The organism is Empedobacter sp. UBA5924, from assembly GCF_002431085.1.
In the GTDB taxonomy this organism is placed as follows: domain Bacteria; phylum Bacteroidota; class Bacteroidia; order Flavobacteriales; family Weeksellaceae; genus Empedobacter; species Empedobacter falsenii_B.
This window is the reverse complement of record NZ_DJDM01000028.1, coordinates 57672-115342: the sequence shown is the minus strand read 5'-3', so window position 1 is coordinate 115342 and position 57671 is coordinate 57672. Positions and strand designations below refer to the sequence as shown.

The following is a 57671-nucleotide window of genomic DNA, read 5'->3' as shown; positions in this document are numbered from 1 at the left end:
TAACGTAACCGTATGATTTTTTGTTCCAGCAAACGGATATTTGATATTTTTGTTTACAGCAGGTTGTACAGACCAATCGATAATTGGATAATCTGTAACCGCTGTTTGATCCATTCTATAAAATGCAACTAAATTCCCTTTTGGAGAGATGAAAATTCCTTTGTGAATCCCAAACTCATTTTGATGAACCGATTTTCCATTCACGATTTCATATTTTCCGTCTTTGGTAATTTGATGTGTTTTTCCAGATTTATCAACAAAAAATAAATTGTTGTCAATTACATATCCAACTTGATTATTCGTCGCGTCAAATTCTATATTTTCTGCATTTTCAGGTAATTTCAACCAATCGTTTTGTTGACCAGCAGTTGTAATTGTTTTGTAACCTGTTTTTGTAGAAAAATAAGCTTGCTTATCATTGATCCAATTCAAAGAAGGAATTCTTTTATTCTCAAATTGAGAACTTCTAAAAATTGTATCAGTTTTAAGAGATGGAACTACTTTCTTGATTAAAGCTTCTCCGTATGATGTTTTTACATTTTGCGTGTACGCATTTTGATTCGGAATCCATTGAACTTGATTTAGATTTTCGATACGTAAATTCGTCGATAATCCAAGTACAGCATCTTCCATTGTGACATTCTTTTTCTGAGCAATTAAACTAGCGCTCATTAAAAGTGTAGTCAATAAAATTGTTTTTTTCATGTGTGATTTCTATTTCAAATATTGCCCAAGTGCTTCTAAGTTTTTCTTTTCATTCCCAATAAAAATTTTGTCTCCATCTACCACGACAGGACGTTTTAGGAAAGTATAATCTGATAAAATATAATTTTTGATATCATCTTCAGAAAGCTGTTGATCTTTCAATCCTAATTTTTTGTAATTCTGTGCACGACGTGAAAATAGAGCTTCGTAGTTGCCAGCTAAATTCTTCATTTCTTCTAATTCTTCTGCTGTTATCGCAGTCGATTTTATTTCATGCAAATCAAAACCTGTAAAATCAAACTCTTTCATAATACGTTTGCACGTATCGCAAGTTTTCAAAAAAAATATTTTTTTCATTTCTCAAAATCTTTGGTTTTGTAAAGATAAATAAGTTTCATCGTTTTGCAGAATGATAAAGAATTTTGTCAAAATATATTTCAAATCGATAAAAAACTATCTTTGCAAGTATGGAAGAAACTAATTTTTTGCGTTTAAACAAATATATTAGCGATAGTGGTTTTTGTTCGCGTCGTGAAGCAGATCAATACATCGAAAATCGTTTGGTACAAATTAATGGACGAGTTGCTAAAATTGGGCAATTTGTAGGACCAAATGATGTGGTGACTGTAAAAGGTGTCGAAATAGAACCGCGCGAAAAGGAGCATGCGGTTTATATTATGCTGAATAAACCTGTGGGCGTTACGTGTACAACAGATCCTACAGATCCAGATAATATTATCGATTTTCTTTCGTTTGGAGAACGAATTTTTCCGATTGGTCGTTTAGATAAAGATTCGCAAGGATTGATTTTATTGACAAGCGATGGTGATATTGTGAATAAGATTTTACGTGCTGGAAATAATCACGAAAAAGAATACATTGTAACCGTTGATAAACCAATTACGGATGAATTTTGCGAACGAATGTCGAAAGGTGTTCCGATTCTTAATCAGGTTACGAAGAAATGTAAGATCGAAAAAATAAGTACAAATGTTTTCAAAATTACATTAATCCAAGGTTTGAATAGACAGATTCGCCGTATGTGCGAATATTTTGGATATGGTGTAAAAAAATTAGAACGTGTTCGAATTATGAATCTAACGTTGAATGTTGGAATTGGTCAACACCGAGATTTAACAGTAGAAGAATTAGCAGAAATCAATCGCTTGACGAAAGATTCGGAAAAACACGAAGAAAAGAAACCAGCTTCAAAATCAAAAAAATCATCAGCGAAAAAAACAAAAGAAATTTCTCCAGATTTTAAAGATTCGAAAGGAAAATCAATTAAAAAGTCAGTAAAAAAATCAACAACTCAAGCCAGAGTAGGAAAAAGTAAACCACCTACAAATACGAAAGGAGGTAAATTTGGTAAAAGAAGATAAAATCAAAAGACGAATATTTTTCGTCTTTTTTTATACATTTTAGTCAAAACTAACTTCTATCATGTCATTTTACCAAAGATTCAATATCTTTATAAAGTAAAATCTTAAAAACACATGAAGAAAATTGTTTACTCGTTGCTTTTTATAGCGATGACTTTTGGTGCGTCGGTAAAAGCGCAAGAAAATGTTACTTATCAATTGCCTCCGCAAGAAATTTTACAATTGGCAGACGCGGATATGCCACCCTCAATTAGTACAGATCGCAAGGCAGAAAATGCATTTTTGTCTTATAGAAGTCGTTATAAAACGATTAATGAATTGTCAGAAAAAGAATTACGTTTAGCAGGATTACGAATTAATCCAGTTACAAATATTAATTCACGTGAAACATTCAGTGAGAAAATTACTTATTTTGATCTGAAAACTTCAAAAGAAAAAACGATAGCTGGTTTACCTGCAAAAGGTCGTTTTTCTAATCAATCTTGGAACACTTCTCAATCGAAATTTGCCGTTACAAATACAACAAATAAAGGTGTAGAATTGTGGATTGTTGACGTAAAAACGCAAGCTGCAACAAAAGTTTATGAAGATAAATTAAACGCAAACTTAGGTCGTCCTTTCAATTGGATTTCAGATACAGAATTAATTGTGAATGTAATTCCAGCTTCCAAAAAAGCTTTGATTGATACAAAAGACGCAATTGCGACTGGACCTACAGTTTCTGTTGCTGACGGAAAAGAAGCGCAAAACAGAACCTATCAAGATTTATTACAAAATAAAAATGATGAGTTTAACTTCGAACAATTAGCAATTTCTGAATTAGTAAAAGTAAATATCGAAACAGGTGCAAAATCGAAATGGAAAGACGCTGCGATGTACACAGATATTTCGACTTCTCCAGATGGACAATATGTTTTGGTGAACGAAATCAAAAAACCTTTTTCATATTTAGTAACGTACAATAGTTTTCCTTCAACCAATATTGTGTATGATATCAACGGAAAATTAATAAAAGAAGTTGATCATAAAGAGTTACAAGAAGTTGTTCCGAAAGGATTTTCTTCTACGATTATGGGAAAAAGAGGTTTGAATTGGAGAGCAGATAAACCAAATACTTTATATTGGGTTGAGGCTTTAGATGGTGGTGATGCAAACAAGCCTGCGGAATATCGCGATGCGCTTTATCAAGTAACGGCGCCATTTACAGCGAATAAAGAGTTGTTGGTAAAAGTAAAAGATCGCTATAGAGGAGTGACTTGGGGGAATGATGAGGTTGCGATTGTGAGAGATGCTTGGTATAATACACGTAACGAAAGTAGTTATTTGTTCAATCCGTCAAATCCAAATCAAGAACCGATACGCTTTTTTAGTAGAAACTCGCAAGATGCTTACAATAATCCTGGAAGTTTTGTAACTGAAATGAATGATTATGGTTACAATGTTTTAGCAATTAACAAAGGAAAATTGATGTTAGTTGGAGAAGGAGTTTCTGCGGAAGGAATCTTACCTTTTGTAGATGATTTTGATATCAAAACGCAAAAAACTTCTCGTTTATGGAGAGCACAGAAATCAGATAAACTAGAAGCGATTGCTCGAGTTATCGATCCGAAGAAAGGGATCATTTTAGAACAGATTCAATCGAAAACAGATTATCCAAATTTATATGTTCGTAATATTTTTCAGAAAGGAGGAAAGCCAAAACAAGTAACGTTTACAAAAAATCCTTTTGAGGCAATGAACAAAATTTCGAAAGAATTAATTACGTACAAACGTGCTGATGGTGTAGAATTATCAGGAACTTTATATTTGCCGCCAAATTACGATAAAACGAAAAAGGAAAAGTTGCCAATGTTAATGTGGGCTTACCCTCGTGAGTTCAAAGATGCATCTACGGCTGGTCAGGTTACAACTTCTGAAAATAAATTTACTTCTCCTTCTTACGGAGGTCCTATTTATTGGGCATTGAGAGGATATGCGGTCTTAGATGATGCGGCTTTCCCAATTATTGGAGAAGGAAAAGAGGAGCCAAATGATACGTTCGTTCCTCAATTGGTTGCCAATGCAAAAGCTGCGATTGATGCGGTGGATAAATTAGGTTTTATCGATCGTGAAAGAGTTGCGGTTGGTGGACATTCTTATGGCGCATTTATGACAGCAAATTTATTAACGCATTCTAATTTATTTGCGGCAGGTATCGCACGTTCAGGTGCTTATAACCGTACATTGACGCCTTTTGGATTTCAATCTGAACAACGTAATTATTGGGAAGCTCCAGATGTTTACAACACAATGGCGCCTTTCCAAAATGCAGATAAAATGAAAACACCATTGTTGTTAATTCATGGTGAAGCAGATAATAATACAGGAACTTTCCCGATGCAATCTGAGCGCTATTTCAATGCATTGAAAGGTTTGGGAGCGACAACTCGTTTGGTTTTATTACCAAAAGAATCTCACGGATATGCAGCCAGAGAAAATATTCTTCACATGTTGTGGGAACAAGATCAATGGTTAGAGAAATATGTGAAAAACAAAGGAAAAAATTCTGAAAAGAAATAATTCTCAATATAAGAAAAGCGATTCAATTTTGAATCGCTTTTTTATTGTAAATAATTATTATATTTAGTTCATAATTAATCAACTATGAAATTAAAAGCTTTACTCTTCTTTCTAATGATTTTTTCTCCATTTCTATTTGCTCAAAATTTGTGGAAAGTAGAATATGAAACCTATGATAAAATGTTTTTTGACGAAAAAGATCCTGTTTTTAAGGCAGAATTAGATAAAAACAATTCTACACCAAAATACTATCAATTACTTTTTAATGAAAATCAGTCGTTTTTTTCTGAAATTGTAAGAATTGATAATAGTCAAAATCAATCATCTATGTCGATGAGTACAATTGATGATAATATTTACATCGATTATAAAACTTCACAATATAAGATTGAAGGAAATTATGTGAACAAGAATATTTTAATAATAGATAATTTGCCTAAATACACTTGGACAATTAGTAGAGAATCAAAAGAAATTTTGGGAATTAAAGTAAAAAAAGCAATAACCGAATACAAAGATTCTAAGATAGAAGTTTGGTTTGCGCCAACTTTACAACCAAAAGGAGGACCAATATTTTTCAATGGGTTACCAGGTTTAATTTTAGAATTGAAAGCTGTAACAACAATGAAAGACGAAAGTTATGAAACGATTTTCAGAGCAATTAATATAAAAGAAGCATCTAAAAACGAAGTGATTAAAATTCCATCAAAAGGTCAGAAAATGACACAAATTGAGAAAGATGATTTTGTGAAAGAAGCAAATAAAAAGATGATGGAAGCTTATAATAACAAGGTTTCGAAAGATTAAAACATAAAAAAACCACTTCTTTAGAAGTGGTTTTTAAATTTTATAGCTGAGGTATTATAACATTTTCAAGAAGTTAACTTCTAATTCCGTTAATCTTCTAAAATCACCTCTTTGTAAAGTTTTCTTTGTAAGTCCTGCAAAAGAAACGCGGTCTAACGCTTCTACTTCGTATCCTTTTGTTTCGAAAATACGACGTACAACGCGGTTCCAACCAATATGTAATTCTACACCAACTTCATTTTTCGGTCTACCTTCAATAAAAGAAATTTCGTCAACAACTGCAATTCCTTCAGGAATTAAACGAACACCTTTTTTGATGTCAGCCAAATCATTTGCTGTTAACTTTTTGTCCAATGTAACGTGATATATTTTTTTGATATCATGACTTGGATGTGTTAATTTCTTAGTTAAATAACCATCATTTGTAAACAATAAAACTCCTGTTGTTTGTCTATCCAAGCGTCCTACTGGGAAAATTCTCGCTGTAGTTGCTGTAGACATTAAGTCCATCACAGTTTTACGTCCTTTTTCATCATTTGATGTTGAAATAAAACCTTTTGGTTTATTCAACACAAAATATACATTTTTCTCTGAAGAGATTTTACGACCATCGAAACGAACTTCATCATCGGGTTGTACTTTATAACCCATTTCAGTAATCACTTGACCATTCACTGTAACGATTCCAGTTTTGATCAACTCGTCGGCCTCTCTTCTGGATGCAATCCCTGCATTCGCTACATATTTATTTAAACGAATAGTCCCGTCATCAACTGGTGCTTTTTTCAGTCTTTTAACAAATGGTTTTTCACCTGGTTTGTTAAACGGTTTCTTTGGTCCAAAACTTTTCTTTCCTTCTTCTGATGGTTTTCCACCAAAAGTTGGTTTTCCTTTCCCTGAAGATGGTTTAGAAGAAGAATTTCCTCTTGCTCCACCTTTTCCACGATTGTTCCCGCCTTGGGAATTTCTGTCGTTGGATTGATTTCGTCTGTTATTCATCTGAATTTGATTAATTTATGCGCTGATTAAAATTTTGCGCAATAGTTTGCAAAGTTAAGGGATTTATTTCGATTAATACGATACTAAATACACCCGCAACAATCATTCCCTTAAAAAAATAATGTAAAATCTTATATGCTTGTGTCGATTTTATTCTCCAAATGATAAATAAAATCACTGTGAAAGCGATATTCGCAGCAATAAAAAAGTACTTCATCGCGCCAACATCATTTTTCATAATGATAATAATTCCAATGATTAATTCTGTAATAATTAAACATGAAATCAAAACTTTTGTAAAATCTATTCCATATTTGATTGGAATTGAATCATAATTATAAATCAAATCTGCTTTTTGAGAACTCAAATCTTTTACAATATCAGTAATCAATAATAAAATACTCAAAAAAGTAGCATGTAAAGCCAAATTGAACGTGAAATGATCAAAATAAACCAATAAGGCGAAAAATGGCATGACACGAATAATAACCAAATAAAAGTTTTTGATCAATGCAAATCGATTGATTTTGTGGCTATAAAACCAAACTAGAAATTGATAAATCAAAAAGAAAATGAAAACCTTCCACGAAATTAAGGCTGCAATAATCAATGCTAAAGCATTCAGAACAATGTAAACAGTTAGTTTGAAACCTTGCGAAACTTGTTTCTGAAGATAAACTTGTAAAGGACGTTTGAGTTCGTCTTTTTCTAAATCGTAAAAATTATTGATGATATATCCCGCGGCCACACAAAGTATCGAACAAAGAATAAGCCCGTCCAACTTTGGATTTGTCAACAATTGACGATGACCAACTTCTGGCGCAAAAATAAAAAGTGCAGCAAGGTATTGTGCCAATATTAACACAATTAAATTATAGCCACGAACAACAGAAAATAATGCAAAAACTTTTAAGATTATTTTCTGAACGTTCATTGATTATATTTTTATAAATTATTTTTTAGAATTTGTAAATAACTTCGGTCTGGAAGTCTTTTAAGTAGCTTTTCGCTTTGTCATAATCTTGTGTAAAACCAAGAACATAACCGCCTCCGCCAGAACCACAAAGTTTTAGGTAATACGTATCTGTATCAATTCCAGTTTTCCATGCATTCACCAGTTTTTGAGGAATCATTGGTCTGAAATGCTCATAACCCCAAGCTGACAATTTTTGAAGATTTGAAAAAAGTGGATTGTATTCACCTTTCACAAAGTTTTCGATACATGCGTTGTTGTATTTAATAAATTCTTCTTTCAATGTTTTACGAAAACCCTCTTTTTTCATTTTTTCGAAGAAAATATGAATCATTGGCGCCGTTTCTCCTGGTGTACCCGAATTGATTAAGAAAACAGCTCCTTTTCCGTCTACGTTTGCAGAAGGTAAACCAATTGTCGAGATATCATCTTTTGATTGAATTAATAAAGGAATATTCATGTAACAAATCAAAGGATCAATTCCAGAACTTTTTCCATGAAAATGAGATTCTAAATTTCCGAAAAGAGCTTTTAATTTGCTAATTTTTTCTTTGTTTAGATTTTGATTGATATCAATTTTATTCAAGGCATATTTGTCATAAATAGCTGCAACCAAAGCGCCAGAACTACCTACACCATATCCTTGAGGAATGTTAGAATCGAAGTACATTCCGTTTGCAACATCTTCCGAAAAAGATTTTGTATCAAAAGTATCTGCAAAATTCTCTTCTAAAAATTTCGCATAATTTTTCAAGTGAGCATTTGACTCTTCTGCAATTTCAGAAGGCTCAAATTTTAATGCACCTTGGTAAAAATTATAAGGAATTGTTAATCCTTTCGAGTTTTCAATAATTCCATATTCGCCAAAAAGTAAGATTTTGGCATAAAATAATGGGTTCTTCATTCAATGCTAAAATTGGTACTGCAAAGTTACAAAATTTAAGCCATTCTTTTTTTAATTTGAGGAAGAGTTTTGTTTTAAAAAATTGTAAATCACATTATTTTTTGATTAATAGTAGTTTTTGGAATATATTTTGACTAAATAATTTAGAATAAATTGGTTAAATTTCAATTAATAATCAATGATTTTAACCGAATTAGCATTAAAAATAGAGAATTAATGTATTAAAATATATAAATTTGTGCCATGTATATCACCGAATATCTATCGAATGAGATAAAACCAGGGAAAGTTAATTCTTCTCCAAGTCAGCTTTTAGAAGTTGTGCAAGAGAATAAATTGACGCATTTACCTTTGTTTAAAGGGTTGGATTTTGTTGGAAATATCTCGGAAGAAGATTTGATTGAATTATCAATTGATGATGAAAAAGTAGATTATACTCCGTATTTGGAGAGTTTTTATCTTTCTGAATCGAGTACGCTTTTAGATGCAATTCAGATGATGTATACGAATCAGGCGAATATCTTACCGATTATTAATGAACAATTGCGTTATGTTGGTTTTATTACGGAAACGGATATTATCAACACGTTTGCAAATTTCCCTTTTGTCGCTGCACAAGGCGTTTCGATGTTAGTTTCGATTGCGGAAAAAGACTTGTCGATGACGGCGATTTCTAATATTATAGAAGTGAATAACGGAAAAATATTGGGAATGATGATTGTTGGAAATAAAGAAGATAGCGTTTATGTTTTGCTGAAATTTAGTTCATCAAACTTGTTAACAATTGGTGAAACATTTGAGCGATATGGATATCAAGTGATTCAAAAATTTTATAACGACGAAAAACAAGAACTTCTGCAAAGTCGTTATGCACAATTGTTAAAATACATGAATACCTAATGATAAAAGTTGCACTTTTTGGACAAAAAACAAGTACGTCTTTAACGGATATTATTCCACCATTTATTAATTATTTAATTCAGAACGAAATTGCTTTTTGTGTTGAGCAAAATTTTCTTCAAATCTTAAAAGAAACAACTGATTTTGATACTGATAATGTAGAAACCTATACTTCTCATGATGATTTAGACAAATCGGTTAAATTCTTATTCAGTTTTGGTGGAGACGGAACAATTTTATCAGCAACTACAATTGTTAGGGATTCTAATATTCCAATTATTGGTGTAAATACGGGACGTTTAGGCTTTTTAGCAACAATTAATAAAAGTGTGTTATTGGAGCAAATGGATAGTTTTTTCAATGATGATTATAACATTATTCCACGAACTTTATTAACCGTTAAAAGAAGTGATGGTGTAGAAATTGAAAATAATTTTGCGATTAACGAAGTGACTGTAGTTCGCCGTGAAACAACGAGTATGATTACGGTTGATGCTTATTTAAACAATGAATTTTTAAATTCTTTTTGGTCTGATGGTTTGATTATTTCTACGCCAACAGGTTCTACAGGATATTCGTTAAGTTGTGGTGGACCAATTGTTCATCCGTCTAATCAAAATTTTGTCATTACACCTGTTGCGCCACATAATCTAAATGTGCGTCCATTAGTTGTGTCAGAAAACGAAAAAATTGACTTAAAAATACGCAGTAGAGCTAATGAATATTTCCTTTCGTTAGATTCTCGTAACTTTCCTTTAACAACTGACGTCGAATTGACAATACAAAAAGCTGACTTCAAAATCTTAATCGTTGAAGCTATTGACGCGACTTATTTCACAACTTTGAGAGAAAAAATGCTTTGGGGTTCAGATAAAAGGAATTAAAATTTACAATAAAACTTCTTAATTTTTGTTAAATCAGTTACGTTGAATTGACTTTTGTTTATATTTGTTCGAATTTAAAAGAAGATAAAAAGCAAAAGCCGAAAAAATAACACAACTTATGAGGAGATTATTTTTGTTTGTTTTTATATTATGTTTTTCGCAATTAACTTTTGCGCAAAGACATGAACTCGGAATTTTTGCTGGTGGAGCAAATGTGATTGGAGATGTTGGTAAAGCCAGTTATATCAATCCATTTCCTACTAAAACTGAAGCAGGAGGTAAAATATATTTACCAATTTCAATAGGAGGATTATATCGTTTTAATATAAATCCACAAATGGGTTTTAGAGCAAATATATCTTATTCAAAAGTTGGAGCAAGTGATCATCGTTCGAAAGAATATTATAAATTAAAAAGAAATAAAAATTTTCGAAATAATATTGTAGAAGGATCTTTGATGTTTGAGTATAATTTCTTTAACATCAATGATGATCAAGAAAAAGCGCAATCACCTTATATTTTTGTAGGAGTTGGAGCTTTTTCTGCAAAAGGAAAAGAATATGATTACGATGGAACAAACAACGTAATTATCGAAAAAACAAAATATAATACCGATTTAACAATTCCTTTTGGAGTTGGATATAAAGTAAGATTCAATTACAATTGGATTTTATCTTTTGAGACAGGTGTTCGATATACAAATGTTGATTATTTAGATTATAACACTGGAAAATTTACTCAAAATTTTGTAGATGCTGTAGAAACAGGTACTTTGTCTCAATCTGAATATGATAAACGTATATATGGAAACACATCAAACAAAGATTGGTATGTTTTAACAGGAATTTCCTTAACGTACAGTTTTGGTCGACCTGCTTGTTATTGTGATTAAAAAGAATGGAAATTAGTTTAGTAGAACAAATAGATAAAAATAATATACCTAATCACGTTGCAATCATTATGGATGGTAATGGAAGATGGGCTAAGAAGAACGGTAAAGAAAGAACTTTTGGTCACAAAAGTGCTTTGGGAGCTGTACGATCTTCAATCGAAACTTGTCGAAAATTAGGTATAAAACATCTTACACTTTACGCATTTTCTACTGAAAATTGGAACCGTCCAAAATTAGAAGTCAATGTTTTAATGACTTTATTAAGTTCTGCAATTAAGGACGAAATAAATGAATTACACAAAAATGGAGTTCGCTTGAATGTGATTGGAGATTTATCAAAATTACCAAAAAAAGCATTCAAAGATTTGACTCAAGCAATAGAAAAAACGAAAGACAACACAGCTTGTGTTTTGACATTAGCATTAAGTTATGGTTCGAAAGAAGAACTATTACACGCGATGAAATCTATTGCGCAAAAATATAAAGACGGAGAAATATCCGACAATGATTTTAATGAAGAATTAGTTCATCAAAACTTATATACACACGATTTACCTATGGTAGATCTTATGATTAGAACAAGTGGCGAAACCAGAATTAGTAATTTCTTGTTGTGGCAAATTGCTTACGCAGAATTATATTTTACAGAGGTTTTGTGGCCTGATTTTAACGAGGAAGAATTTTATAAAGCAATTTTAAGTTACCAAAACAGAGAACGTAGATTTGGTAAGATAAGCGAGCAACTAACGAACTAATCGAACTGAAATAGAGGATTATGAAGAAAATTTTTTGGACAATGTGTATGCTTGGAGCTTACATGGCACAAGCGCAAGTCGTAGATTCTACGAAAACCATTGATTCAACACAACAAGATAATTTTGTCTTAGATTATACCAATGCACGAACTTTCAAATTGAAAGATATCGTTGTAACAGGTGACTCTAAATATTCTAAGAATCAAATTATCCGTTATGCAGGTTTTGCTATCGGTGAAGAGATAGAATTACCAGGTACGAAGGTAAATAATGCTGTAAAAAAATTATGGAGATCTAATATTTTCTCTGACATCGACTTGTATGTAGATAAAATAGAAGGTAACGAAGTAACATTAGAGCTTGCCTTGGTTTCAGTTCCTAGTTTAGGAGAAATTAAGATTAACGGTGTGAAAAAATCGCAACGCGAAGATTTAATCAAACAAAATAAATTAAATCCAGGTGTTAAGATTACACAAAGTTTAATCAATACGACAAATAATAAAATCAAAGATTATTATACTGGAAAAGGTTATCCTAACACAACAATTAATGTAGAACGTCAGCCAATTGTTGGTAAAGAAGACGAAGAAAACATTACATTAAATGTGAATCGTGGAGAGCGTGTAAAGATTAAGAAAATCATTTTCGAAGGAAATGAAAACTTAACTGCTGCTCGTTTACGTAAAAAAGGGATGAAAAATACCAAACAGAAATCTATCAATATTTTCAAGTCATCTAAAATGATTCCTGAAAAATTCCAGGAAGATTTAAAAACTTTGGTTGATGAGTATAAATCTGTTGGTTTTAGAGATGCTAAAGTTGAGTCATACAACATCGAAAAAGTTGATGATAAAAACTTATTAGTTAAAATTAAAGTTAACGAAGGAAAACCATATTTCTTAGGAGATGTAACGTTTTCTGGAAACTCAATTTATACTTCTGAACAGTTACAGCGAATTTTTGGTTACAAAACAGGAGATCATTATGACGCAGTAGGTATCAACAAAAAGATTTCTGGATCAGAAAAAGACGATGATATTTCTACGTTATATATGGATAGAGGGTATTTGTTTGCTCGTGCTATTCCTGTAGAAAAAAGTGTAAAAAATGATACAATCGATCTTGAAATTAAAGTTTTCGAAGGTACACAAGCTACACTTAATAAAGTAACGATTAACGGTAATACAGAAGCACACGATCATATTTTATACCGTGAGTTAAGAACTAAACCAGGAGATTTATTCTCTAAATCGGACATTAAGCGTACGATGATGGAGTTAGCTTCTTTGGGATACTTAGAACCAACGCAAATAGTTCCAGATATTCAACCAAATCAAGATAATAATACAGTTGATGTGGAGTGGAAAGTTGCGCCAAAATCATCTTCTCAAGTAGAATTACAAGGAGGATATGGTGCAGGGACTTTCATTGGTACATTAGGATTAACTTTCGGGAATTTCTCATTAAAGAATTTTTTCAATAAAAAAGCTTGGAAACCAATTCCAATGGGAGATGGACAACAATTATCATTAAGAGCACAAGCTGGTAACGGATATAAAAATTATAGTTTATCATTTGTTGAACCTTGGATTGGAGGAAAACGCCCTACAGCTTTATCAACGTCTTTTTATTATTCGCAATATGATTACCGTGATAATTATGGAGAAAAAGCGAAATTGGATATCTTAGGAGCTTCAGTTGGGTTAACTAAGTTATTAACTTGGCCAGATGATTATTTCCGTTTATCAAACTCAATTTCTTATCAGTTATATAACTTCGATAATTATGCGATGTCTGTTGGTAATATGCAATATGAAAATGGTTCGTCAAACAACTTAAACTACACATTAGGTTTAACACGTAATTCTGCTGGACCAGACCCTATTTTCCCACAATCAGGATCAGAAATTAGTTTATCGTTTACGACAACATTTCCTTATTCAGCTTTTAATAACAAAGACTATACAAACATGTCTGATGTAGAAAAATTCAAATGGTTAGAATATTATAAATTCAAAGCTAAAGCATATTTCTACAAAGAATTAACTGGTAAATTAGTTTTAAAAGCCGGTGGAGAGTTTGGAGTTTTAGGAACATATAACCGTAAAATTGGAACAATTCCTTTCGAACGTTTTTACTTAGGAGGAACAGGTCTTACACAAAATCGTTTCGATGGACGTGAGATTATTTCATTAAGAGGTTACGAAGATGCAACAAATTCTGGTGGACAAACAGGAGATATTACGCCAGAAGGAGGTGGTACGATTTATAATAAATATTCATTAGAATTGCGTTATCCAATCACAATGAGCCAAACAGCTAAAATTTATGCATTAACTTTTGCGGAAGGAGGTAACGTTTGGAACAATACAAGTGAATTTAAACCGTTTGAATTAAAACGTTCTGCAGGGGCAGGTGTTCGTATTTACATGCCAGCATTTGGTTTATTAGGATTCGATTTCGGATATGGATTTGATAAAGGATTTGGACAAACAGAACGCTCAGGATGGCAAACTCACTTTATTATTGGACAACAATTCTAATAAATTGAATAAATTTGCTTAGAACATTTTGGCATAATTTTAGAATTAACACACCACAAATATGAAAAAATGGATTAGTTTTATAGCGTTGTTCTTTGGATTAGCAAGTTTCTCTTTTGCGCAAAGATTTTGTTATGTAGACAGTCAGTATATTTTAGAAAATTTACCAGAATATACATCGTCTCAAAACAAATTAAAATCTCAAACAGAGTCTTGGCAAAAAGAAATTGAGCAAAAACAAGAAAATTTAGCTAAATTACAAGCCGAATTCGAAGCCGAAAAGATTTTATTAACGGCAGAACAGGTGAAAGAGCAAGAGAAAAAGCTAGCTGATGAAGTAGCGGCTGTAAGAATTTTGCAAGATAAACGTTATGGACCAAATGGTGATTTAGTTAATCTGAGAAGATCAATGGTAAAGCCTTTACAAGATCAAATTTATAATGCGACAAAAGAAGTTGCAGATAAAAGAGGATATGGTTTTGTATTTGATAAAGGAAGTGATTTAATCATGATTTATACAGATCCAAAGTTTGACATAAGTAGAGAAGTATTAATGACTTTAAGACCAGAGTTGAAACCAAATAATTCAAAAACATCAACTTCTGGAAATAATAAAACTAGTAATAGTAGCAATAAAACAAGAAAATAAATTTTAAAAAACAAATTAGACTAGAAATGAAACAAATTAGATTGATAGCAGTATTTACAATGATGGTTTTCGGAAGCGTTTTATCTTTCGCTCAAGAAATTGCACATATTGATACGCAAGCAGTAATTGAATCAATGCCAGCTTACAAAAAAGCAGAGGCTGATTTACAAGCATTAGGTAAAAAACACGAAGATGCTATCGCAAAATTACAAGCAGACTATAAAACTTTTATGGAAACTGCTCAAAAAGATTTAGCTGGTAAATCTCAAGAAGAGGCTCAAAAATTAATTGCAGCGAACAAATACCAAGAGAAAGAGCAAGAAATGCAAAAGAAATACGAAACGTATGCAAAAGCTGCTCAAGATGAAATGCAAGCAAAAGAGAAAGCTTTAATGGATCCAATCGAGAAAAGAGTAATGGATGCAATTAATGCTGCTGCTGCAAAAAAAGGAGTTAAATATGTTTTACCTGCAGGTGTTTTAGTTTACAAAGCTGGAGGATACGACTTATTAAATGACGTTAAAAAAGAATTAGGATTATAATTTTAAGATATTAATAATACCTTCAAGCCACTATTTTAGTGGCTTTTTTTATATATGAAAAGAATTTTAGTTACCGGAGCGAATGGTCAGTTAGGTCAATCGATTTTAGAGCAATCAAAAAACTACAAGGAAATTGAATGTTTTTTTGTCACTCGAAATGAATTAGATATTACGAATGAAGAATTAATTAATCATTATTTCGAAGATAAATCATTCGATTTTGTTGTCAATTGTGCAGCTTATACAGCGGTTGATAAAGCTGAAGATGATCAAGAGAATGCTTATTTAGTAAACGCAAAAGCAACAGAATTTTTAGCAAAAATCACGAATCAAAAAGGAATTCCTTTTATTCACGTTTCGACAGATTATGTATTTGATGGAACTGAAGCTCAACCTCGTCTAGAAACAGATCAAACAAATCCTATAGGGGTGTATGGTCAAACAAAATTAGATGGCGAAAATTTAGCATTAGAAAACAATTCTAAAACGATTATTTTACGCACAGCTTGGGTTTATTCTCGATTTGGAAATAATTTCGTTAAAACGATGCTTAGGTTGTTTAATGACAAAGATTCGATCTCTGTTGTAGCAGATCAAATTGGTTCGCCAACAAATGCAATTGATTTGGCTGATGTAATCTTAACGATTATTTTGAAAGATGATTTAACCTATGGAATTTTTAATTATTCGAATGAAGGAAAATGTTCTTGGTTTGAATTTGCGCAAAAAATTAAAGAATTGTCTAATTCAACAATCGAAATTAATCCTGTTCCAACTTCAGCTTATCCGACAAAAGCGAAACGTCCTGCGTATAGTTTATTGGATAAATCGAAAATAAAAGAAGTTTATCAATTTGATATTCCGACTTGGGAAGATAGTTTGAAAAAAGAATTGAAACACCTGATTTAGTTTCAATTTTAATAACATAAAAAAGCTCGAGAAATTCTCGAGCTTTTATTTATCTGACAGATTATTGATTAATCTAAAATCTCAAAACGAGTATAAGGTTGCAACGCTTTCGGAATTTTTACTGTTCCATCAGCTTGTTGGTGATTCTCTAAAATTGAGGCTAAAATACGTGGTAAAGCCAAAGCAGAACCATTTAAACTATGTGCTAATTGAGTTCCGTTTTCATCTTTGTAACGTAATTTCAAACGATTCGCTTGGAAAGTCTCAAAATTAGATACAGATGAAACTTCTAACCATTTTTCTTGCGCTTCAGAGAAAACTTCAAAATCGTATGTAATTGCAGATGTAAATCCTGTATCACCACCACAAAGTCTTAAAATACGGTATGGTAATTCTAAATCTTCTAAAATTCCTTTTACGTGCTCAATCATTCCGTCTAAAGCAGCGTAAGAATTTTCTGGTTTTTCGATACGTACAATCTCAACTTTCTCAAATTGGTGTAAACGATTTAATCCTCTAACATCTTTTCCATAAGAACCCGCTTCACGACGGAAACATGGTGAATATGCAGTCAACGTAATTGGTAAATCTTCTGCTTTTACAATTGTATCACGGTAAATATTCGTCACAGGAACTTCCGCAGTAGGAATCAAGTACAAATCATCTTCTCCAATATAATACATTTGTCCTTCTTTGTCTGGTAACTGTCCAGTTCCATAACCAGAAGCCTCATTCACAACGAAGGGAGGAACAATTTCTGTATAGCCAGCATCAGAATTTTTATCTAAGAAAAATTGTGTTAAAGCACGTTGCAAACGAGCACCTTTTCCTTTGTAAACAGGGAAACCAGCTCCGGTAATTTTAACACCTAATTCAAAATCAATGATGTTAAATTTCTTAGCAACTTCCCAGTGTGGCAAATTGTTTGGTTTTGCAGTTGCATCTCCGTGTTCAAAAACGATTTCATTATCATCAGCATCTTTTCCTGCTTTTACGATTTCGTTCGGAATATTCGGGATTTGATACAAAATATCTTTAACGGATGTTTCGTAAGACGATAATAAATCTTGTAACTCTTTTGATTGAGTTTTTAAATCAACCGTTTTGTTTTTTAATTCATTAGCCTCTTCCGATCTTCCATCTTTAAACAAATTACCAATTTCTTTTGCTAATTTGTTGGATTCAGCTAATACATTATCTAATTCAAATTGTGTTTTACGACGAAGTTCATCCACATTTAAAACTTCATCAACAAGATCTAATTGTTTGAAGTTACGTTTTTTAAGTCCTTCAATTACACGATCTTTGTTTTCTTGAATGTAAGAAACTACTAGCATACTTTTATTAAATTTATACAAATGTATAAATAATTAATTTTTTAGAATAAAGATTAAATGATTTAGGATCAAAAATTAATCAAAATCAATTAATTTTTAAATTTAACTGTCTTCATTAGATAAATAATTGACACAATGTTTTTTACAAAAAATATTCAAAAATTGTAAAACTATTTATAATTGATTAAAAATCAATAGTTTAAATTTTATTTATTGAGAATTGATTAATACAATTATATTACATTGATTTTACATGCTGTTGTTTACGTTTCGAAATACATTTGTCAAAGAAAATTAATCGAAAATTATTAATAATTAAAACAATAAAACAATGAAAAAATTTTTCGCAGTAGTTGCAGTAGCAGCTTTATCTTTAGGAGCAGTATCTTGTGGTGAGAAAAAAGCAGAAGAAGCAGTAGAAAATACAACTGACTCTTTAGCAACTCAAACTGACTCTTTAGCAGCTCAAACTGATTCTTTAGCAGCTAAAACTGATTCTTTAGTAGAAAAAACTGATTCTTTAGCAACTAAAGTTGAAGGTGCAGCTAAGGAAGTAGCTCCAGCTACTGAAGCTCCAGCAAAATAATTTGAAATAACATTCAGATCATATAAAGAAACCACTTATTAGATAAGTGGTTTTTTTATGCTGTTTTTCGATGTAAATAGCGAGTTAACTTGATAGATAAATCTAAAAGTATAATTTTAGAATTACCATTTCGCTCGATATGATACGACGCTTCATTAATTTCATTTAAAATATCTTCGATATTAGCTCCATGTATAAAAGGCGCAAAACCTTGCCATTTAAAACCTTCTGCATTAATTTGTAAAAAAACTAAATCATCAGATTGATACGTTTTTAACAAAGCTTGACGAAAAATCTCTGAACAATAATTCAAAAAATCTTTTTGTTCACTTCTCGACCAACTTGCAATTTGATTCGACCAATCAATCAAATCTTTTAAAACGGTTGGCGTTTTGGCTGCCATAAAGGCTTTTCGAACCCAAGTCACAAAATACTTATCGAATAAATGTTCGTCATCATTCAATTGATGCAACGCTTCTCGTACATTTCCTTGCGATAAAAAAGCGATATGTTGCGCTTTTTCTGGATTAATATTTTTCTTCTCAATTAGATAATTCTTTATATCCGATTGCGATAAACGAGGAATTTTAACCAATTGACAACGAGAAGTAATAGTTTGTAGAATCAAATCTTCACGTTCTGTTACCAATAAAAAAAGTGTTTTTTGAGGCGGTTCTTCAATTATTTTCAACAATTTATTTGCAGCTGCAGTAGTCATTTCCTCAGCTTGCCAAATAATCATGATTTTATAGCCTCCTTCGTAACTATTTAGCGCTAATGTTTTGACGATTTCATCCGCTTCATCAACAGGAATAACGCCTTGTTTTTTCTCAATACCAAGATGAGACATCCAATCCGTTAAATTTCCATAGACATTTTCGTCTACAAAAGTTCGCCAATCGTTTAATAAATACTTAGCAAGTGGCTTTTTTACACTTTCTGTTGCTGAATAAGGAAAAGAAAAATGTAAATCGGGATGTTGTAATTTATCAACTTTCAGATTGCATTGTTCGTTATTCAAACCACACAAAACTTCACGTGCATAAGCAATTGCCAAAGCCAAAGTTCCCGAACCTTCTGGACCAGAAAAAAGCTGAGCATGACTTATACGACCATCTTTTATAGATTGTTGAAGCTTGTTTTTAATCTCCTGTTGTCCAATTATATTTTCCCAAAGCATAGTCCAAAGTTACTATTTTTATTTTTCAGAATTTATCATACTTTTTAATCGATTGATTTCTTCTAAATTAGCAATTCCAGAATCATCAATCATCGCTGATGAATGAAAGTAAGTAGCGTTTGTATATGAATCAATTTCTTCAATATTTGTTGAGCGCAAACCACCTCCAGGCATAATTGTGATTTGATTTTCTGCTTTTTTAACAAGGTTTTTTAATTCACGTTTTCCATCATAAACATTACTATCTAAACCAGAAGTTAAAATAGTTTTGAATCCTAAATCAATCACGATTTGAAGTGAATTTTCGGCATCAGAAGTTCTGTCAAAAGCGCGATGAAAAGTACAAGGAAAAGGTTTTGCAAGTTCAATTAATTCATGATTTCGTTCAAAATCGATTTCGTTATCTTCATTCAAAATTCCAAAAACAAAACCATCAATTCTAAAATTTTTAATCATGATGATTTCAGATTTCATTTGTTCAAATTCTTCATCAGAATAACAAAAGTCTCCATCACGAGGGCGAATCATCACCATAATTTCTTTATCTGTTTCTTTTCTTAATGTTTTGATATCTTCAAAACTAGGTGTAATTCCGCCTGTTGAAACATCAGCACATAACTCGATTCTATCTGCATTTGATTTTGCTGCAACTAAAGCTGATTCTAAATTAAAGCAAGCAATTTCTATTTTTTTCATTTTGTAATAGATTTTCCGTCAATTAAACGATTTCCAGTTTCATCATAAACCGCAAAGTTAAAGCCAGGATGAATACAATATGAACCATATTCGCCTTGTTTGTTAATTGCAATAAAACCAACTTGAATCGCCGATAAATCTTTTTTACGCGATTTTGTTAATTTAATGATTCGATGAACAGCCTCCTTACATGCATTTTCTGGCGAATAACCTTGACGCATCAACTCCACAACCAAATGACTTCCCGCAATACGAATCACTTCTTCACCATGACCAGTAGCGGTTGCTGCACCAATTTCGTTATCAACATATAAACCTGCGCCGATAATTGGTGAATCACCAACACGTCCGTGCATTTTGTACGCCATTCCGCTCGTAGTACAAGCTCCAGAAAGATTTCCATAGGAATCTAAGGCAATCATTCCAATTGTATCATGATTTTCGATATTGATAGGCATCTGATAATTAGTATCTTTCAACCATTCTTTCCACTCTTTTTCGGAAACATCAGTTAATAAATTCTCTTTTTTGAAGCCTTTTTCCAACGCAAATTGAAGTGCACCATTTCCAACTAACATCACGTGTGGTGTATCTTCCATTACCTTTCGCGCAACAGAAATTGGATGTTTGATATACTCTAAACTAGCAACAGAACCAATATTTGCTTGATCGTCCATAATACATGCATCTAAAGTTACTTTTCCATCGCGATCAGGACGTCCACCATAACCAACACTTCGTTCATTTGGATCAGCTTCGACCAATTTTACGCCTTGCTCTACAGCATCTAAAGCTGTTCCATTATTACCTAAAACTTTCCAAGCTTCGGCATTAGCTTCAATTCCAAAACGCCAAGTAGAAAGAACAATTGGTTTATTGATTTTTGTTGAAGTAGTTGATCTTTTAGATGTAGTTTGCGCATTAAGATCAAGTTTTGTTGTACCTAAAAGTAAGCCTAAAGCTCCAAGATTTTTTATGAAATTTCTTCTATTACTCATGTGTTAATCGATTTCTAAATTGTGTTAAAACAAATATAATCCATATTATTGTATAACAGAATTTCTGTCAATCAAAACACTAAAAACTAATGAGATCAACTTTACTATCATTTATTCTGATGATGTTTTCATCATTAATTTTTGCTCAGAAAAATAATTATGCACAATATGTTAATCCGTTTATTGGAACAGGTGGACATGGACATACATTTCCTGGAGCGACTTTACCATTCGGAATGGTTCAACTTTCTCCAGATACTCGAATTGATGGAAGTTGGGATGGTTGTGGTGGTTATCATTATTCTGATGATTTTATTTATGGTTTTTCACATACACATCTAAATGGAACAGGAGTTTCTGATTATGGTGACATTATGTTGATGCCAACGCTTAATCAGAAAGGATTTAATCAGACTGATTATGGTTCTAAATTTTCGCATAAAAATGAAAAAGCAACAGCAGGATATTATCAAGTTTTGTTAGATAAATATAATGTCAATGTTCGATTAACGGCAACAACTCACGTTGGTTTGCATGAATATACTTTTAATAAAGCTGGTGACGCAAATATCATTTTAGATCTTAATCATCGTGATAAATTAGTTGACGGAGAAGTGAAAATTGTAGACGCTAAAACACTTTATGTTTACAGAAATTCGGAAGAATGGGCGAAGAATCAAAAGATTTTTGCCAAGATAGAATTTAATGTTCCATTGAAATTAACTGCTTCAAAAGACGGAAATATAATATCTAAAACATTTAAAGGAAATGAAATTGCCTTGGCTTTTGGTAAAAAAGTAAAGAAAGGTGAGAAGATTATGGTAAAAGTGACCTTATCTACAACTGGATATAATGGAACGGATGTTAATAGCAAAGAATTAACAACTTTTGATTTTTCTAAAACGAAAGCCGCTGCTGAAAAGGCTTGGGACAAAGAATTATCGAAGATTGAAGTGAAATCTTCAGATAAGAATAAACTAACTATTTTTTATACAGCGATGTATCACACGATGATGCAACCAAATATTTCGCAAGATTTGAATGGAAATTATCGTGGAATGGACGATCAAATTCATTTGGCAAATAATTTCGATTATTATTCGGTTTTTTCACTTTGGGATACTTTTCGTGCTGCGCATCCTTTGTATACCTTGATTGAGAAGAGAAGAACGATTGATTTTATTAACACATTTATCAAGCATTACGAACAAGGTGGACGTTTACCTGTTTGGGAATTAGCGAGTAACGAAACCGATTGTATGATTGGTTATCACTCGGTTTCTGTGATTGCTGATGCAATGGTAAAAGGTTTCAAAGGCTTTGATTATGAGAAAGCTTATGAAGCAGCAAAACATTCGGCAATGTTAGATCATTTGGGATTGAAAGCTTACAAACAAAACGGATTTATTTCGATTGACGATGAACACGAATCAGTTTCTAAAACATTAGAATATGCGTACGATGATTGGTGTATTGCGCAAATGGCATTGATTTTAAATAAACACGACGATTATAATTACTTTATCGAACGTTCTCAATATTGGAAAAATTTATTCAATCATGAGACAAAATTTATTCAGCCAAAGAAAAATGGAGGTTGGCTAAAACCTTTTGATCCGCGTGAAGTAAACAATAATTACACAGAGGCGAATGGTTGTCAATACACGTTTTTTGCACCGCAAGATATTAATGGAATGATTGATTTTTATGGTGGAAAAGATGGTTTTGATGCAAAATTAGATGAATTATTTAATGCACCATCAGAAACAACAGGTCGGGAGCAAGTGGATGTTACGGGACTTATCGGGCAATATGCGCAAGGAAATGAGCCGAGTCATCACGTGGCTTTTTTGTACAATTACATTGATAAGCCAAAAAAAACAAAAGAATTGGTTCATAAAATTTTGAATGAACATTACAAAAACTCGCCAGATGGATTGATTGGAAATGAAGATTGTGGGCAGATGAGCGCGTGGTACGTTTTGGCTTCGATGGGAATTTATAGCGTTACGCCAGGTTCGGGAATGTGGACGACTGTTGAGCCGTATTTTGATGAAATCACGATTAATCTAGAAGATGGAACGAAGCGTATAATCACGAAAAATAATTACAAAGAAAATCAATTTTTAGGATTTGAATTTTTGAAAGATAGAGAGATTAAACCTATTTCTGAAAGTGAAAAAATTGTAACAATTCCAGTTTTGGTTGCTGAAGACAGATCATTTCAAAATAAAATGAATGTTGAAGTAAAATCTTCTGAACCAAATGCGAAAATCTATGTTTCTGTGAATGGTAAAAAAGCAGAAATCTATAAAAAACCAATTTCAATCAAAGAAACAACTACAATTTCTTCTTTTGTGGAAGTGAATGGAAAGAAAAGTAAAACAATTTCTGGAACATTTACTAAGAAACCAAATGATTATACAATTCAGTTGAATTCTACCTACACACCGCAATATCATGCAGGTGGATATGATCAAAATTTTGATGCAATTGTTGACATGAAAAAAACGAAATCCGTTTCTTCGGTTGTCATGAATTTCTTGCAAGATTCTCGTTCTTGGATTGTCTTACCTACAAAATTAGAAGTCTATACATCGAAAGATAATCAGAATTTTAAATTGGTTGGAATGTTAGAAAAACAAGTTGATGCATTTGATAATAACGTGTTTTCTGATTCATGGAAAATTCAGTTTAAAGAAGAAAAAGCACGTTACATCAAAGTAAAAGCAACAAATTATGGTGCTTTCCCAAAAGGTCATTTAGCAGAACCTTTTCAAGGAAAGTCGTATATTTTTGTAGATGAAATAACAGTGAAATAGTGAATAAAAAGTTAATTGTTTTTAATTTAATCGTTATTGGATTAATACTTTTATTTCCAATAATAAATTTTTGTTGGATACATAGTTCTTCAAATTATACTTTTTGGGATATTTATTATCAAACCGAATATCATGAAATTATTTACATTCTTATTGGAATAATTATTTTCTCAAGTTTAATTAGTTTGTTTAAATACAGTAAGTTGATTAATGTTAATTTAGTTTTAACTTCAGTTTTTTTTATGATTATAATTGGAGTATTTATAAATGACATAATTAAATTAAAAAAGGAAGAAAAAGAATACATAGAAAGAGCAAAAGAAGATATTAAAAATGATAAAATTATTTTTCTTCATTCAGGAGGATTTCCTTTACCAGAATTTAGTTCTGAAACCTATGCTAAAATTGACAGTATTCACAATAAATATGGAGTAGATTATATAAATATTGGAGTTTTAGATTTTAAACATGATAAATTAGAACTAAAATATGAAGAAACTGTAAAGCCTTATCTTGAAAAACGTAATGGTAAAGATTGGAAGAAACGAATGCAAAAAGAATTAGATGCAATAAAAAAGGAAAAACTTTATTAACTAAACTTTAGTTAACTTTTTCGTAACTTTATATTCGAAATTAAAGAAAATGCAAACAGAAATTTTAAACAAAACATTACAAAATCGTTCTATCAATCCAACAGCGATGCGTTTGTTGGTTTTAGATAAATTGATGAAAACTGACGTTGCATTAAGTTTAGCTGATTTAGAAATTGAGATGGATCAAGCAGATCGCGTTACGATTTATAGAACATTAAAAACGTTTGAAGAAAATAAATTAATTCATTCCATAGAGGACGGAACGGGTTCTAAAAAATATGCGCTTTGTGAGTCGAGTTGCAAATGTACGCCTGAGTTTACGCATGCTCATTTTCATTGTAACAATTGTAATCAGACGTTTTGTTTGAGAAATATTCATTTGCCAGAAATCAATCTACCCAAAAATTTCGAAGTCGAACAATCTTCTTTTATCTTAAAAGGAATATGCGATCAATGTAAATCCTAAACTTTGCAACCAGATTGCAGCAACAACTTTATAATTTTGAAATATAAATTTTTAATTATGTCTAAAGCTTGTTGTAGTACGTCAAATGACGAACATAAAGATACTCATAATCACAATCACGAAGGTCATGACCACGAACACAATAATAGTAAAATTTTATTAGGTGCCAGTTTAGCTATTTTCTTTGCCGGAATTTTTGTTCAATATGTTTTAAAACCAACTTGGTTTGTTGATAATCAAATTATTCGTTTGATATGGTTTGGCATTTCTTATATTATAGTAGCATTTCCTGTTTGGGGAGAAGCCTTTAAATTAGCTAAAAAGCTAGATTTCTTCAATGAATTTTCGTTGATGGGAATTGCGACTTTAGGTGCTTTCATTATTGGCGAATATCCAGAAGGTGTAGCGGTAATGTTGTTTTATACAATTGGCGAAATGTTCCAAGAAGCGGCGGTTAATAAGGCAAAAGGAAATATTAAAGCCTTATTAGATGTTCGTCCAGACACAGCGCATGTTTTACGAAATGGTAATTTCGAAACAATAAAACCACAAGATGTGGTAATTGGAGAAACAATTCAGGTAAAAGTTGGGGAAAAAGTTCCGTTAGATGGAATTATGATTTCAGATAAAGGAAGTTTTAATACTGCGGCTTTGACGGGAGAAAGTAAACCTTCAACGTATAAAATAGGAGAAACTGTTTTGGCAGGAATGTTAAATCTTGAAAATGTAATTGAAATTCAAACGACGAAAAAATTTGAAGATAGTTCGATTGCAAAAATTTTACAAATGGTTCAAGATGCAGCTTCTCGCAAAGCTCCAACTGAATTATTTATCCGAAAATTTGCAAAAATATATACGCCAATTGTTTTCTTTTTAGCGGCTGCTTTGGTGATTACTCCTTATTTCTTTGTTGATAATTACGATTTTAATGATTGGTTATACAGAGGTTTAGTTTTCTTGGTTGTTTCTTGTCCTTGTGCATTAGTTATTTCGGTTCCATTGGGTTATTTTGGTGGAATTGGAGCAGCTTCACGCAACGGAATTTTAGTAAAAGGTTCTAACTTTTTAGATTTAATGGCGAAAGTAAACACAGTTGTGATGGATAAAACAGGAACAATGACGGAAGGCGTTTTCGAAGTTCAAAAAATTGAAACTAATCTTCCTGAAAACGATTTTTTAAATCTTGTTTCGGCTTTAGAAAAGCAATCTACGCATCCAATTGCGAAAGCGATTGTGGCAAGTCATCCTTCAGAATTGAAAGCGATAGAAGTGGAAGAAATTTCTGGAAAAGGTTTGAAAGGAAAAGTTGATGGAAAAATAGTTTTAGCTGGAAATACTAAATTATTAGATCATTTCTCGATTCAATATCCACAAGAAATTCATGATATTGTAGAAAGTATTGTGGTGGTTGCAGTTGATGAAAAATATGCAGGATATATTACAATTGCTGATAAAATCAAGGAAGATGCGCAACAAGCAATTCAGAAAATGAAAGCTTTAGGTGTTTCGAAAACGATTATGTTGAGTGGAGATAAAAATACCATTACGCAAAAAGTTGCAAAAGAAGTTGGTGTTGATGAAGCTTTTGGTGGATTGTTACCAGAAGGAAAAGTAGAGAAAGTTGAAGCATTGAAAAAAGATCAAAATCAAGTGGTGGCTTTCGTAGGTGATGGAATCAATGATGCGCCTGTTCTAGCGCTTTCTGATGTCGGAATTGCGATGGGTGGACTTGGAAGCGATGCTGCGATAGAAACTGCAGATGTTGTAATCCAAACCGATCAACCTTCTAAAATTGCAACGGCGATAAAAATTGGTCGTGAAACAAAAAAGATTGTGATTCAGAATATCATTTTAGCAATGGGCGTTAAAATTATCGTGCTTTTCCTTGGAGCAGAAGGAATTGCCAATATGTGGGAAGCTGTTTTTGCAGATGTAGGTGTTGCTTTATTAGCAATTTTGAATGCTGTTCGAATTCAACGAATGAAATTTTAGATAAAAAATAAAGCGATCAATTGATCGCTTATTTTTTTATGTATAAATCTTTCATCAAATCTAAATCAACCTTTAAAATATCAGTTAAATAATTTTCGACTGAACCAAAATTCTTATTAATCGCTTCATAAGAGCTTTCCAAATATTCAGGTAAAACATCAATTAGATATTTATAATTCGGATCGATCTTTAAGATGTGTGCATATTTTTGTTCCAAAAAGATATTAGAAGCCAAGTAATCATCCATAATTGTATCTAAATCGACTTTCAAAGCAGATAAAATCATTGCTGTTGCAAATCCAGTTCGATCTTTTCCTGCAGTACAATGAAATAAAATTGGCGTTCTATTTTTATGTTGAATAATATCAAAAAAGCTTTTGTATTGCGTTTGACATGTTTTATCTAAAACAAAATCCTCGTAGATTTTACACATAAATTCTTTCGGATTTGAAATTCCAGCTTTGAATTGTTTCACTAAATTTTCGAAATGTCCAGAAGAAATATCCAAATGAACTTCGTGATTACAACTATTTGGAATGCGATCTTGATTTTTTAAACGTTCGTAAGTCGTGCGTAAATCAATAATTGTTCGAATTGGAAAATCGTTTAAAATCTCCAAATCATCATCTGTCAAATTTGCTAAATCATCAGATCGAATTAACAATCCTTTTCTAATGACTTCATTTTTTGTGTTAATTATTCCACCTAAATCTCTGCAATTAAATCCGCCTTCAAGTGGAAGAGTTCTTTGTCCGAGCGAGATTTCGCATAAAGTATTTTCCATTTTCTGTTCGTTTTTTAGGTTATTTTTAATATGTAAAAGTTAAGGTTAATTATTTAGTTATCATATTAAAATCGTATTAAAAAAAGTATAACTTTTTACTTTAACATTTTATTATTCTTATTCAATCTAAATTTACTTTATATTCGTATAGAATTAGAATAAATCTAAATAATCTGATGGGAGATAAAGTGAAAATTGCGAAGGAGAAGTTCATCTTAAAAAAGAAAGAATTTGTGACACCACATCTTATTCGCGTTCATTTGGAAAATGATGATGTATCTTTTTTTAAGGATACAACGTTGGGCGGAACATGTAAATTACTTTTTCCACCGCTTGGGATCCGTGATATTCACTATGCTGAGTATGATGAAGAGAATCAAAAATGGATTTCGCCATCAGAAAAATTTAAACCAGTTTCTCGTACCTATACGTTGCGCGATATTGATGCAAAAAACAATGTGATTGTGATTGATATTGCAAATCATGGATTGAATGGTCCAGGATCGCGTTGGGCAAATGAGGCGAAAGTTGGAGATATGATTGGAGTTTCGATGAAGTCGAAAAAAAAAGATTTGGCTCCAAAAACAGATTTCATTTTCTTGGCTGCAGATTTAACAGGCTTGCCTGTAATTTCAGCAATTATAGAGTCGCTTCCTGCTAAAACAAACGGAATTGTTTGTGTGGAAGTCCCAACAGAAGATGATATTCACCAAATTGAAACGAAAGCAAATTTAGAATTTAAATGGATTGTGAATCAAAATGTAGGAAGCGGAATAGCTTTATATAGTTTGACAAAAAATCAGAAATTTCCGAAACGCAAAGACGGAAAACGATTTGCTTATGTTGCGGGGGAATCTAAATCTGTAAAGGAAATAAAATCATTTTTTAAAGATGATTTAGAATGGAAAAAAGACGAATTTTATTGTACATCGCATTGGAAAGCAGGAAAAGCAGAGAAAAATGCATTAGAAAATTGTCACGATAAAATAGAACAAGAATTGTTGGTAAGAGTTTTCTAAAAACAAGAGGGATATTTAATCAAAAAGCTTTATCAGAAATGGTGAAGCTTTTTTTGTTATCTTTAAATTTCTAATTGCATTAAAATGAAGTATATCTTATTGTTGTTGTTTTCAGTTTCAGTTTTTGGTCAAGAAAAATTTAAAGTAGAATATGAAAGACGGAATTTTATTAATTTGAATGATCCGAATCCAGAATCGAAAAGATTAAGAGAGGAAATGTTTTCGAAACCAAAATATATTGCTCTTTCTGTCGATGCAAATCAATGTCTTTCACAAGAAATAGAACGAATTGATAATTCGCAAGGACCAAAATATTCGATGAAAGTTTTAGGTGGTTTTAAAGATTTGGAAAGCTTTTATGATTTCGATACGAATTCAAAAATAATCATGAGAGAAATGGATTCCAAATTGTATAATATCTCTGATTCCATTGCAACTTATAAATGGAGTATTACGCGAGAATCCAAAAAAATAAAAGGTTATGATGTACGAAAAGCAGTAGCTGTTGACGCTAATTTCAACATAGAAGCGTGGTATGTTCCTTCGATAAAATCAAAATGTGGACCAGATGAATACAATGGTTTGCCAGGATTATTATTAGAACTGAAGAAAACTTCTTTGAAAGATGAAAATCAGTATACAACTTATAAGTTAGAATCAATTTCGATTGACGATAAGCTGAAACTACAAAAACCAACGAAAGGAAAAGTAATTTCGACACCAGAATTTGATAAAATTGAGAAAGAATATTATCAAAAAATACAAGAAAATATCAACAAAAAAACAGGAGTTGATAAAGATGATTAACAAAAAAACGGCTCAATTTTGAGCCGTTTTTTTGTTATTTTGATTCAATAATCGTAAACTTACTTATTAAGAAATTCATCAATTTCAGTGTGGTTATTCAACCAATCTTTTGCCATTTCGAATGCAGATAAATTTTTGCTTAATTCTAGTGGGTGTTCCTTAAGTAATTTTAAAAATTGTTGATTAATCAAATCAATTGTGTAGCGTTCCGCTTGATTAAGCTGTTGTTTTTCTCGGTTTGATGCGTAATAATTATTTTCATTAATAAAATTGAAATAATCATTGACCAATTCCCAAAGTTCAGGAATTCCTTTTCCGATTAATCCAGAACCGATAATTGATTTTCTTTTCCATTGAGAAGATTTGGTTGGTAAAAATTGCAATGAACGAACAATATCCAATTTTGCATCTTTCACTAATTTTTCTTGAAACGAATCTGATTTATTGACAAAAATTAAATCAGCCATTTCCATAATTCCTCGTTTTATTCCTTGTAAATCATCTCCAGAACCCGGAAGTTGAAGAAATAAGAAGAGATCTGAAATTTCATTTACTAAGGTTTCAGATTGTCCAACACCGACAGTTTCAATCAAAATATTTTCAAACCCTGCTGCTTCGCATAATAAAATTGCTTCATATGTACGTGAGGTAACACCACCTAAAGAACCGTTAGAAGCGCTTGGACGTATATAAGCATTCTCTTCTCGCGATAAGTCCTCCATGCGTGTTTTGTCGCCTAAAATACTTCCTTTTGAAAGGGAACTACTTGGATCAATTGCTAAAATCGCTACTTTTTCACCTTTACTTAGAATATATTTCCCCAAAGATTCGATAAAAGTACTTTTACCAACACCGGGAATTCCTGTAATGGCAATTCTTTTTGAAGTTTTGGAAACAGGTAATAAACTAATGATATGTTGCGCTAATTTCAAATCGTCTAAACGATTGCTTTCGGCTAGTGTAATAGCTCTTGATAAGGCAAAACGATCGCCTTCTTTTATTTTTTGAGCAAGTATTTCGGGGTCAATTTTTCGCATAAGACACAATCTTAGATTAAAGATAAAGTCTTAATTAAGAATAAAAAAATACAATCGAAATTTGTGAATGTATTTTATATAGCTCTTGCATTGATTGGTATAAAAAATAAAACAAATATAATTGTTTATATATTTTAAATTCAATTATATAAACTTCATTAATTCGTAATTATGAATTTTTTTGTTCCTCTTTAATTCTTTTTATAAAAGCAGAAGGAGATTCATTCATGATTTGAGTAAAAGTTGTTGTAAAAGTACTATGAGAAGCAAATCCGCAATCACTTGCTAAATAGCTTACTTTCGTGTTAATGTATTTCGGCTCATTTTGAAGTCGATTGACGATATAATTTACTCTCAATTCATTCAAATAAGAATTAAATTGCTTTTGACGATGAGTTTTAATGATTTCAGAAAGATATTTTGTATTCGTTTCAAATTGTTTTGATAATGAAGCAAGGTTAATATCTTTCTTAGTAAAGCCTTTATTCTTCTCAAATAACTCTAATTTTCGAAGTAAGTCATTCTCGGTTTTAGATGAAATGCTAAGGTTATTCGTTGGTTTTTCTTCAATCATAACCTCTGTTGGTGGAGTTGGAGAAATGATTTTATTTGTAACCTCTTCTTTGATTGGTTCAGAAGGAATTTCTTTAATCTCTTTTACAGAACTTATTTCTTCGACAGAAATCTCAGTTGATTGTTTAGTTTTTTTGGAAACAAAGTAAATAATTAATCCTAAGATAATTATCGCTGAAATTAATAATAAAATGATTAACCAAGTTTCCATTTTTTGTAAAATTTATATTCCGAATTAATAAAATAAAACCAATTGATAATCATTAAAATAATTGATTTTCAATGATTATACTATTTGTAAAAATACTCCGAAATTTTGAAATAAAAAAGGCTAACTTTTAAGAGTTAGCCTTTTTTTTGAAATTCATCTTTGCTTGGAGAACAACCACAGCCTTTTGAGCATCCGCCTCCTTTTGAACTAAATGAGTTTCTAATTAATTTTACAACATACCAAACTGCAAATCCGAAAAGGAAAGCGATAAAAATATATTGTATCCAAATATTGTCCATACTATTATTTTAAAAAATGATATGCAATAAATGCAACTACATATGCCAAACCTGTCATAAACCCTGTCTGAATCAATGTCCATTTCCAAGAATTTGTTTCGCGTTTTACGATCGCAATTGTACTCATACATTGCATTGCGAATGCATAAAATAACAACAATGAAACTCCTGTAGCGAGGTTATATGCTGGTTCTCCTGTGTTTTGGTTGATCTCATTTTTCATACGATGAAGTAAACGATCTTTTTGACCATTGTCCTCTACATCAACTTCTCCTAAACTGTAAACCGTTGACATTGTTCCGACAAAAACTTCACGCGCAGCGAATGACGAAATCAAACCAATTCCCATCTTCCAATCGTATCCTAATGGCTCTACAACTGGCTCTATAACTGAACCTAATCTACCCAAATAAGAATGTTCTAATTTATAAGAAGCAATTTCATTTGCTAAATCTTCTTCATTCATTTTTGGATGATGAGCAGTTACAATTTCTTCTGCATTTCTGAATTGTTCTCCAGGTCCGAAAGTTCCTAAAACCCAAAGAATAATCGAAATTGCAAATATGATTTTACCCGCATCAACTAAAAATCCTAACGTTTTTTCCCAAACATTAATTCCAACATTTTTCCAATCAGGAAGTTTGTACGTTGGCATTTCTAAAATTAGGTAACTTTTATGTTTTGCTTTAATGATTAAATCCAATAAAATAGCACTTCCTAATGCGCCTAAAACACCTAAAATGTACATCACAAATAACGCCAAAGCTTGGTAACTTAATCCAAAAATATGTTCGTCGGGAATTACTAAAGCAATTAAAACGATGTAAATTGGTAAACGAGCCGAACACGTCATAAAAGGCGTTACAAGTATCGTTAATAGACGCTCTTTGTCATTTTCGATATTACGTGCAGACATGATTGCAGGAACGGCACAGGCAACTCCAGAAATTAACGGAACAACACTTTTTCCGCTTAATCCAAATGGTTTTAACCATCTGTCCATTAAATAAACCACGCGGCTCATGTAGCCCGTTTCTTCCATTATTGAAATGAATAAAAACAAAATGGCAATTTGCGGAACGAAAACGGCAATCCCTTCTATACCTGGGATTATTGCACCTCCAATGATTTCGTTGATAGGTCCTTCAGGTATTAAACTAATTGCTTTTTCGTCGATCCAACCAAATAAATCTTCGACCATTGTCATTAATGGTGCAGACCACGCATAAACAGCTTGAAAGATTAATAATAAAATTCCTAAAAAGATGATGTATCCAAAAACTGGATGAATCAATGTTTTATCAATTTTATCGGTTAAGGTTTCATTTCCGTCAAAATTATACGAAATAATATCGTTTAATTTATCCTCTAAAATTTTATTTCGATCTAATGCTTCTTTAACTTGTAATCGTTTCGAAACAATAGAATTTTCTTTCTTAATTGTATCTAATTTACTTAGATTTTCTTTCGATTCGAACGGAACTTCTTTCTGAGAAAGATATTGCCAAGCTAAATAATCAGATTTAAGATTAAATTCATTCTTGATTTTTTCTACAATAGAAAGATGCTCTTTCGGAATTTCGTAATGACAATTATATGGAGTTGCTTCTTTTGTAAAAGCTTCTACCAATTCATCAATTCCTTCGCTTGTACGCGCGTTTGTTAAGTATATTTTTGTTTGAAGAAAATCTTCTAACTTTTTCAAATCAATATTTAATCCCTTGCTTTTGATTTCATCTTTCATATTGATGACAAAAATCGCAGGAACGTCTAAATCTCGAACTTGTTGGTACAACAAAATCGATCGTTTTAGATTAGATGGTTCACCAACAACAATCGCCAAATTTGGGTAATGGTTATTGGTTTTGTCTCCTAAAGTTTTGAAAACAATTTCTTCATCCAAAGAGCTTGGATAAATTGTATACGTTCCGGGAAAATCTGTAATTTGGAATTTATTTCCATTTCGTTCTATTTTACCTTCGCGTTTTTCTACCGTCACACCTGGATAATTCCCAACTTTTTGACGAAGATTTGTTAATTTATTAAATAACGAAGTTTTACCAACATTTGGGTTACCAATTAAGGCAATTTTATAATGATTCATTATTTTTTTGTTATCAAAATTTTATCGGCTTCGTTTCTTCTTAAAGCTAAAACAGACTTGTTAGAGATGATACTAATGCAAATAGGACCACCAAACGGAGCCTTATTTTTTACCAATAAACTTGTTCCCGGAATAAAGCCCATTTCGTAAAACTTAGCAGGTATATCTTCTGTACTAAATCCAGTTACAACTGCTTGTTCACCAATTTTTAAATCTTTTAAAGAATAATTTTCAACCATTTCTACCAATCTATCTATGATTTTACTATATGCAAAGATACTTATTTTTAATTAATCCAAATAGAAGATATGTCATAGTTTTTTTATCTTTCTAATTAAATTTCAATGAATTCAAGTATCTAAATTCAAAATTTTGATTATCTTTGCACTCAATTTTCATTTATAAACATTAATTTATGTACGCAATTGTAGAGATAGCAGGGCTTCAATACAAAGTTGAAAAAGACCAACAATTGTTTGTAAACCGTTTAGCTGGTGAAGCAGGTGACGAAGTAAAATTCGACCGTGTTTTATTAACAGATAACGGAGCAATCACTGTCGGCGCCCCAGTTATAGACGGAGTTACCGTAGTAGCTAAAATCGTTGAACACGTGAAAGGAGACAAAGTAATCGTTTTCAAAAAGAAAAGAAGAAAAGGTTACCAAAAGTCTAACGGTCATCGTCAACAATTCACTAAAATTGAAGTAGCTTCAATCGGTTAAGATTGAGCTGAGATTAATTATTAACTCTTAAAAACAAAACGAAATGGCACATAAGAAAGGGGTCGGAAGTTCGAAAAATGGTCGTGAATCACATTCGAAACGTTTAGGTGTTAAAATTTTTGGTGGACAAGCAGCAATCGCTGGTAACATTATTGTTCGTCAAAGAGGTACTCAACATCATCCTGGTGATAATGTAGGAATCGGTAAAGATCACACATTATTCGCTTTAATTGACGGAAAAGTAGTTTTCACTAAAAAACGTAACGATAGATCTTACGTTTCAGTTGAACCATTATCTTAATTGATAATTCGACAGCGAAAATGCTAACAATATAAAAGCTCGAACTTATTACTTCGAGCTTTTTTTATGATTTTTATTCTTCTAAGTCTACAGCTCCTTTAGAGTATACTTCATCAGAATTTAAGTTTATGTTGAATCCTTTTTCAATTAACTTATCTCGAATTAATTTCCTTTTTCCCCAAGGATCAATAGATTGGATAATTCCTTTTTTATCAAAATAAAATGAATAATACAATGGATTACTCGTACCATGTTTACATTGGAAGGTATTTTCGTTTAAATTTAATTTCTTAGAATTTATTGGTTTTAAAAATTTATACCTTTTAAAATTAATGTCAGCAGAATCTATAATAGCAATTGTATAGTTTTTATACTCATATTGTTGAGTTTTCTCATTTGTGTTACAAGATCCTAAGTATGCCATAAAAGTAATTCCAACTCCAAATTCAGCATTATTAAAAAAAACTTTTCTATCAGGACTTTTTAATTTATCAAAACCTAGAATTAAATAAGAATTATTAGGATTAATACGTTCATTATGTTTTTCTCCTAATTCAATAAAAGTATCAACTGTTTTTTTTAGTTGTTTGCTCTTATAAGTAGAATTGAATGTTGATGAACATGAACAAAAAAATAGAATAAATGAAAGTAAAAAGTATTTCATAAGTGGTTAATTAATAGAACTAAATTACAACTTATTTCAACTAAAAAAGCATCCAATTTCTTGAATGCTTTTTGATTTTATTATTTTGAAGAGAAGCTGAAATGAAATCAGCTTGACACGTTTTGTTTTGATAATTCGTTAAGTCATCTGAACTCGTTTAAGGATCACATTTTTTAATTAGCGAATTATCTCATTAACCTATTCTTCTTCCGTTTCAACTCCCCAACCTTGTGCAGTTAATGGAACCATTTGCTCACTTCCACGAGTAATCAAATAGTTTTCTTCGTTTTTACCAGTTACATGACCAATTACCGTTAAATGTGGATTTCCTTTGATTTTTTCAAAATCTTTTTGATCAATTGTAAACAATAATTCGTAATCTTCTCCACCGCTTAAAGCACATGTGATTGGATTGATTTTGAATTCTTCGGCTGTGCGAATAACAACAGAATCTAACGGGATTTTTTCTTCGTATATATTAATTCCAACACCACTTTCTTTTGAGATATGAATAATTTCAGAAGATAATCCGTCCGAAATATCAATCATAGAAGTTGGTTTAACTTTCAACTCTTTCAAAAGATTGATAATATCCAAACGCGCTTCAGGTTTTAATTGACGTTCAATTAAATATGAATAATTTTCGAAATCTGGTTGATTATTAGGATTCACTTTTGAAACTTGCGCTTCGCGTTCCAAAACTTGCAAACCAAGAAAAGAAGCACCTAAATCTCCAGAAAGAACAACCAAATCATTTTCCTTCGCACCATTTCTATAAGTCAAATCTTTTTCTGGAGCCGAGCCAATTGCAGTCATACTCAAAACAAGTCCGCTAACAGAAGAAGTTGTATCGCCTCCCACAATATCGATATTGTATTTATCGCAAGCGTATTTCATTCCGTTGTAAATTTCGTCCACAGCTTCTATCGTAAAACGATTCGAAATTGCCATCGAAATCAACAATTGTTTTGGAATAGCATTCATCGCCAAAATATCACTAATTGCCGTCACAACCGCTTTGTACCCCAAGTGACGTAAAGGCATATACGACCAGCTAAAATTTACGCCTTCTACTAACATATCAGTAGAAACCACAATTTTCTCTTTTTTATAATCAAGAACAGCCGCATCGTCACCAATTCCTTTGATAGAACTTTCTAATTTGATTGGAAAACCTTCTTTGATTTGGTTAATTAAACCAAATTCTCCAATTTCGGCTAAACTTGTTTTTGAAACGTTTTTATCTTCTAACATGATTTTATTTTTGAGTAAAGATTGAAGGATCTATATTTTCTGAACGAAAAGGTAAATTGATAATGTCCTGTTTCGACATTGTTTTGACGGTTTGTCCTTCAAATGATTTTTTAATATTTTCTAACATTTCTGTTGGTGGTGCTTGCATTTTTCTTTTCGACATCGAAAACCAAACACCTGTCAATTCAGAATGGCAAAGATGTACACCATCTTGGTTATATAAATTATGAATAAATTGATAAATCATTCCATCTTCCGACATTCCACCAATTTCTACCGAAATATAAATTTCTTCACCTTCCATAGCTTCCTTAAAAAAAGAAAATTGTTCGTGCAAAATAGCTGGTCCAATTCCATATTCCTCCAAATTTTTCATCGAAATGCCATAATCTCTCAAAAAAGCAATACGTGCAAAACTTGTAAAATTCATATACGAAGCGTTCGCTAAATGGCGATTAGCATCCAAATCTGACCATCGAATAATGGTTTTTTGAAAATATTTATTATTCATGAATTGAAAAATTATTTAAGGTACAAAGTTACGGATTACTATTTATACGAAAATGATAATATTTTTAATCATCGTAAATAATAAAAAACAATAAGATTTAACATCAAATTAAAATATAGATATTTAATAATTTGTATCTTTAAAAAGCTATTAAACAGACAGATTATGAAAAAAATATTATTTCCAACAGATTTTTCAGAAACAGCAAATAATGCGTTTTTGTATGCGTTAAATTTAGCCGAAAATCAAAATGCAGAATTATATGTTTTGCATGCTTTTCAGTATCCAATGGTAAGTGGAGGAATCGATGCTGGTATTTTGCAAGATGTTTATAATACAATTGAATTAAATAATTTCGAGAATTTAAAAGATCATATTCCGTTCTTGAGAAAAATGGCTGAGGATAATGGTTTTGCAAATGTTGATTTGAAATTTTTCGTAAAAGAAGGAATGCTTTCGTTTGTATTGCCAACATTTATCGAAGATGAAAAAGTGGATTTTGTAGTAATGGGAACGACTGGAAATACAGGATTTGATAAAGTCCTTTTTGGTTCGAATACGATGAATGCAATAAAACATCTTAAAATTCCGGTATTGAGCGTGCCAAATGGTTACGAATTCAAAGGAATAAATAATATTGGATTTACGACAATTTTCCAAGATAAAGACCGCAAAGCCTTAGATTATTTAACCGAAATTGCTTATCGCTATAAAGCAAAAGTGCATTGCTTACACGTTTCGAAAGATGGAAATTACGATATTCCGACGCTTAATCATTGGAAAGAATATTATAAAGATGAACCTGTAGATTTTTTTATTTATACTGCGGATGAATCTGTAGATGCAGTTTTGGAATTTATTAAAGAAGAAAAAATTGATTTGTTGACAGTAGTTAGCCGTAACAAAGGCTTCTTCGAGAAATTATTTTCACCAAGTTTTACAAAGAAAATTTTGACACAACACAACGTGCCTTTGTTTGTTTTCCACGAATAAGATAATTTATACTGAATATACAAAAAGCTTAATCTGTAGAAATAGATTGAGCTTTTTTCGTGTTGAAATAAAATTATTCGTAACTTTTGAGTACAAAACACGAAAAGATGAAAAAAATATTGTTCCCGACAGATTTCTCAGAAACAGCTAATAACGCCTTTTTATATGCACTAAATCTTGCAAAAAGTATCGATGCACAAGTTTATGTGTTGCATGTTTACGAATTGCCAATGATTACAGGAAGTTTGAGTGCTGGATTGATTCAGAATGTATATGAAACGGTAGAATTAGGAAGTTTTGACAACTTCAAAGATAATATTCCGCAATTAAGACAAATAGCTGTTGAAAATGATTTGAATGAAATTCCAATCAAATTTATCTTAGAAGAAGGAAATTTCTTATATATTTTACGTGAAATTATTGGAGAAGAAAGCGTTGATTTTGTAGTGATGGGAACAGACGGAAATTCAGGAATAGAAAAAATGCTTTTCGGTTCGAATACGATAAATGCGATTACGTCGATGAAAGTTCCAATTCTTAGTATTCCGCATGGAATGTCTTTCAAAGGATTTAAGAATATTGGTTTTACTACTGTTTTTGATCAAAAAGATAAAGATGCATTGAAGTATTTGATCGAAATTGCAAATCGTCATCATGCAAAAATTCATTGCATGCACGTTTCGAAAGACGGAAAATTTAATCAACAAGCGATGAAAGATTGGCAAGATCAGTTTGCTGGAGATCCAATTGTATTTGAAGTTTATCATGATGCAGATCCTGTAAATGCGGTGTTGGATTTTATCAAGGAAAAACAAATAGATTTGTTGACGGTTGTAAGCCGCAATAAAGGGTTTTTTGATAAGATTTTTTCACCAGGATTTACAAAGAAAATTGCAAATAAAAATATTACACCTTTGTTCGTTTTTCATGAACAAAAAGTTTAGAAGGAGATGTGAAAACATTTCCTTTTTTTATCAAAAATTCTGTTAAAAATAAAACTTTACCTTTGTCTCGTGAAAAGAATAGCCATAGTAGGAGGTGGTGCCGCAGGATATTTTGTTGCTGCAAACCTTGGAAAAACTGTAGGACAACAAACTATATTGTTTGAACAAGCAAATTTACCGCTTCAAAAAGTACGCATTTCGGGCGGAGGAAGATGTAATGTTACGCATGCATGTTTTGATCCGCTTGATTTGGTCGAGTTTTATCCGCGTGGAAGAAAGGAATTATTAAGTGTTTTTTACACGTTTCAACCGGGTGATACAATGGCTTGGTTTGATGAGCGCGGAGTAGAATTGAAAATAGAAGACGATAACCGTATTTTTCCAGTTAGCGATTCTTCACTTTCGATTATAGAGGCTTTGACAAAAGCGGTTGATAAAAATAAAGTTCAGCTTAATTTCTCAGACGGTGTGCAAGAAATTAATAAAGTTGATGGTGGTTATGAATTGATAACAAAATCAGGAAAACATTTTTTCGAAACGGTGATTGTGACAACAGGAAGTACGCCTAAATTTTGGAAAAGTTTGAAAAATATAGGTTTGAAAATCGTTCAACCAGTTCCTTCTTTATTCACGTTTAATTGCAAAGATCCTCGAATTGAAGGATTGATGGGAATTTCTTTCGATAATGCTGAAGTCAAAATCAATCAACAAAAATTAGAAGAAGAAGGTCCGTTACTAATTACGCATTGGGGATTTAGTGGACCAGCGATTTTGAGATTATCGGCTTGGGGTGCTTTAAAATTGAATGAAAGCAATTATAAATTCGAAACTGAAATCAATTTTGTAAATCAATCTAAAGACGAAATCATTTCATTTTTGAATGATAAAAAACAAGTTGATGCTAAGAAAAATGTGCATAAAAATAATCCATTCGATTTTCCGAAGCGTTTTTGGTTTAGTATTCTGAGCTATTGTAATATAGATGAAAACAAGGTTTATGCAGATTTATCGAAAAAACACATCGAAGCAATTGCAATAGAATTGACGCAAGGAAAATACCAAATTAATGGAAAAAGTACGTTCAAAGATGAGTTTGTAACGGCAGGCGGTGTCGATTTGAAAGAAATTGATTTTCATTCGATGCAAGCAAAAAAAATCCCACAATTGTTTATGGCTGGAGAGGTTTTAAATATTGATGCTATAACAGGTGGATTCAATTTTCAGGCATGTTGGTCTGAAGGTTATATTATATCTGAAAAAATCAAAGAAATTTATCAATAGTGTATATTTTACACGAATGTTATTCTGGCTGAAAGCCTTAATAGTAAAGATTTTTTCAAAATTTATTATGTTAACATAACGTTATTATAAAATTATGTTATTTTTGTTTAAAGGAATTATTAAAAACGAACAAAAAATATGAAGAAAATTTTCTTAACCTTAGCATTAATCGGCTTATCTTCTTCTGCATTTGCAGGTGGATACCGAGTTGCTTTACAAGGAGTTCGCCAAGCAGCATTGGGGGGAACTTCCGCAACACAAACTCACGATGCGAGTGTTGCGTTTTATAATCCTGCAGGTTTAGCTTTTGTTGATAGTAAATTGAGTATTGCTGTCGGAGGTTTTGGTGTAAAAACTGACGTAAAATGGCAAGATCCAATGACGTTACAAAAAGCAGAAACAGATAGTAAATTAGGAACACCAATGTATTTGGCAGTTAGTTACAAGCCTGTAGATGATTTAGCAATTGGATTGAGTGTTACGACGCCTTTTGGTAGTTCGGTTACGTGGCCAGAAGATTGGCAAAACAAAGCAAATATTACACATATTGACTTGAAAGCATTCAATATTCAGCCAACGGTTGCATATCGTTTTTCTGACTGGTTTAGTTTGGGTGTAGGTTTCATTTATACACACGGAACAGCTAAATTAGAGAAAGTACAAACAGTTGCTGGAAATGATATTAAACTTAAATTAGAGGATAAAGATGCCCATGGTTTAGGATTTAATGTTGGAGCAATGTTCAAGCCAACAGATAAATTTGGAGTTGGAATTGCGTACCGTTCTAATGTAGATGTTTCTGCAAACAAAGGTGATGTTACATGGTCGAATGTTCCTTCTGGAATTGCATCTAATGTACCTTTTAATACAGATAAATGGAATACAACTTTACCATTACCATCAGAGTTTACATTTGGGATGTCATACAAAGTTTTACCACAATTAGAACTTTTTGGAGATGTAGTTTGGCAAAACTGGACACGTTACAAAAGTTTAGATATCAATTTATATAATGATGCTTCTAATACTTTCTACACATCATCTTCTACGAAAAACTGGAAAGACAATACATTATTCCGTTTTGGAGCTGAGTATACTTTCAGCGAGATGATTGTTGGACGTGTTGGTTATTATCACGATAAATCACCAGTGCCATCAGCTTATTGGTCATCAGAAACACCAAGTTCTAACTTAAATTCAGTTTCAGCTGGATTAGGATTTAGATTCGAGTCAGGATTTAATGTTGATTTATTTGGATCATATGTAAAAGGAGACGAAAGACATATTGATAATATTCAACAAAACTTCTCTGGAGATGTTAAAATGCGTGCTATAAACTTTGGTTTAGGCGTATCGTACAACTTAAAATAAGACAAAAATGAAACACTTAAATAAAATAGTATTAGTTGCATTAGCTGCTACGATGTTTAACTGTAGCGAAGATTTCGAACATCCAATTGAAGATATTCAAGTTTCTGCTGGTGAAGCAAACTTTTCTACATATATCGCATTAGGAAACTCGTTAACTTCTGGTTATAGAGATAATGCATTGTACAAATCTGGACAAGAAAATTCTTACCCAAACATGTTAGCTGGATTGATGAAAGCTGCAGGAGGAGGAGAATTTAAAATTCCATATATGTCAAATGATACAGGTGGATTTACTGATTTACCAGGTTTTCCAGGTAAATTGAATTTACAAATTGTAAATGGAGCTTTAACACCAGTTCCAAGTGCTGCGGGTGGAGCTTTAGATATCTTAGCAGATAAAGGAAAGTTTCAAAATATGGGAGTTCCAGGTGCTAAGTCTTATCATTTAGTTGCGCCAGGTTATGGAAATCCAGCAGGCTTAAAAACTGATCCAGCAACAGCGAATCCTTATTTTGTACGTTTTGCAAGTGGTGCGACAACTTCTGTAGTTGCAGATGCAGTTGCTCAAAAGCCAACATTTTTCTCTTATTGGATTGGGAACAATGATGTATTAGGTTATGCAACATCTGGAGGAGTTGGAGTAGATCATAATGAAACAAATAATGTTGATCCAAGAACTTATGGAAGTAATGATATTTCTAATGTAAATGTGGTAAAATCTACAATTAATGATGGATTAAAAGCATTAACATCGGTAGGAGCAAAAGGAGTTATTGCAAATATTCCTTCTGTAACATCTATTCCATATTTTACAACGGTTCCATACGCACCTTTATCACCAGCAAATCCAAGTTTTGCACCAATGATTGATGAATTGAATGCAACTTATGCAGGATTAAATCAAGTATTTGATGCAGTTGGTGCTTCAGAAAGAAAAATTTCTTTTTCTAAGACTGCTGCAAGTGCTGTAGTAATTAAAGATAAAGATTTAGCGGATTTATCAACAACGATTACTGCTGCATTAATTAAAGCAGGATATGATACTGGTACTGCAACTTTGTTTGGAATTACTTATGGACAAGCTCGTCAAGCAACAGCAAAAGATTTATTGGTTTTGACTTCTTCATCTGTAATTGGAAAAGTTGACACAAATAGAGTTGCAGAATTAATGAAGTTAGGGTTAACTCAAGAGAAAGCTGGTAAATTATCAGTAGTAGGTGTTAGTTATCCAATGACAGATAATTATGTATTAACAGCAAAAGAAACTGCGAAAGCAGAAGCAGCTGTAGTTAAATACAATGCAGCAATTGCGGAGTTAGCAACTGCTTATAATTTAGCTTTAGTTGATGCATATTCTGAAATGAAAAAATTAAGTTCTCAATCAGGGATTAAATATTACGGACAAACATATACAACAACTTTCGTTTCTGGTGGAGCGTTCTCATTAGATGGAGTTCACTTAACTGGAACTGGATATGCAATTGTCGCAAATATGTTTGCTGATGCAATCAACCAAAAATATCATTCAACTTTAAGACACGTTTACCCAGGAAATTATCCAGGTATTGCAATTCCTTAATTGAATGTTTAGATAACAAAAAAATCCGCTCATCGAGCGGATTTTTTATTATTTATGTTTTTTGAAATGATTATTTCAATTCTTCATTTCGCATAAATTCTTCTGCTTTTTCGACCATATTTTTCGATCCGCAAAAGAAAGGAATACGTTGGTGTAATTCTGTAGGTTCAATATCCATAATGCGTTGGAAACCGTCAGAAGCTTTTCCTCCTGCTTGTTCCGCGATAAAAGCCATCGGGTTGCATTCGTACAATAAACGTAATTTTCCGTTCGGATTATTTGTTCCAGAAGGATAAATATAAATTCCTCCTTTCAGCATGTTTCGGTGAAAATCTGAGCATAAAGAACCAATGTAACGAGAAGTGTACGGACGATCTTCCTCATCTGCCTGACAGTATTTGATGTAATTTTTAACCCCTTGAGGGAATTTTACATAATTACCTTCGTTAACTGAATAAATGTGTCCATCTTCTGGAATACACATATTTGGATGAGATAAATAGAACGTTCCGATTCCTGGGTTCAATGTAAATCCATTTACACCATTTCCTGTTGTATAAACTAACATTGTCGATGTTCCATAAATTACATATCCCGCAGCAACTTGCTTATTTCCTGGTTGTAAGAAATCTGCTTTTGTAACAGGTGTTCCAGGTTCAGAAACACGGTGGTAGATTGAGAAAATTGTTCCAACAGAAACATTTACGTCGATGTTTGATGAGCCATCAAGTGGATCAATCAACACAACATATTTACTGTTTTTTGAATTTTTTGAAGGTTGAATCGCGATAAAATCTTCGTTTTCTTCCGAAGCAATACCACAAACAACTTCGCGTTGCGACAACGTTTCGATAAACGTATCGTTTGCGAAAACATCTAATTTTTGTTGTTTTTCTCCTTGGACATTTTCATTTCCGAATTCGCCTAAGATATTTACAAGTCCTGCTTTGTTTACTTTATAATTAACAACTTTTGTAGCTAATTTAATAGAACTCAGTAATCTAGATAATTCTCCGGATGAGTAAATAAAATCTGCTTGATTTTCTATGATAAACTCTCCAAGAGTTTGATGAGAATTAGTATTCATAATTATGTTTTGCTGGTCAAATATCGGAATAATAACTCAATTTTATATCATTTCAAACGTTTGAAATTAATCTAAATACGTGAAAATCATCATTCAAATTTATTTTTTATTTTAATTAAAATCGGTCAACATATAAAGTGTAGTTTGGTTATATTTGCAAGTTAAATATTTACAAAAAAAAGTTTTTATAGAAATGAAAGTTTTCAAATTCGGTGGTGCTTCGGTGAAAGATGCAGCCGGCGTTAGAAATGTTGCGAGTTTATTGCAATCTGTTGGTTACGAAAATACATGTATCATTGTTTCTGCTATGGGCAAGACAACAAATGCATTGGAAGAGGTAGTCAAACGCTATTTTGAAAAACAAGATTTCGAAAAAACAATTAACGAAGTAAAAGAACAGCACATTGCTTTAGCGACAGAATTATTTGATAATCCAGCTGAGGTTTCTAACGAAATTTCGCAATTTTTTGATGATATTGTTTCGTTTTTAAGACGTAACAAATCACCAAATTATAGCTATGTGTATGATCAAGTGGTTTGTTGTGGAGAATTAATTTCGACAAAAATCATCAGTATGTATCTTAATTCGATACAAATTAATAACGAATGGTTAGATGTTCGCGATTATATCAAAACAGATAATACATATCGTGAAGGAAAAGTAAATTGGGCATTAACAGAAGAAAGTATTAAACGTTTACCAAACACAGGTTTGTTTATTACCCAAGGTTTCTTAGGTTCTGATCCTAACTTTTTCACAACAACTTTAGGGCGTGAAGGTTCAGATTATTCTGCGGCGATTTTTGCTTATTGTTTAAATGCGGATAACATGACGATTTGGAAAGATGTTCCTGGAGTTTTGAATGCTGATCCACGTTATTTTGATAATGCTGAGCTGTTAAATCATATTTCATATGAAGAAGCAATAGAGTTGGCGTATTATGGTGCATCTGTTATTCACCCGAAAACGTTACAGCCGCTTCAACAAAAAGAAATTCCTTTCTTCGTAAAATCATTTATTAATCCTACAGAAGCAGGAACAGAGGTAGCGAAAGGTCAACCATTAGATCCAAAAGTACCTTGTTTTATCCTAAAAAGAGAGCAACATTTGATTCGTTTATCAAGTAAAGATTTCTCTTTTATTACAGAAGATAAATTGAGCGGAATTTTCAATAAACTATATGATTATCAAATCAAAGTAAATTTGATGCAAAATTCAGCAATTTCATTATCTTTATGTTTGGAGGATAAATATGACAACTTAGAAAAGTTTGTTGCAGATATGAACGAAGAGTATAAAGTGCAGGAAGAAAACAATGTTTTATTGTACACAATTCGCCATTTCGATGCAGATTCTGACAAAGTTGTTTCAAAAGAAAAAGAATTATTGCGACAAACAGTGCGCGAAACATTACAAATAGTTGTTAAAGCTTAAATGAGTTTAATCACGACACAAGATATCTATTCAGCTTCGGGTCTTTCTAAAATTGGTGTTTTAGGAAAACCTGTGGCTTGGGCATTGAAAAAAATTTTCAGTATAGATCAGTTAAACGATTTGTACAATCGTGGAAAGCATTTGCAATGCGAACCTTTTTTGGATTATTTGATTGATGATTTGGGAATGGATTACGAAATCCATGAAGAAGATTTAAAACGTATTCCAAAAGAAGGACCTTTTATTATTATTTCTAATCATCCGCTTGGAGCGTTGGATGGAATTATTTTGATGCATTTTATGTCAAAAATTCGTCCTGATTTCAAGGTAATGGGTAATTTTTTATTGCAAAAAATTAAACCATTAGAACCTATGATTATTCCAGTTAATCCTTTCGAAACACGTAAAGATGCATACAGTAGCCTTTCAGGAATGCGCGATGCATTAAAATTGTTAAGAGCTGGAGGTTGTTTAGGGATTTTTCCTGCGGGAGAAGTTTCTTATCGAGATGACGAAAGTAGAATTATTGACAGAGAATGGCAAGAATCAGCGATGAAGTTGATCAAAAAAGCGAAAGTTCCTGTTGTTCCAATGTTTTTTAGAGCGCGAAATAGTAATATTTTTTACCGTGTAGCGAAGATTCATCCAGATTTTCAAACGGCAATGTTGCCAGCTGAAATGATGAAGAAAAGAACACGTCCAATTCAAATTCGTATTGGAAAACCAATTTTACAAAAACAACAAGACGAGCATGTGTCTATCGAAGACTATTCTGAGTTTTTGAGAAAGAAAACATACATGCTTTCGTCTTATTACAAACAAAAAAGAAGTTTAACTCAAGTATTGAAAAACCCTTCGAATATTGAGTTGAAAATGCCGAATTTACCAAGCTTATCTTCTTCTAACAAAAAGATTAAGCCGATTATATCGGAAACAGTTTTAGAGTTGTTAATTCAAGATATTGAAGGATTACGTAAAGATGAACAAGCATTATTGTTTACGAATAATAATTACGAATGTTTCTTTTCTACAGCTCAACAAATTCCAAATATATTAAGAGAAATTGGTCGTTTACGCGAGATAACTTTCCGTGCAATTGGTGAAGGTACAAATGACGAAATAGATCTTGATCGCTTCGATAATCATTATCACCATTTATTTTTGTGGGATAAGGATACGAATAAAATTGTTGGAGCATATCGTATGGCGATTGGTTCTGAGGTATACGAAAAATATGGAATTAATGGATTTTATGTTCATGAATTATTCAATTTTGATCCAGAAATTCATCCTTTCTTCAAGAAATGTATCGAAATGGGACGTGCATTCGTTTCAGCTGAGTATCAACAAAAACCGATGCCATTGTTCTTATTATGGAGAGGAATTGTGCATGTAACGTTAAGAAATCCAAATCAGAAATTTATTATTGGAGGAGTGAGTATTAGTAATCAGTTTTCTGATTTCTCAAAATCTTTGATGATCGAATTTATGAAATCTCATTATTATGATTCTACTGTAGCGCAGTATGTGAGAGCAAAAAATGAGTTTAAAGTTAAGCTGAAAGAGGAGGATAAAGAATTTATTTTTGATGAATCTGAAGCTGATTTGAATAAATTTGATAAGTTAATTGATGAGCTTGAGCCAAATATGTTGAGATTACCTGTTTTGATTAAGAAATACATCAAACAAAACGCAAAAGTGATTGCTTTCAATGTTGATCCAAAATTTAATGATGCAATTGATGGCTTAATGTATATTAGAGTTTCTGATATTCCAGAATCTACTGTTCGCCCTGTTTTAGAGGATATTCAAGCAGAACTTGATAAAAAAATACAATCAGGAAAATTTGACGGAAATCTACTTTAAGATTCATGATGAATTTATAACATAAAAAATGCGCTCAACCTAGTTGAGCGCATTTATATTTTAGCTTCGCTATAAATTATTTAGCAACTGCTGTAGAATCAGCTACTGGAGCAACTGCTGTAGAATCAGTTGGAGCAACTGCTGTAGAATCAACTGCTGTAGAATCGTTAGCTGCTGTAGCTAAAGAATCAACTGCTGGTGCTTCTTCTACTGGTGCTTCTTCAGTTTTCTCTCCACAAGATACTGCTCCTAATGATAAAGCTGCTACTGCAACTACTGCGAAAAATTTTTTCATCTTTTTAAATTTTAATCGATTAATTTGATATGTCAAAGTTAGAATGATTTTGACCTGATATAATAAAAAATGATTGTAATTATTTTGTAAAACATTTTTTATTTTACAAAATATAGAATTACAATTATTTAAACGTTTATATTTTCCGAAATTATAAAATTTATAAGACAAAAAAATCCTCAAATTCTATAATTTTGAGGATGATTTTTGACTTATTACAAGTGTTTATTTTAAAACTTGTGCTTCTAATTTGAATTTTTCGATTTTATTTGAAATTAAATCCAATCTCAAATTATGAATACTTCCGATATGCGAAGTCTGAAATTCTTTGTGTGGTATATATGTTCCATTTTCTACAGATAAACCAACTTCTTTGTAAGCATCACGGAAAGGTGTTCCATTCTTAATCGCTTCATTAATATTTTCAACGGTATAAATCGGATCATATTTATCCTGATTCATATAGTTATCTTTAATCTGAAGTTGAGGAATCGCAAATGTTAAGATGTCAATAATATTATCAAATTGCATCATTGGTTCGAATAATATTTCTTTCAATATTTGATAATCACGGTGATATCCACTTGGAAGATTATTGATCGTCATCATAATATCATTCGGCAACGCCTGAATTCTATTGCAATGCGCACGAGTTAACTCAAACACATCTGGGTTTTTCTTGTGCGGCATAATCGATGAACCTGTTGTCATTTCGTTTGGCAACTTCACAAAAGCTAAATCTTGTGAATTGTATAAAACCAAATCGTACGACATTTTAGACAACGTTCCACAAATCATTGCCAAAGCTGTTGCGACAGATTTTTCTGTTTTTCCACGAAGCATTTGTGCACCAACAGAAGAAACTAAGATTTCTGAAAAACCTAATTCTTGTGTTGTTTGCAAACGATCAATTGGGAAACTTGTTCCGAAACCTGCACCAGAACCCAAAGGATTTTGATCAGAAATTTTATATGCAGCCTCAAAAAAGTATAAATCCGTCAACAAACTTTCTGCATATGCCGAAAACCACATTCCAAAACTACTTGGCATTGCCGCCTGAAAATGTGTGTATCCTGGTAATTGATGATTCTTGAATTCGTCTGCTTTTTGTAAGAAAATCTCAATTAAATTGACAATTTTTTCAGTTGTATGTTTTAAATACTCTTTCTTAAAAAGTTGAATTGCAACCAAAACTTGATCATTTCGAGAACGTGCAACGTGAATTTTTTTTCCAGCATCGCCAGTTTTTTCAATTAAATAAGCTTCAATTTTTGAATGTATATCTTCGAAATTTTCGTCGACTTCGAAATTATTTTCCGCAATCAGAACCAAAACTTCATCCAAAGCAATTTGCAACGCATCATTTTCTTCATTGGTAATCAAACCTGTTTTTGCCAGCATATTTGCCTGCGCTTTCGACGCTAATGCATCGTATTTCGCAAGATGAGCATCTAATTCTCTGTCTTTTCCAACAGTAAATTTTTCGATTTTATCATTAATGGTAAAACCTTTATCCCAAAGTTTCATATCTATAATAATGAATTAAGGGCGCAAAGTTAGTAAAAAGTTGCATAATATCTCATTAAACTTGTATAATTATTAATAATCATAAATATTTATTCATATTGAATATTTTTGATTGTTTTTTGAGAATGTTTAGACGATTGATAGCATTTTGAAAGATTGATTATTGAATGTTTATTAATATTTCGAAATAATTCAATTTCGTAAAAAAATGACCCAAAAATTATGGAGTTGATATTTTAAGAACCTTTTAATTTTTAACTTCTATTTATTTACGTTTAAAACATTGTTAAAGTGAAATTTAGACCTTTTTTATAATAATTCTAAATTATTGAAATATAACTAAAATATATCATTCTTTGATGAAAAATCTTTACTATAAACGTAATTTTGTGTACCAATTTATAGCTAAACGCGTATTTGTTTAGATGATTGTTAATGTAAGTTTTAGAATAAAACTCTGACTCAAATGCTTATGAGTGTTGAGTTTGTGTGAGTTAAATTATTAAAAATTACCCTTCGAAAAAATTACATACTTAGTTTGTATTCTGATAACAGTGGTTACCTATGCCAAAAATGATTTTTGTTGAAAATAATTTTTGCATAAGATGTGACGATACAGCGAAGTGTTATTATATAATTCATTTTGATTGGATGAAATCAGGTGTAAGTAGCTTGGTTTTAAACAATCTTTAATATTAAAAAGAAAAGATAGATAATTATGAGTCTTTACCAAGAGTATCTTAACGAGATTGAAGAAAGAAAAGGTCAAGGTTTACATCCAAAACCAATTGATGGTGCAGAATTACTAAGTGAAATCATTAATCAAATTAAAGATGTTAACAACGAATACCGCGAGGATTCTGTTAAATTCTTTATCTATAACACGTTGCCAGGAACAACTTCTGCTGCAGGTGTAAAAGCAAAATTTTTAAAAGAGATTATTTTAGGAGAAGCAACAGTTGCTGAAATTACACCAACATTTGCATTCGAATTGTTATCTCACATGAAAGGAGGACCATCTATTGAGGTTCTTTTAGACTTAGCTTTAGGAAATGATGAAGCAATTGCAAAACAAGCTGCTGAAGTTTTAAAAACACAAGTTTTCTTATACGATGCAGATACAGCTCGTTTAGCTGATGCTTACAAAGCAGGAAATGCAATTGCAAAAGATATTTTAGAAAGTTATGCAAAAGCAGAGTTCTTTACAGAATTGCCAGCTGTTGCTGAAGAAATAAAAGTTGTGACTTACATTGCTGCTGAGGGTGATATTTCTACAGATTTATTATCTCCAGGTAACCAAGCACACTCTCGTTCTGATAGAGAATTACACGGGAAATGTATGATTACTCCTGAAGCTCAAGCTGAAATTAAAGCTTTACAAGCGAAACATCCAGACGCTTCAGTAATGTTAATCGCTGAAAAAGGTACAATGGGAGTTGGGTCTTCTCGTATGTCGGGTGTAAATAACGTGGCTTTATGGACAGGTAAACAAGCATCTCCATATATTCCATTCGTAAATATTGCTCCAATTGTAGCGGGTACAAATGGTATTTCTCCTATCTTCTTAACTACTGTTGATGTAACTGGTGGTATCGGTATCGATTTAAAAAACTGGACTAAAAAAGTTGACGCTAACGGAGAAGTTGTTCGTAACGAAAACGGTGACCCAATTTTAGAAGAAGTTTATTCAGTAGCAACAGGTACTGTATTAACTATCAATACAAGAGAGAAAAAGTTATACAACGGAGATCAAGAATTAATTGATATCTCTAAAGCTTTAACTCCACAAAAAATGGAATTTATCAAGGCTGGTGGTTCTTACGCTATCGTATTTGGTAAAAAAATCCAAACTTTCGCAGCTAAAACTTTAGGAATTGAAGCTCCTGTAGTTTTCGCTCCTTCAAAAGAAGTTTCTATCGAAGGACAAGGATTAACTGCTGTTGAAAAAATCTTCAACAAAAATGCAGTTGGTGTTGCAGATGGAAAAGTATTACACGCAGGTTCAGACGTTCGTGTTGAAGTTAATATCGTTGGTTCTCAAGATACAACTGGTTTAATGACTGTGCAAGAATTAGAGTCTATGGCTGCTACAGTTATTTCTCCAATTCTTGATGGTGCTTACCAATCTGGTTGTCATACTGCTTCTGTATGGGATAAAAAAGCGCAAGCTAACATCCCTAAATTAATGAAATTCATGAACGAATTTGGGGTAATCACAGCACGTGACCCTAAAGGTGAATATCATGCAATGACTGACGTTATTCACAAAGTTTTAAATGATATCACGATTGACGAATGGGCTATCATTATTGGTGGTGACTCACACACACGTATGTCAAAAGGTGTTGCTTTCGGTGCCGATTCAGGTACGGTAGCTTTAGCTTTAGCAACTGGTGAAGCGTCTATGCCAATTCCAGAATCTGTTAAAGTAACATTCAAAGGTGAAATGAAACCATTTATGGATTTCCGTGATGTGGTTCACGCTACTCAAGCTCAAATGTTAAAACAATTTGACGGTGAAAACGTATTCCAAGGACGTGTAATCGAGGTTCATATCGGAACTTTATTAGCTGACCAAGCCTTCACATTTACTGACTGGACTGCAGAAATGAAAGCGAAAGCTTCTATCTGTATTTCTCAAGATGATACCTTAATTGAATCTTTAGAAATTGCTAAATCTCGTATCCAAATCATGATTGATAAAGGTATGGATAACAAAAATGCAGTTTTACAAGGTTTAATCAACAAAGCAAACAAACGTATCGAGGAAATTAAATCTTGTGAAAAACCAGCTTTACAACCAGATGCTAACGCTAAATATTACGCTGAAGTAGTAATTGACTTAGATATTATCGAAGAGCCAATGATTGCCGATCCAGACGTGAATAATGCTGATGTTTCTAAACGTTATACACACGATACAATCCGCGATTTAACTTACTATGGTGGTGATAAACACGTAGATTTAGGTTTCGTAGGGTCTTGTATGGTACACAAAGACGATTTAAAAATCGTTTCTCAAATGTTACGTAATGTAGAAAAAGCAAATGGTAAAGTTGAGTTTAAAGCTCCTTTAGTTGTTGCGGCACCTACTTACAACATCATCGACGAATTAAAAGCAGAAGGTGATTGGGAAATGTTACAAAAATACTCAGGATTTGAGTTTAGCGACTTATTGCCAAAATCTACTGCACGTACAGAATACGAAAACATTATGTACTTAGAGCGTCCTGGTTGTAACCTTTGTATGGGGAACCAAGAAAAAGCAGAAAAAGGAGATACAGTAATGGCTACATCTACACGTTTATTCCAAGGTCGTGTGGTTGAGGACCGTGATGGTAAAAAAGGAGAATCTTTATTAGCATCAACTCCAGTAGTTGTTTTATCAGCGATTTTAGGACGTATTCCTTCTATCGAAGAGTACAAAACTGCAGTTGAAGGTATTAACTTAACAAAGTTTAAACCAATTTCAATGAACTAATTGTTTGTAGAAAATGATATAATAAAGGCTAACATTTCGGTGTTAGCCTTTTTTTGTGATAAATATATAATATTGCAAATAAATAAGTTAGAATTGTTTTAAATAAGATTATTAGCACGGTAAAGAGTTAGTAGTTTACAAATAATTCAGTATATTGGGGTATGTTTTTTGATAAATTAAAACCAATTAAATAAATCAATTATTATGGCATTTGATATAAATATGATTAAAGGCGTTTATGCAAAAATGCAAGAACGTGTAGATGCTGCGAAAGCCATCGTAGGTCGCCCTTTGACTTATTCAGAGAAAATTTTATATGCTCACTTGTTTGACGGAAAACCTACACAAGCGTATACAAGAGGAGAATCTTATGTAGATTTTGCGCCAGATCGTGTAGCAATGCAAGATGCAACTGCTCAAATGGCTTTGTTGCAATTTATGCAAGCTGGAAAAACCAAAACGGCTGTTCCTTCTACGGTTCACTGTGATCACTTGATTCAAGCTAAAGTTGGTGCAAAAACCGATCTACAAGAGGCAATCAATAAATCTTCAGAAGTATTTAATTTCTTAGAATCAGTTTCTAATAAATATGGAATTGGATTCTGGAAACCAGGAGCAGGAATTATTCACCAAGTAGTTTTAGAAAACTATGCATTTCCAGGAGGAATGATGATTGGTACCGATTCTCACACGCCAAATGCAGGTGGATTAGGAATGGTAGCAATTGGTGTTGGTGGTGCTGATGCTGTTGATGTAATGTCTGGAATGGCTTGGGAATTAAAAATGCCAAAATTAATCGGAGTTAAATTAACGGGTAAATTATCTGGTTGGGCTGCTCCAAAAGACGTTATTTTAGAAGTTGCTGGACGTTTAACTGTAAAAGGTGGAACAGGAGCAATTGTAGAGTATTTTGGAGAAGGAGCAGAGTCTTTATCTGCAACAGGTAAAGGAACAATTTGTAATATGGGTGCAGAAATTGGAGCAACAACTTCAATCTTCGCTTATGATGATGCTTCAGAAAGATATTTAAGAGCGACTGATCGTAATGATGTTGCTGATGCTGCAAATGCTCACAAATCTTATTTACGTTCTGATGATGAAGTTTATGCAAATCCAGAAAACTTCTATGATCAATTAATTGAAATTAACTTATCTGAATTAGAGCCTCGTTTGAATGGTCCTTTTACGCCAGATTTAATGACACCAGTTTCTAAAATGAAAGAAACTGCTGCAGCTAATGGTTGGCCTTTAGATGTAGAATGGGGATTAATAGGGTCTTGTACAAACTCTTCTTACGAAGATTTAACACGTGCAGCTTCGATTGCGCAACAAGCTTTAGATAAAGGTTTAGAAGTGAAATCATCTTTTGGAATTAATCCTGGTTCTGAGGTAGTTCGTTATACTGCGGATCGTGATGGTTTATTAAAAACTTTCGAGGATTTAGATGCGGTTATCTTTACAAATGCTTGTGGACCTTGTATTGGTCAATGGGATCGTGAAGGTGCGGATAAAGAAGAAAAAAATACAATCGTTCATTCATTCAACCGTAATTTCAAAAAACGTGCGGACGGAAATCCAAATACATATGCTTTCGTAACATCGCCTGAAATGGTTGCGGCGATTGCAATTTCTGGACGTTTAGATTTTAATCCATTAACAGATAAATTAATCAATAAATTTGGTGAAGAAGTAATGTTAGATGCTCCAAAAGGAGAGGAATTACCAACAAAAGGTTATGCTTATGAAGATAATGGATATCAAGCACCTGTAGAAGATGGTTCTCGTGTAGAAGTGATCGTAAATCCAAATTCTGAGCGTTTACAATTATTAGAAGGTTTCAAACCTTGGAATGGTGAAAATATTACTGGAGCTAAATTATTAATCAAAGCATTTGGTAAATGTACAACTGACCATATTTCTATGGCTGGACCTTGGTTACGTTTCCGTGGACACTTAGATAATATTTCGAATAATACATTGATTGGTGCCGTAAATGCATTCAACCAAGAAACAAATTCAGTTAAAAATCAATTAACAGGAGAATACGGACCAGTTCCAGATACTGCACGTGCATATAAAGCGGCAGGTGTACCTTCTGTAATTGTTGGTGACGAAAACTATGGAGAAGGTTCTTCTCGTGAGCATGCGGCGATGCAACCACGTCATTTAGGAGCTGTTGCAGTTTTAGTACGTTCTTTTGCACGTATCCACGAAACAAATCTTAAAAAGCAAGGAATGTTAGCGTTGACATTTGCTGACAAAGCAGATTATGATAAAGTACAAGAAGATGATACAATCAACTTTATTGATTTAACGGAATTTGCGCCAGAAAAACCTTTAACAATCGAGTTTGTTCATGCAGATGGATCTAAAGATTTAGTTGTAGCAAATCATACATACAATACACAACAAATTGAATGGTTCAAAGCTGGTTCAGCATTAAATTTAATTAAAGCGCAACAAGCGTAATAATTATTTCAACATAAAAAGTAAAAGCCGATGTATTTCTACATCGGCTTTTTTTAATTGAAAATATTTTTTTTAAGATATTATTAACATTTGAAATACTAAAACAAAAAAAACCTCAATCATTTGATTGAGGTTTTAAGCAGTGGTGCCTCCAGGAATCGAACCAGGGACACAAGGATTTTCAGTCCTTTGCTCTACCAACTGAGCTAAGGCACCGCCTTAATTGTGATGCAAATATAGAGCGAAAATCCGTTCTACCAAACATTATTTAAAATATTTTTTAGACGAAAAAGCTATCTTGTTCATTTACCGAGAAATAAATTTTAAAATATTTTTATCTTTGCAAAAAATGAGTGGTTTTAATATTTTAATAGAGATTTAACAACTCATTTTTGCAATCTAATTTTTACAATTCGCAACAAATCATCATATTTGCGTCTTAGAATTCTATTATACATTCATAATGAAGTGGATTATTTGTAGTTTATCACTATTTAGCGTGGTAACAATAAAAGCTCAGTCAATATCAGTTTCACCTTATTCGGCATACGGAGTAGGGGAGCAATTGTTTGATAATAATACTGAACAAGCTGGTATGGGCGGTATCTCAACGGTTCCTACGAATCCTTTTGGACAAAGTGCGAATTTTTCGAATCCTGCAGCAAACCAAAACTTGCGTATGACAACTTTCAATGCAAGTGGAAGTGGAACTAATTATAATTTCAAATCTGGAACAGATAAAGAAAATGCAGGTCGTTTCAATGTTTCTAATATTTCATTGGCTTTTCCAGTTGGTGAAAAAGGAAGTTTCGGAGTTGGTTTTCAACCTTACACAGCGTTGGGATATGATATTATGAATACTTCTGAGAAAAATAATATCAAACAAACTGTACAGATGAAAGGTGATGGAGGGTTAAATAGTCTTCATGCTTTTTATTCAAGAAATCTTTCAAAAGGATTTTCTTTAGGTTTGCGTGTTAATTATCTTTTCGGAGAGTTGCAACGTAACGAGATTTTAGCTGTAGATGGAGCAAGTTTAGCTGTAGATTATAGCGATAAATCGAACTATCGTGGTGCTCAATTTACGTTAGGATCTATGTATACGAAGAAAATTGGAAAAAATAACAATTTAAACATTGGTGCTACTTATACATTAGGAACTAAGTTAAGAACAGATGTGACAGATCTTACAACTTCTTACACATATATCGGAACAACACAATCTTCTGTAGATACAATTTCTATTATTAGAATTGATAATGGAAAAACTAAGATTCCACAACAATTTACTTTAGGAGCATCATATTCTAAAGATAATACGTGGTCGTTAGCTGTAGAAGCGAAATATAATAATTGGAAAGATTTCTCTCAACCATTAGAAGGTCAAAATACTACAATGTCTTCTGCAGTAGATTACAAAAACAATGTACGTTTGGCAGTTGGAGGATATTGGATTCCAGATTATAACAGTTACAAAAGTTATTTTAATCGTGTAACGTATCGCGCTGGGATGTATTATCAATCAGCTCAGTATTCTATTCACGGAACAGATATTGATGCTTATGGAGCAACTTTAGGTTTTGGATTTCCAATTGGAAAACAAAATGATGGCTCTATGATGAATATTTCGTTAGAGTACGGACAAAAAGGAAAAACAACAAACAACTTAATCAAAGAAAATTATTTCGGAGTTAAAGTTGGATTTGATATTAACGATATTTGGTTTAGAAAAAGAGTTATTGACTAATTTTGGACAAACAAAAATTGTATAAAAAAGCAAACGAAAAATTTTTAATTAAACCGAGTATTGTATTTGGTCTGATTAGCGTTTTCGTTTTGCTTTTTTCTTGTAAAAAAGAACTTCCACCTATCAGTAAAAAGAAGGTAGAATTCCCAACACGAACACTTATCAATGCAAATATTATCAACAAAGATTCTGGAAGAATTTCGGGTAATTTGCGTTCTCCTTTGATTGAAATATACGA

The 57671-nt window shown here is 32.2% G+C and carries 52 protein-coding genes and 1 tRNA gene (2 of these 53 cut by a window edge); 31 read left to right on the top strand and 22 right to left on the bottom strand.

Annotated features, from left to right (window positions below; all coding sequences use genetic code 11):
- On the bottom strand, positions 1-705 hold the 5' portion of the coding sequence (locus B3792_RS07955) for a S9 family peptidase (protein ID WP_291069307.1). Its footprint begins 1434 nt before the window's first position; only the first 705 of its 2139 coding nucleotides appear in the window; it begins with the start codon at positions 703-705; its stop codon lies off the left edge, out of view.
- Between the two features lie 9 nt (positions 706-714).
- Entirely contained in the window at positions 715-1062 is a 348-nt protein-coding gene (locus tag B3792_RS07950) for an arsenate reductase family protein (protein ID WP_038334703.1), read from the bottom strand.
- Positions 1063-1172: 110 nt separating this feature from the next.
- Here B3792_RS07950 and rluF point away from each other — a divergent pair, with 110 nt between their 5' ends.
- The 3 genes from rluF to B3792_RS07935 all read left to right on the top strand — a co-directional run bounded on the left by rluF (position 1173) and on the right by B3792_RS07935 (position 5453).
- Positions 1173-2087: a 23S rRNA pseudouridine(2604) synthase RluF gene (gene rluF, locus B3792_RS07945; protein WP_291046203.1), complete on the top strand. Its 915-nt coding sequence runs from the start codon at positions 1173-1175 to the stop codon at positions 2085-2087.
- 114 nt (positions 2088-2201) lie between these two features.
- Entirely contained in the window at positions 2202-4646 is a 2445-nt protein-coding gene (locus tag B3792_RS07940) for an alpha/beta hydrolase family protein (protein ID WP_291046205.1), read from the top strand.
- Between the two features lie 84 nt (positions 4647-4730).
- Entirely contained in the window at positions 4731-5453 is a 723-nt protein-coding gene (locus B3792_RS07935; RefSeq protein ID WP_114998385.1) for a GLPGLI family protein, read from the top strand.
- Between the two features lie 54 nt (positions 5454-5507).
- Here the strand turns inward: B3792_RS07935 and B3792_RS07930 are convergent, their stop codons facing one another.
- Genes B3792_RS07930 through B3792_RS07920 form a run of 3 tightly spaced genes read right to left on the bottom strand, consistent with a single transcriptional unit; the run spans position 5508 to position 8329 of the window.
- Positions 5508-6452 carry a pseudouridine synthase gene (locus tag B3792_RS07930; RefSeq protein WP_038334708.1) on the bottom strand — a complete coding sequence of 315 codons (945 nt, stop codon included), beginning with the start codon at positions 6450-6452 and terminating at the stop codon, positions 5508-5510.
- Positions 6453-6462: 10 nt separating this feature from the next.
- The gene (locus tag B3792_RS07925; RefSeq protein ID WP_114998383.1) at positions 6463-7386 is read right to left on the bottom strand and encodes a UbiA family prenyltransferase; all 924 of its coding nucleotides are present in this window, start codon (positions 7384-7386) and stop codon (positions 6463-6465) included.
- Between the two features lie 25 nt (positions 7387-7411).
- The gene (locus B3792_RS07920; RefSeq protein WP_280049240.1) at positions 7412-8329 is read right to left on the bottom strand and encodes a mevalonate kinase family protein; all 918 of its coding nucleotides are present in this window, start codon (positions 8327-8329) and stop codon (positions 7412-7414) included.
- 243 nt (positions 8330-8572) lie between these two features.
- Here B3792_RS07920 and B3792_RS07915 point away from each other — a divergent pair, with 243 nt between their 5' ends.
- The 8 genes from B3792_RS07915 to rfbD all read left to right on the top strand — a co-directional run bounded on the left by B3792_RS07915 (position 8573) and on the right by rfbD (position 16403).
- Complete coding sequence (locus B3792_RS07915; protein WP_291069305.1) at positions 8573-9229, top strand: HPP family protein; 657 nt, start codon at positions 8573-8575, stop codon at positions 9227-9229.
- Positions 9229-10113 (top strand): NAD kinase, encoded by an 885-nt coding sequence (locus tag B3792_RS07910; protein WP_280049239.1) that lies wholly within the window; start codon positions 9229-9231, stop codon positions 10111-10113. The genes B3792_RS07915 and B3792_RS07910 overlap by 1 nt, the downstream gene beginning before the upstream one ends.
- Positions 10114-10231: 118 nt before the next feature.
- The gene (locus B3792_RS07905) at positions 10232-11005 is read left to right on the top strand and encodes a DUF6089 family protein (protein WP_221854116.1); all 774 of its coding nucleotides are present in this window, start codon (positions 10232-10234) and stop codon (positions 11003-11005) included.
- 11 nt (positions 11006-11016) lie between these two features.
- Positions 11017-11760 (top strand): isoprenyl transferase, encoded by a 744-nt coding sequence (locus tag B3792_RS07900; protein WP_291069309.1) that lies wholly within the window; start codon positions 11017-11019, stop codon positions 11758-11760.
- Positions 11761-11780: 20 nt separating this feature from the next.
- Positions 11781-14303 carry an outer membrane protein assembly factor BamA gene (bamA, locus tag B3792_RS07895; protein ID WP_291046219.1) on the top strand — a complete coding sequence of 841 codons (2523 nt, stop codon included), beginning with the start codon at positions 11781-11783 and terminating at the stop codon, positions 14301-14303.
- Between the two features lie 61 nt (positions 14304-14364).
- Positions 14365-14952 (top strand): OmpH family outer membrane protein, encoded by a 588-nt coding sequence (locus tag B3792_RS07890; protein ID WP_286495463.1) that lies wholly within the window; start codon positions 14365-14367, stop codon positions 14950-14952.
- Between the two features lie 26 nt (positions 14953-14978).
- On the top strand, positions 14979-15494 hold the full coding sequence (locus B3792_RS07885; protein WP_114998374.1) for an OmpH family outer membrane protein: 516 nt from the start codon (positions 14979-14981) through the stop codon (positions 15492-15494).
- Positions 15495-15548: 54 nt separating this feature from the next.
- Positions 15549-16403, top strand: a complete 855-nt coding sequence (gene rfbD, locus B3792_RS07880) for a dTDP-4-dehydrorhamnose reductase (RefSeq protein ID WP_038334743.1) — start codon at positions 15549-15551, stop codon at positions 16401-16403.
- A 68-nt stretch (positions 16404-16471) separates the two neighbouring features.
- On the opposite strand, the gene serS is transcribed toward rfbD, so the two are convergent.
- The gene (gene serS, locus B3792_RS07875) at positions 16472-17740 is read right to left on the bottom strand and encodes a serine--tRNA ligase (RefSeq protein ID WP_038334750.1); all 1269 of its coding nucleotides are present in this window, start codon (positions 17738-17740) and stop codon (positions 16472-16474) included.
- A gap of 331 nt (positions 17741-18071) precedes the next feature.
- Between serS and B3792_RS07870 the strand changes: the two genes are divergently transcribed.
- A complete protein-coding gene (locus B3792_RS07870; RefSeq protein ID WP_038334756.1) occupies positions 18072-18326 on the top strand; it encodes a hypothetical protein in 255 nt (84 codons plus the stop codon).
- Positions 18327-18381: 55 nt separating this feature from the next.
- On the opposite strand, the gene B3792_RS07865 is transcribed toward B3792_RS07870, so the two are convergent.
- From B3792_RS07865 to B3792_RS07855, 3 genes are read right to left on the bottom strand one after another with little or no spacing between them, the layout of a single operon-like run.
- Positions 18382-19506, bottom strand: coding sequence for an ATP-binding protein (locus B3792_RS07865; protein ID WP_221854121.1), 1125 nt, complete (start codon positions 19504-19506; stop codon positions 18382-18384).
- An 18-nt stretch (positions 19507-19524) separates the two neighbouring features.
- Positions 19525-20202, bottom strand: a complete 678-nt coding sequence (locus B3792_RS07860) for a copper homeostasis protein CutC (RefSeq protein ID WP_221854122.1) — start codon at positions 20200-20202, stop codon at positions 19525-19527.
- Positions 20199-21200, bottom strand: coding sequence for an isoaspartyl peptidase/L-asparaginase family protein (locus tag B3792_RS07855; RefSeq protein WP_114998363.1), 1002 nt, complete (start codon positions 21198-21200; stop codon positions 20199-20201). The genes B3792_RS07860 and B3792_RS07855 overlap by 4 nt, the downstream gene beginning before the upstream one ends.
- Before the next feature lie 89 nt (positions 21201-21289).
- Here B3792_RS07855 and B3792_RS07850 point away from each other — a divergent pair, with 89 nt between their 5' ends.
- Genes B3792_RS07850 through B3792_RS07835 form a run of 4 tightly spaced genes read left to right on the top strand, consistent with a single transcriptional unit; the run spans position 21290 to position 27073 of the window.
- On the top strand, positions 21290-24022 hold the full coding sequence (locus tag B3792_RS07850; protein WP_291046233.1) for a GH92 family glycosyl hydrolase: 2733 nt from the start codon (positions 21290-21292) through the stop codon (positions 24020-24022).
- Positions 24022-24615: a hypothetical protein gene (locus B3792_RS07845; protein WP_219034963.1), complete on the top strand. Its 594-nt coding sequence runs from the start codon at positions 24022-24024 to the stop codon at positions 24613-24615. Before B3792_RS07850 ends, B3792_RS07845 begins: the two co-directional genes overlap by 1 nt.
- A gap of 49 nt (positions 24616-24664) precedes the next feature.
- Positions 24665-25081 carry a Fur family transcriptional regulator gene (locus B3792_RS07840; protein ID WP_291069302.1) on the top strand — a complete coding sequence of 139 codons (417 nt, stop codon included), beginning with the start codon at positions 24665-24667 and terminating at the stop codon, positions 25079-25081.
- Positions 25082-25138: 57 nt separating this feature from the next.
- Positions 25139-27073 (top strand): heavy metal translocating P-type ATPase, encoded by a 1935-nt coding sequence (locus B3792_RS07835; RefSeq protein WP_291051881.1) that lies wholly within the window; start codon positions 25139-25141, stop codon positions 27071-27073.
- A gap of 28 nt (positions 27074-27101) precedes the next feature.
- Here the strand turns inward: B3792_RS07835 and B3792_RS07830 are convergent, their stop codons facing one another.
- Positions 27102-27857, bottom strand: coding sequence for a tyrosine-protein phosphatase (locus tag B3792_RS07830; protein WP_280050893.1), 756 nt, complete (start codon positions 27855-27857; stop codon positions 27102-27104).
- Between the two features lie 176 nt (positions 27858-28033).
- Here B3792_RS07830 and B3792_RS07825 point away from each other — a divergent pair, with 176 nt between their 5' ends.
- Positions 28034-28876, top strand: a complete 843-nt coding sequence (locus B3792_RS07825; protein ID WP_125349936.1) for a siderophore-interacting protein — start codon at positions 28034-28036, stop codon at positions 28874-28876.
- An 84-nt stretch (positions 28877-28960) separates the two neighbouring features.
- Positions 28961-29683, top strand: coding sequence for a GLPGLI family protein (locus B3792_RS07820; RefSeq protein ID WP_125349935.1), 723 nt, complete (start codon positions 28961-28963; stop codon positions 29681-29683).
- Positions 29684-29742: 59 nt separating this feature from the next.
- On the opposite strand, the gene meaB is transcribed toward B3792_RS07820, so the two are convergent.
- The 5 genes from meaB to B3792_RS07795 form a co-directional block, all read right to left on the bottom strand.
- Positions 29743-30720, bottom strand: a complete 978-nt coding sequence (gene meaB, locus B3792_RS07815; protein WP_125349934.1) for a methylmalonyl Co-A mutase-associated GTPase MeaB — start codon at positions 30718-30720, stop codon at positions 29743-29745.
- A 169-nt stretch (positions 30721-30889) separates the two neighbouring features.
- Positions 30890-31504: a helix-turn-helix domain-containing protein gene (locus B3792_RS07810; RefSeq protein WP_114998328.1), complete on the bottom strand. Its 615-nt coding sequence runs from the start codon at positions 31502-31504 to the stop codon at positions 30890-30892.
- A gap of 134 nt (positions 31505-31638) precedes the next feature.
- Complete coding sequence (locus B3792_RS07805) at positions 31639-31803, bottom strand: FeoB-associated Cys-rich membrane protein (RefSeq protein ID WP_114998326.1); 165 nt, start codon at positions 31801-31803, stop codon at positions 31639-31641.
- Between the two features lie 4 nt (positions 31804-31807).
- Positions 31808-33907, bottom strand: coding sequence for a ferrous iron transport protein B (gene feoB / locus B3792_RS07800; protein ID WP_291069300.1), 2100 nt, complete (start codon positions 33905-33907; stop codon positions 31808-31810).
- Entirely contained in the window at positions 33907-34146 is a 240-nt protein-coding gene (locus tag B3792_RS07795) for a FeoA family protein (RefSeq protein WP_038334874.1), read from the bottom strand. Before B3792_RS07795 ends, feoB begins: the two co-directional genes overlap by 1 nt.
- Before the next feature lie 176 nt (positions 34147-34322).
- Between B3792_RS07795 and rplU the strand changes: the two genes are divergently transcribed.
- Together rplU and rpmA are read left to right on the top strand one after the other, a co-directional pair.
- Positions 34323-34628, top strand: a complete 306-nt coding sequence (gene rplU / locus B3792_RS07790) for a 50S ribosomal protein L21 (protein ID WP_019975660.1) — start codon at positions 34323-34325, stop codon at positions 34626-34628.
- 43 nt (positions 34629-34671) lie between these two features.
- The gene (rpmA, locus tag B3792_RS07785) at positions 34672-34929 is read left to right on the top strand and encodes a 50S ribosomal protein L27 (RefSeq protein ID WP_038334883.1); all 258 of its coding nucleotides are present in this window, start codon (positions 34672-34674) and stop codon (positions 34927-34929) included.
- Positions 34930-35002: 73 nt separating this feature from the next.
- Here rpmA and B3792_RS07780 read toward each other — a convergent pair whose 3' ends face one another.
- The 3 genes from B3792_RS07780 to B3792_RS07770 form a co-directional block, all read right to left on the bottom strand.
- The gene (locus tag B3792_RS07780) at positions 35003-35593 is read right to left on the bottom strand and encodes a hypothetical protein (RefSeq protein WP_038334889.1); all 591 of its coding nucleotides are present in this window, start codon (positions 35591-35593) and stop codon (positions 35003-35005) included.
- A 198-nt stretch (positions 35594-35791) separates the two neighbouring features.
- Positions 35792-36847, bottom strand: a complete 1056-nt coding sequence (gene thiL, locus B3792_RS07775) for a thiamine-phosphate kinase (RefSeq protein WP_125349928.1) — start codon at positions 36845-36847, stop codon at positions 35792-35794.
- Positions 36848-36851: 4 nt separating this feature from the next.
- Entirely contained in the window at positions 36852-37358 is a 507-nt protein-coding gene (locus B3792_RS07770) for an acyl-CoA thioesterase (RefSeq protein ID WP_114998316.1), read from the bottom strand.
- Between the two features lie 165 nt (positions 37359-37523).
- Here B3792_RS07770 and B3792_RS07765 point away from each other — a divergent pair, with 165 nt between their 5' ends.
- The 5 genes from B3792_RS07765 (at position 37524) to B3792_RS07745 (ending at position 43526) form a co-directional block, all read left to right on the top strand.
- Positions 37524-38351 (top strand): universal stress protein, encoded by an 828-nt coding sequence (locus tag B3792_RS07765; RefSeq protein WP_114998314.1) that lies wholly within the window; start codon positions 37524-37526, stop codon positions 38349-38351.
- A gap of 107 nt (positions 38352-38458) precedes the next feature.
- On the top strand, positions 38459-39295 hold the full coding sequence (locus B3792_RS07760) for a universal stress protein (protein ID WP_291046264.1): 837 nt from the start codon (positions 38459-38461) through the stop codon (positions 39293-39295).
- Positions 39296-39364: 69 nt separating this feature from the next.
- Positions 39365-40576, top strand: coding sequence for an NAD(P)/FAD-dependent oxidoreductase (locus tag B3792_RS07755; RefSeq protein WP_286495449.1), 1212 nt, complete (start codon positions 39365-39367; stop codon positions 40574-40576).
- Positions 40577-40714: 138 nt separating this feature from the next.
- Positions 40715-41947, top strand: coding sequence for an OmpP1/FadL family transporter (locus B3792_RS07750; protein WP_221854422.1), 1233 nt, complete (start codon positions 40715-40717; stop codon positions 41945-41947).
- Positions 41948-41954: 7 nt separating this feature from the next.
- On the top strand, positions 41955-43526 hold the full coding sequence (locus tag B3792_RS07745; protein ID WP_286495448.1) for a G-D-S-L family lipolytic protein: 1572 nt from the start codon (positions 41955-41957) through the stop codon (positions 43524-43526).
- Positions 43527-43596: 70 nt separating this feature from the next.
- Here B3792_RS07745 and fbp read toward each other — a convergent pair whose 3' ends face one another.
- Positions 43597-44613, bottom strand: coding sequence for a class 1 fructose-bisphosphatase (gene fbp / locus B3792_RS07740; protein WP_114998305.1), 1017 nt, complete (start codon positions 44611-44613; stop codon positions 43597-43599).
- A 193-nt stretch (positions 44614-44806) separates the two neighbouring features.
- On the opposite strand from fbp, the gene B3792_RS07735 reads away from it, so the two are divergent.
- Together B3792_RS07735 and B3792_RS07730 are read left to right on the top strand one after the other, a co-directional pair.
- Positions 44807-46048 (top strand): aspartate kinase, encoded by a 1242-nt coding sequence (locus tag B3792_RS07735; RefSeq protein ID WP_219034269.1) that lies wholly within the window; start codon positions 44807-44809, stop codon positions 46046-46048.
- A complete protein-coding gene (locus B3792_RS07730) occupies positions 46049-47914 on the top strand; it encodes a lysophospholipid acyltransferase family protein (RefSeq protein ID WP_291069298.1) in 1866 nt (621 codons plus the stop codon).
- Positions 47915-47990: 76 nt separating this feature from the next.
- On the opposite strand, the gene B3792_RS07725 is transcribed toward B3792_RS07730, so the two are convergent.
- Positions 47991-48209: a hypothetical protein gene (locus B3792_RS07725; protein ID WP_219034267.1), complete on the bottom strand. Its 219-nt coding sequence runs from the start codon at positions 48207-48209 to the stop codon at positions 47991-47993.
- A gap of 225 nt (positions 48210-48434) precedes the next feature.
- Positions 48435-49736 (bottom strand): argininosuccinate lyase, encoded by a 1302-nt coding sequence (argH, locus tag B3792_RS07720; protein WP_219034266.1) that lies wholly within the window; start codon positions 49734-49736, stop codon positions 48435-48437.
- Between the two features lie 718 nt (positions 49737-50454).
- On the opposite strand from argH, the gene B3792_RS07715 reads away from it, so the two are divergent.
- Positions 50455-53217, top strand: coding sequence for a bifunctional aconitate hydratase 2/2-methylisocitrate dehydratase (locus tag B3792_RS07715; protein ID WP_286495447.1), 2763 nt, complete (start codon positions 50455-50457; stop codon positions 53215-53217).
- Positions 53218-53421: 204 nt separating this feature from the next.
- Positions 53422-55686 carry an aconitate hydratase gene (locus B3792_RS07710; protein ID WP_125349916.1) on the top strand — a complete coding sequence of 755 codons (2265 nt, stop codon included), beginning with the start codon at positions 53422-53424 and terminating at the stop codon, positions 55684-55686.
- Between the two features lie 143 nt (positions 55687-55829).
- Here B3792_RS07710 and B3792_RS07705 read toward each other — a convergent pair.
- A tRNA-Phe gene (locus tag B3792_RS07705) sits at positions 55830-55902 on the bottom strand.
- A gap of 247 nt (positions 55903-56149) precedes the next feature.
- On the opposite strand from B3792_RS07705, the gene B3792_RS07700 reads away from it, so the two are divergent.
- Both B3792_RS07700 and lptC read left to right on the top strand, forming a co-directional pair.
- A complete protein-coding gene (locus tag B3792_RS07700) occupies positions 56150-57433 on the top strand; it encodes an OmpP1/FadL family transporter (protein WP_291046288.1) in 1284 nt (427 codons plus the stop codon).
- Between the two features lie 17 nt (positions 57434-57450).
- A protein-coding gene (gene lptC / locus B3792_RS07695) for an LPS export ABC transporter periplasmic protein LptC (RefSeq protein ID WP_286495445.1) crosses the window boundary here: on the top strand, positions 57451-57671 show its beginning. Its footprint extends 364 nt past the window's final position; the window shows 221 of its 585 coding nt (coding positions 1-221); its start codon is at positions 57451-57453; its stop codon lies beyond the right edge, outside the window.

What these genes read in the sequence shown, in the direction of transcription:
- B3792_RS07950 (WP_038334703.1), bottom strand. Translation starts at nt 1,062, where the DNA reads ATGAAAAAAATATTTTTTTTGAAAACTTGCGATACGTGCAAACGTATT.
- rluF (WP_291046203.1), top strand. Translation starts at nt 1,173, where the DNA reads ATGGAAGAAACTAATTTTTTGCGTTTAAACAAATATATTAGCGATAGT.
- B3792_RS07940 (WP_291046205.1), top strand. Translation starts at nt 2,202, where the DNA reads ATGAAGAAAATTGTTTACTCGTTGCTTTTTATAGCGATGACTTTTGGT.
- B3792_RS07935 (WP_114998385.1), top strand. Translation starts at nt 4,731, where the DNA reads ATGAAATTAAAAGCTTTACTCTTCTTTCTAATGATTTTTTCTCCATTT.
- B3792_RS07930 (WP_038334708.1), bottom strand. Translation starts at nt 6,452, where the DNA reads ATGAATAACAGACGAAATCAATCCAACGACAGAAATTCCCAAGGCGGG.
- B3792_RS07925 (WP_114998383.1), bottom strand. Translation starts at nt 7,386, where the DNA reads ATGAACGTTCAGAAAATAATCTTAAAAGTTTTTGCATTATTTTCTGTT.
- B3792_RS07920 (WP_280049240.1), bottom strand. Translation starts at nt 8,329, where the DNA reads ATGAAGAACCCATTATTTTATGCCAAAATCTTACTTTTTGGCGAATAT.
- B3792_RS07915 (WP_291069305.1), top strand. Translation starts at nt 8,573, where the DNA reads ATGTATATCACCGAATATCTATCGAATGAGATAAAACCAGGGAAAGTT.
- B3792_RS07910 (WP_280049239.1), top strand. Translation starts at nt 9,229, where the DNA reads ATGATAAAAGTTGCACTTTTTGGACAAAAAACAAGTACGTCTTTAACG.
- B3792_RS07905 (WP_221854116.1), top strand. Translation starts at nt 10,232, where the DNA reads ATGAGGAGATTATTTTTGTTTGTTTTTATATTATGTTTTTCGCAATTA.
- bamA (WP_291046219.1), top strand. Translation starts at nt 11,781, where the DNA reads ATGAAGAAAATTTTTTGGACAATGTGTATGCTTGGAGCTTACATGGCA.
- B3792_RS07890 (WP_286495463.1), top strand. Translation starts at nt 14,365, where the DNA reads ATGAAAAAATGGATTAGTTTTATAGCGTTGTTCTTTGGATTAGCAAGT.
- B3792_RS07885 (WP_114998374.1), top strand. Translation starts at nt 14,979, where the DNA reads ATGAAACAAATTAGATTGATAGCAGTATTTACAATGATGGTTTTCGGA.
- rfbD (WP_038334743.1), top strand. Translation starts at nt 15,549, where the DNA reads ATGAAAAGAATTTTAGTTACCGGAGCGAATGGTCAGTTAGGTCAATCG.
- serS (WP_038334750.1), bottom strand. Translation starts at nt 17,740, where the DNA reads ATGCTAGTAGTTTCTTACATTCAAGAAAACAAAGATCGTGTAATTGAA.
- B3792_RS07870 (WP_038334756.1), top strand. Translation starts at nt 18,072, where the DNA reads ATGAAAAAATTTTTCGCAGTAGTTGCAGTAGCAGCTTTATCTTTAGGA.
- B3792_RS07865 (WP_221854121.1), bottom strand. Translation starts at nt 19,506, where the DNA reads ATGCTTTGGGAAAATATAATTGGACAACAGGAGATTAAAAACAAGCTT.
- B3792_RS07860 (WP_221854122.1), bottom strand. Translation starts at nt 20,202, where the DNA reads ATGAAAAAAATAGAAATTGCTTGCTTTAATTTAGAATCAGCTTTAGTT.
- B3792_RS07855 (WP_114998363.1), bottom strand. Translation starts at nt 21,200, where the DNA reads ATGAGTAATAGAAGAAATTTCATAAAAAATCTTGGAGCTTTAGGCTTA.
- B3792_RS07850 (WP_291046233.1), top strand. Translation starts at nt 21,290, where the DNA reads ATGAGATCAACTTTACTATCATTTATTCTGATGATGTTTTCATCATTA.
- B3792_RS07840 (WP_291069302.1), top strand. Translation starts at nt 24,665, where the DNA reads ATGCAAACAGAAATTTTAAACAAAACATTACAAAATCGTTCTATCAAT.
- B3792_RS07835 (WP_291051881.1), top strand. Translation starts at nt 25,139, where the DNA reads ATGTCTAAAGCTTGTTGTAGTACGTCAAATGACGAACATAAAGATACT.
- B3792_RS07830 (WP_280050893.1), bottom strand. Translation starts at nt 27,857, where the DNA reads ATGGAAAATACTTTATGCGAAATCTCGCTCGGACAAAGAACTCTTCCA.
- B3792_RS07825 (WP_125349936.1), top strand. Translation starts at nt 28,034, where the DNA reads ATGGGAGATAAAGTGAAAATTGCGAAGGAGAAGTTCATCTTAAAAAAG.
- B3792_RS07820 (WP_125349935.1), top strand. Translation starts at nt 28,961, where the DNA reads ATGAAGTATATCTTATTGTTGTTGTTTTCAGTTTCAGTTTTTGGTCAA.
- meaB (WP_125349934.1), bottom strand. Translation starts at nt 30,720, where the DNA reads ATGCGAAAAATTGACCCCGAAATACTTGCTCAAAAAATAAAAGAAGGC.
- B3792_RS07810 (WP_114998328.1), bottom strand. Translation starts at nt 31,504, where the DNA reads ATGGAAACTTGGTTAATCATTTTATTATTAATTTCAGCGATAATTATC.
- B3792_RS07805 (WP_114998326.1), bottom strand. Translation starts at nt 31,803, where the DNA reads ATGGACAATATTTGGATACAATATATTTTTATCGCTTTCCTTTTCGGA.
- feoB (WP_291069300.1), bottom strand. Translation starts at nt 33,907, where the DNA reads ATGAATCATTATAAAATTGCCTTAATTGGTAACCCAAATGTTGGTAAA.
- B3792_RS07795 (WP_038334874.1), bottom strand. Translation starts at nt 34,146, where the DNA reads ATGGTTGAAAATTATTCTTTAAAAGATTTAAAAATTGGTGAACAAGCA.
- rplU (WP_019975660.1), top strand. Translation starts at nt 34,323, where the DNA reads ATGTACGCAATTGTAGAGATAGCAGGGCTTCAATACAAAGTTGAAAAA.
- rpmA (WP_038334883.1), top strand. Translation starts at nt 34,672, where the DNA reads ATGGCACATAAGAAAGGGGTCGGAAGTTCGAAAAATGGTCGTGAATCA.
- B3792_RS07780 (WP_038334889.1), bottom strand. Translation starts at nt 35,593, where the DNA reads ATGAAATACTTTTTACTTTCATTTATTCTATTTTTTTGTTCATGTTCA.
- thiL (WP_125349928.1), bottom strand. Translation starts at nt 36,847, where the DNA reads ATGTTAGAAGATAAAAACGTTTCAAAAACAAGTTTAGCCGAAATTGGA.
- B3792_RS07770 (WP_114998316.1), bottom strand. Translation starts at nt 37,358, where the DNA reads ATGAATAATAAATATTTTCAAAAAACCATTATTCGATGGTCAGATTTG.
- B3792_RS07765 (WP_114998314.1), top strand. Translation starts at nt 37,524, where the DNA reads ATGAAAAAAATATTATTTCCAACAGATTTTTCAGAAACAGCAAATAAT.
- B3792_RS07760 (WP_291046264.1), top strand. Translation starts at nt 38,459, where the DNA reads ATGAAAAAAATATTGTTCCCGACAGATTTCTCAGAAACAGCTAATAAC.
- B3792_RS07750 (WP_221854422.1), top strand. Translation starts at nt 40,715, where the DNA reads ATGAAGAAAATTTTCTTAACCTTAGCATTAATCGGCTTATCTTCTTCT.
- B3792_RS07745 (WP_286495448.1), top strand. Translation starts at nt 41,955, where the DNA reads ATGAAACACTTAAATAAAATAGTATTAGTTGCATTAGCTGCTACGATG.
- fbp (WP_114998305.1), bottom strand. Translation starts at nt 44,613, where the DNA reads ATGAATACTAATTCTCATCAAACTCTTGGAGAGTTTATCATAGAAAAT.
- B3792_RS07735 (WP_219034269.1), top strand. Translation starts at nt 44,807, where the DNA reads ATGAAAGTTTTCAAATTCGGTGGTGCTTCGGTGAAAGATGCAGCCGGC.
- B3792_RS07730 (WP_291069298.1), top strand. Translation starts at nt 46,049, where the DNA reads ATGAGTTTAATCACGACACAAGATATCTATTCAGCTTCGGGTCTTTCT.
- B3792_RS07725 (WP_219034267.1), bottom strand. Translation starts at nt 48,209, where the DNA reads ATGAAAAAATTTTTCGCAGTAGTTGCAGTAGCAGCTTTATCATTAGGA.
- argH (WP_219034266.1), bottom strand. Translation starts at nt 49,736, where the DNA reads ATGAAACTTTGGGATAAAGGTTTTACCATTAATGATAAAATCGAAAAA.
- B3792_RS07715 (WP_286495447.1), top strand. Translation starts at nt 50,455, where the DNA reads ATGAGTCTTTACCAAGAGTATCTTAACGAGATTGAAGAAAGAAAAGGT.
- B3792_RS07710 (WP_125349916.1), top strand. Translation starts at nt 53,422, where the DNA reads ATGGCATTTGATATAAATATGATTAAAGGCGTTTATGCAAAAATGCAA.
- B3792_RS07700 (WP_291046288.1), top strand. Translation starts at nt 56,150, where the DNA reads ATGAAGTGGATTATTTGTAGTTTATCACTATTTAGCGTGGTAACAATA.